This window comes from Campylobacter sp. W0014, assembly GCF_020135975.1.
GTDB lineage: Bacteria > Campylobacterota > Campylobacteria > Campylobacterales > Campylobacteraceae > Campylobacter_D.
Genome location: NZ_JACHTR010000010.1, coordinates 1 through 57,671, shown reverse-complemented (window position 1 = coordinate 57,671; position 57,671 = coordinate 1). Strand labels below are relative to the sequence as shown.

General features: G+C 29.6%; 61 protein-coding genes, 1 other RNA gene and 1 pseudogene (1 of these 63 running past the window's edge). 40 read left to right on the top strand and 23 right to left on the bottom strand.

What is annotated here, in order from left to right; genetic code table 11:
- The 3 genes in view from rnc to H2277_RS04850 are tightly spaced (each overlapping or abutting the next) and all read right to left on the bottom strand, a layout consistent with a single transcriptional unit that may run on beyond the window.
- A protein-coding gene (rnc, locus tag H2277_RS04860) for a ribonuclease III (RefSeq protein ID WP_337201228.1) crosses the window boundary here: on the bottom strand, positions 1 to 381 show its 5' portion. The gene continues 297 nt to the left of window position 1, outside the view; 381 of the gene's 678 nt are visible here — the first part of the coding sequence; it begins with the start codon at positions 379 to 381; its stop codon lies off the left edge, out of view.
- Positions 378 to 809: a ribonuclease HI gene (rnhA, locus tag H2277_RS04855; protein ID WP_337195558.1), complete on the bottom strand. Its 432-nt coding sequence runs from the start codon at positions 807 to 809 to the stop codon at positions 378 to 380. The genes rnc and rnhA overlap by 4 nt, the downstream gene beginning before the upstream one ends.
- Positions 796 to 1,782 carry a CDC27 family protein gene (locus tag H2277_RS04850; protein ID WP_337201227.1) on the bottom strand — a complete coding sequence of 329 codons (987 nt, stop codon included), beginning with the start codon at positions 1,780 to 1,782 and terminating at the stop codon, positions 796 to 798. Before H2277_RS04850 ends, rnhA begins: the two co-directional genes overlap by 14 nt.
- A gap of 69 nt (positions 1,783 to 1,851) precedes the next feature.
- Between H2277_RS04850 and dnaG the strand changes: the two genes are divergently transcribed.
- The 14 genes from dnaG to H2277_RS04780 all read left to right on the top strand — a co-directional run bounded on the left by dnaG (position 1,852) and on the right by H2277_RS04780 (position 14,949).
- Positions 1,852 to 3,666, top strand: coding sequence for a DNA primase (gene dnaG, locus H2277_RS04845; protein WP_337201226.1), 1,815 nt, complete (start codon positions 1,852 to 1,854; stop codon positions 3,664 to 3,666).
- Between the two features lie 83 nt (positions 3,667 to 3,749).
- Entirely contained in the window at positions 3,750 to 4,793 is a 1,044-nt protein-coding gene (locus tag H2277_RS04840; protein ID WP_337201225.1) for a type I restriction endonuclease, read from the top strand.
- A gap of 55 nt (positions 4,794 to 4,848) precedes the next feature.
- The gene (locus tag H2277_RS04835; protein WP_337201224.1) at positions 4,849 to 5,121 is read left to right on the top strand and encodes a NifU family protein; all 273 of its coding nucleotides are present in this window, start codon (positions 4,849 to 4,851) and stop codon (positions 5,119 to 5,121) included.
- Positions 5,108 to 5,662: a histidine kinase gene (locus H2277_RS04830; RefSeq protein WP_137623118.1), complete on the top strand. Its 555-nt coding sequence runs from the start codon at positions 5,108 to 5,110 to the stop codon at positions 5,660 to 5,662. Before H2277_RS04835 ends, H2277_RS04830 begins: the two co-directional genes overlap by 14 nt.
- On the top strand, positions 5,646 to 6,926 hold the full coding sequence (locus H2277_RS04825; RefSeq protein ID WP_337201223.1) for a UDP-N-acetylmuramoyl-L-alanyl-D-glutamate--2,6-diaminopimelate ligase: 1,281 nt from the start codon (positions 5,646 to 5,648) through the stop codon (positions 6,924 to 6,926). The genes H2277_RS04830 and H2277_RS04825 overlap by 17 nt, the downstream gene beginning before the upstream one ends.
- Positions 6,926 to 7,231, top strand: coding sequence for a YbaB/EbfC family nucleoid-associated protein (locus H2277_RS04820; RefSeq protein WP_337201222.1), 306 nt, complete (start codon positions 6,926 to 6,928; stop codon positions 7,229 to 7,231). Before H2277_RS04825 ends, H2277_RS04820 begins: the two co-directional genes overlap by 1 nt.
- A complete protein-coding gene (locus tag H2277_RS04815) occupies positions 7,228 to 8,322 on the top strand; it encodes a PDZ domain-containing protein (protein WP_337201221.1) in 1,095 nt (364 codons plus the stop codon). Before H2277_RS04820 ends, H2277_RS04815 begins: the two co-directional genes overlap by 4 nt.
- Complete coding sequence (locus H2277_RS04810; protein ID WP_337201220.1) at positions 8,319 to 9,158, top strand: polyprenyl synthetase family protein; 840 nt, start codon at positions 8,319 to 8,321, stop codon at positions 9,156 to 9,158. The genes H2277_RS04815 and H2277_RS04810 overlap by 4 nt, the downstream gene beginning before the upstream one ends.
- 9 nt (positions 9,159 to 9,167) lie before the next feature.
- Positions 9,168 to 11,066 (top strand): transketolase, encoded by a 1,899-nt coding sequence (gene tkt / locus H2277_RS04805; RefSeq protein ID WP_337201219.1) that lies wholly within the window; start codon positions 9,168 to 9,170, stop codon positions 11,064 to 11,066.
- Position 11,067: 1 nt separating this feature from the next.
- Positions 11,068 to 12,180: an ABC transporter permease gene (locus H2277_RS04800; protein ID WP_337201218.1), complete on the top strand. Its 1,113-nt coding sequence runs from the start codon at positions 11,068 to 11,070 to the stop codon at positions 12,178 to 12,180.
- Positions 12,180 to 12,902 carry an ATP-binding cassette domain-containing protein gene (locus tag H2277_RS04795; RefSeq protein ID WP_337201217.1) on the top strand — a complete coding sequence of 241 codons (723 nt, stop codon included), beginning with the start codon at positions 12,180 to 12,182 and terminating at the stop codon, positions 12,900 to 12,902. Before H2277_RS04800 ends, H2277_RS04795 begins: the two co-directional genes overlap by 1 nt.
- Positions 12,903 to 12,904: 2 nt before the next feature.
- Positions 12,905 to 13,798 carry an MlaD family protein gene (locus H2277_RS04790; protein ID WP_337201216.1) on the top strand — a complete coding sequence of 298 codons (894 nt, stop codon included), beginning with the start codon at positions 12,905 to 12,907 and terminating at the stop codon, positions 13,796 to 13,798.
- Positions 13,798 to 14,397 carry an ABC-type transport auxiliary lipoprotein family protein gene (locus H2277_RS04785; RefSeq protein ID WP_337201215.1) on the top strand — a complete coding sequence of 200 codons (600 nt, stop codon included), beginning with the start codon at positions 13,798 to 13,800 and terminating at the stop codon, positions 14,395 to 14,397. The genes H2277_RS04790 and H2277_RS04785 overlap by 1 nt, the downstream gene beginning before the upstream one ends.
- 51 nt (positions 14,398 to 14,448) lie before the next feature.
- Complete coding sequence (locus H2277_RS04780; RefSeq protein ID WP_337201214.1) at positions 14,449 to 14,949, top strand: flagellar FLiS export co-chaperone; 501 nt, start codon at positions 14,449 to 14,451, stop codon at positions 14,947 to 14,949.
- Between the two features lies 1 nt (position 14,950).
- On the opposite strand, the gene map is transcribed toward H2277_RS04780, so the two are convergent.
- From map to H2277_RS04750, 6 genes are all read right to left on the bottom strand, one after another.
- Complete coding sequence (gene map, locus H2277_RS04775; protein WP_337201213.1) at positions 14,951 to 15,709, bottom strand: type I methionyl aminopeptidase; 759 nt, start codon at positions 15,707 to 15,709, stop codon at positions 14,951 to 14,953.
- A gap of 3 nt (positions 15,710 to 15,712) precedes the next feature.
- Positions 15,713 to 16,462 carry a glutamate racemase gene (murI, locus tag H2277_RS04770; RefSeq protein WP_337201212.1) on the bottom strand — a complete coding sequence of 250 codons (750 nt, stop codon included), beginning with the start codon at positions 16,460 to 16,462 and terminating at the stop codon, positions 15,713 to 15,715.
- Positions 16,459 to 16,932 carry an NlpC/P60 family protein gene (locus H2277_RS04765; RefSeq protein WP_337201211.1) on the bottom strand — a complete coding sequence of 158 codons (474 nt, stop codon included), beginning with the start codon at positions 16,930 to 16,932 and terminating at the stop codon, positions 16,459 to 16,461. Before H2277_RS04765 ends, murI begins: the two co-directional genes overlap by 4 nt.
- A 14-nt stretch (positions 16,933 to 16,946) precedes the next feature.
- Positions 16,947 to 18,116 (bottom strand): Na+/H+ antiporter NhaA, encoded by a 1,170-nt coding sequence (gene nhaA, locus H2277_RS04760; protein WP_337201210.1) that lies wholly within the window; start codon positions 18,114 to 18,116, stop codon positions 16,947 to 16,949.
- Positions 18,113 to 19,261 carry a Na+/H+ antiporter NhaA gene (nhaA, locus tag H2277_RS04755; protein ID WP_337201209.1) on the bottom strand — a complete coding sequence of 383 codons (1,149 nt, stop codon included), beginning with the start codon at positions 19,259 to 19,261 and terminating at the stop codon, positions 18,113 to 18,115. Before nhaA (H2277_RS04755) ends, nhaA (H2277_RS04760) begins: the two co-directional genes overlap by 4 nt.
- Before the next feature lie 115 nt (positions 19,262 to 19,376).
- Positions 19,377 to 19,559: a YjfB family protein gene (locus tag H2277_RS04750; protein ID WP_137620297.1), complete on the bottom strand. Its 183-nt coding sequence runs from the start codon at positions 19,557 to 19,559 to the stop codon at positions 19,377 to 19,379.
- 229 nt (positions 19,560 to 19,788) lie between these two features.
- On the opposite strand from H2277_RS04750, the gene H2277_RS04745 reads away from it, so the two are divergent.
- From H2277_RS04745 to H2277_RS04710, 8 genes are all read left to right on the top strand, one after another.
- The gene (locus H2277_RS04745; RefSeq protein ID WP_337201208.1) at positions 19,789 to 21,846 is read left to right on the top strand and encodes an FTR1 family protein; all 2,058 of its coding nucleotides are present in this window, start codon (positions 19,789 to 19,791) and stop codon (positions 21,844 to 21,846) included.
- A gap of 1 nt (position 21,847) precedes the next feature.
- Positions 21,848 to 22,384 carry an iron transporter gene (locus tag H2277_RS04740; protein WP_337201207.1) on the top strand — a complete coding sequence of 179 codons (537 nt, stop codon included), beginning with the start codon at positions 21,848 to 21,850 and terminating at the stop codon, positions 22,382 to 22,384.
- 166 nt (positions 22,385 to 22,550) lie between these two features.
- Positions 22,551 to 23,954, top strand: coding sequence for a Fe-S-containing protein (locus H2277_RS04735; protein ID WP_337201206.1), 1,404 nt, complete (start codon positions 22,551 to 22,553; stop codon positions 23,952 to 23,954).
- On the top strand, positions 23,944 to 25,239 hold the full coding sequence (locus H2277_RS04730) for an ABC transporter permease (RefSeq protein ID WP_337201205.1): 1,296 nt from the start codon (positions 23,944 to 23,946) through the stop codon (positions 25,237 to 25,239). Before H2277_RS04735 ends, H2277_RS04730 begins: the two co-directional genes overlap by 11 nt.
- The gene (locus tag H2277_RS04725) at positions 25,229 to 26,350 is read left to right on the top strand and encodes an FtsX-like permease family protein (protein WP_337201204.1); all 1,122 of its coding nucleotides are present in this window, start codon (positions 25,229 to 25,231) and stop codon (positions 26,348 to 26,350) included. Before H2277_RS04730 ends, H2277_RS04725 begins: the two co-directional genes overlap by 11 nt.
- The gene (locus H2277_RS04720; RefSeq protein ID WP_337201236.1) at positions 26,346 to 26,999 is read left to right on the top strand and encodes an ABC transporter ATP-binding protein; all 654 of its coding nucleotides are present in this window, start codon (positions 26,346 to 26,348) and stop codon (positions 26,997 to 26,999) included. The genes H2277_RS04725 and H2277_RS04720 overlap by 5 nt, the downstream gene beginning before the upstream one ends.
- Positions 26,996 to 27,481: a redoxin domain-containing protein gene (locus H2277_RS04715; RefSeq protein ID WP_337201203.1), complete on the top strand. Its 486-nt coding sequence runs from the start codon at positions 26,996 to 26,998 to the stop codon at positions 27,479 to 27,481. Before H2277_RS04720 ends, H2277_RS04715 begins: the two co-directional genes overlap by 4 nt.
- A complete protein-coding gene (locus H2277_RS04710; RefSeq protein ID WP_337201202.1) occupies positions 27,442 to 27,942 on the top strand; it encodes a conjugal transfer protein TraF in 501 nt (166 codons plus the stop codon). Before H2277_RS04715 ends, H2277_RS04710 begins: the two co-directional genes overlap by 40 nt.
- A 22-nt stretch (positions 27,943 to 27,964) precedes the next feature.
- On the opposite strand, the gene H2277_RS04705 is transcribed toward H2277_RS04710, so the two are convergent.
- The 10 genes from H2277_RS04705 to H2277_RS04660 all read right to left on the bottom strand — a co-directional run bounded on the left by H2277_RS04705 (position 27,965) and on the right by H2277_RS04660 (position 36,756).
- Positions 27,965 to 28,408, bottom strand: coding sequence for a DUF411 domain-containing protein (locus tag H2277_RS04705; protein WP_337201201.1), 444 nt, complete (start codon positions 28,406 to 28,408; stop codon positions 27,965 to 27,967).
- Positions 28,405 to 28,725 (bottom strand): competence protein TfoX, encoded by a 321-nt coding sequence (locus H2277_RS04700; protein ID WP_337201200.1) that lies wholly within the window; start codon positions 28,723 to 28,725, stop codon positions 28,405 to 28,407. The genes H2277_RS04705 and H2277_RS04700 overlap by 4 nt, the downstream gene beginning before the upstream one ends.
- A 93-nt stretch (positions 28,726 to 28,818) precedes the next feature.
- Positions 28,819 to 29,880 carry a GTPase ObgE gene (obgE, locus tag H2277_RS04695; RefSeq protein ID WP_337201199.1) on the bottom strand — a complete coding sequence of 354 codons (1,062 nt, stop codon included), beginning with the start codon at positions 29,878 to 29,880 and terminating at the stop codon, positions 28,819 to 28,821.
- A 309-nt stretch (positions 29,881 to 30,189) separates the two neighbouring features.
- Complete coding sequence (gene rpmA, locus H2277_RS04690; protein WP_002800974.1) at positions 30,190 to 30,444, bottom strand: 50S ribosomal protein L27; 255 nt, start codon at positions 30,442 to 30,444, stop codon at positions 30,190 to 30,192.
- A 10-nt stretch (positions 30,445 to 30,454) separates the two neighbouring features.
- Complete coding sequence (gene rplU, locus H2277_RS04685) at positions 30,455 to 30,763, bottom strand: 50S ribosomal protein L21 (protein ID WP_137623143.1); 309 nt, start codon at positions 30,761 to 30,763, stop codon at positions 30,455 to 30,457.
- Between the two features lie 146 nt (positions 30,764 to 30,909).
- Positions 30,910 to 31,920 carry a hypothetical protein gene (locus H2277_RS04680; RefSeq protein ID WP_337201198.1) on the bottom strand — a complete coding sequence of 337 codons (1,011 nt, stop codon included), beginning with the start codon at positions 31,918 to 31,920 and terminating at the stop codon, positions 30,910 to 30,912.
- Between the two features lies 1 nt (position 31,921).
- Complete coding sequence (gene lpoB / locus H2277_RS04675; protein WP_337201197.1) at positions 31,922 to 32,545, bottom strand: penicillin-binding protein activator LpoB; 624 nt, start codon at positions 32,543 to 32,545, stop codon at positions 31,922 to 31,924.
- A 35-nt stretch (positions 32,546 to 32,580) separates the two neighbouring features.
- Positions 32,581 to 33,930 carry a hypothetical protein gene (locus H2277_RS04670; RefSeq protein ID WP_337201196.1) on the bottom strand — a complete coding sequence of 450 codons (1,350 nt, stop codon included), beginning with the start codon at positions 33,928 to 33,930 and terminating at the stop codon, positions 32,581 to 32,583.
- Positions 33,931 to 34,006: 76 nt separating this feature from the next.
- Positions 34,007 to 35,344 (bottom strand): anaerobic C4-dicarboxylate transporter, encoded by a 1,338-nt coding sequence (locus H2277_RS04665; RefSeq protein WP_337201195.1) that lies wholly within the window; start codon positions 35,342 to 35,344, stop codon positions 34,007 to 34,009.
- 11 nt (positions 35,345 to 35,355) lie between these two features.
- Positions 35,356 to 36,756: an aspartate ammonia-lyase gene (locus tag H2277_RS04660; RefSeq protein ID WP_337201194.1), complete on the bottom strand. Its 1,401-nt coding sequence runs from the start codon at positions 36,754 to 36,756 to the stop codon at positions 35,356 to 35,358.
- A gap of 205 nt (positions 36,757 to 36,961) precedes the next feature.
- Here H2277_RS04660 and ung point away from each other — a divergent pair, with 205 nt between their 5' ends.
- The 7 genes from ung to H2277_RS04625 all read left to right on the top strand — a co-directional run bounded on the left by ung (position 36,962) and on the right by H2277_RS04625 (position 44,991).
- Positions 36,962 to 37,657 carry a uracil-DNA glycosylase gene (gene ung / locus H2277_RS04655; RefSeq protein WP_337201193.1) on the top strand — a complete coding sequence of 232 codons (696 nt, stop codon included), beginning with the start codon at positions 36,962 to 36,964 and terminating at the stop codon, positions 37,655 to 37,657.
- Between the two features lie 378 nt (positions 37,658 to 38,035).
- The gene (locus H2277_RS04650) at positions 38,036 to 39,703 is read left to right on the top strand and encodes an L-lactate permease (RefSeq protein WP_337201192.1); all 1,668 of its coding nucleotides are present in this window, start codon (positions 38,036 to 38,038) and stop codon (positions 39,701 to 39,703) included.
- A gap of 22 nt (positions 39,704 to 39,725) precedes the next feature.
- Positions 39,726 to 40,463, top strand: a complete 738-nt coding sequence (locus H2277_RS04645) for a (Fe-S)-binding protein (protein ID WP_337201191.1) — start codon at positions 39,726 to 39,728, stop codon at positions 40,461 to 40,463.
- Entirely contained in the window at positions 40,460 to 41,896 is a 1,437-nt protein-coding gene (locus H2277_RS04640; RefSeq protein ID WP_337201190.1) for a LutB/LldF family L-lactate oxidation iron-sulfur protein, read from the top strand. The genes H2277_RS04645 and H2277_RS04640 overlap by 4 nt, the downstream gene beginning before the upstream one ends.
- Complete coding sequence (locus tag H2277_RS04635) at positions 41,889 to 42,545, top strand: lactate utilization protein C (RefSeq protein ID WP_337201189.1); 657 nt, start codon at positions 41,889 to 41,891, stop codon at positions 42,543 to 42,545. Before H2277_RS04640 ends, H2277_RS04635 begins: the two co-directional genes overlap by 8 nt.
- A 191-nt stretch (positions 42,546 to 42,736) precedes the next feature.
- Entirely contained in the window at positions 42,737 to 43,093 is a 357-nt protein-coding gene (locus H2277_RS04630; protein WP_337201188.1) for a hypothetical protein, read from the top strand.
- Between the two features lie 155 nt (positions 43,094 to 43,248).
- Complete coding sequence (locus H2277_RS04625) at positions 43,249 to 44,991, top strand: hypothetical protein (protein WP_337201187.1); 1,743 nt, start codon at positions 43,249 to 43,251, stop codon at positions 44,989 to 44,991.
- Positions 44,992 to 45,178: 187 nt separating this feature from the next.
- Here H2277_RS04625 and sppA read toward each other — a convergent pair whose 3' ends face one another.
- A complete protein-coding gene (sppA, locus tag H2277_RS04620; RefSeq protein WP_337201186.1) occupies positions 45,179 to 46,069 on the bottom strand; it encodes a signal peptide peptidase SppA in 891 nt (296 codons plus the stop codon).
- Positions 46,057 to 47,286, bottom strand: a complete 1,230-nt coding sequence (locus H2277_RS04615) for a metal-dependent hydrolase (protein WP_337201185.1) — start codon at positions 47,284 to 47,286, stop codon at positions 46,057 to 46,059. The genes sppA and H2277_RS04615 overlap by 13 nt, the downstream gene beginning before the upstream one ends.
- A gap of 94 nt (positions 47,287 to 47,380) precedes the next feature.
- Here H2277_RS04615 and aroQ point away from each other — a divergent pair, with 94 nt between their 5' ends.
- From aroQ to fliY, 8 genes are read left to right on the top strand one after another with little or no spacing between them, the layout of a single operon-like run.
- Positions 47,381 to 47,860, top strand: a complete 480-nt coding sequence (gene aroQ / locus H2277_RS04610; protein WP_137623158.1) for a type II 3-dehydroquinate dehydratase — start codon at positions 47,381 to 47,383, stop codon at positions 47,858 to 47,860.
- A 6-nt stretch (positions 47,861 to 47,866) separates the two neighbouring features.
- Complete coding sequence (gene folK, locus H2277_RS04605) at positions 47,867 to 48,340, top strand: 2-amino-4-hydroxy-6-hydroxymethyldihydropteridine diphosphokinase (RefSeq protein WP_337201184.1); 474 nt, start codon at positions 47,867 to 47,869, stop codon at positions 48,338 to 48,340.
- 11 nt (positions 48,341 to 48,351) lie between these two features.
- Complete coding sequence (gene flhF / locus H2277_RS04600; RefSeq protein WP_337201183.1) at positions 48,352 to 49,785, top strand: flagellar biosynthesis protein FlhF; 1,434 nt, start codon at positions 48,352 to 48,354, stop codon at positions 49,783 to 49,785.
- Positions 49,778 to 50,644: a flagella biosynthesis ATPase FlhG gene (gene flhG, locus H2277_RS04595; protein ID WP_337201182.1), complete on the top strand. Its 867-nt coding sequence runs from the start codon at positions 49,778 to 49,780 to the stop codon at positions 50,642 to 50,644. The genes flhF and flhG overlap by 8 nt, the downstream gene beginning before the upstream one ends.
- 13 nt (positions 50,645 to 50,657) lie before the next feature.
- Complete coding sequence (locus H2277_RS04590) at positions 50,658 to 51,014, top strand: hypothetical protein (protein ID WP_337201181.1); 357 nt, start codon at positions 50,658 to 50,660, stop codon at positions 51,012 to 51,014.
- On the top strand, positions 50,995 to 51,687 hold the full coding sequence (locus H2277_RS04585) for an RNA polymerase sigma factor FliA (RefSeq protein ID WP_337201180.1): 693 nt from the start codon (positions 50,995 to 50,997) through the stop codon (positions 51,685 to 51,687). Before H2277_RS04590 ends, H2277_RS04585 begins: the two co-directional genes overlap by 20 nt.
- Positions 51,687 to 52,766 (top strand): flagellar motor switch protein FliM, encoded by a 1,080-nt coding sequence (gene fliM / locus H2277_RS04580; RefSeq protein ID WP_337201178.1) that lies wholly within the window; start codon positions 51,687 to 51,689, stop codon positions 52,764 to 52,766. Before H2277_RS04585 ends, fliM begins: the two co-directional genes overlap by 1 nt.
- The gene (gene fliY, locus H2277_RS04575; RefSeq protein WP_337201177.1) at positions 52,763 to 53,599 is read left to right on the top strand and encodes a flagellar motor switch protein FliY; all 837 of its coding nucleotides are present in this window, start codon (positions 52,763 to 52,765) and stop codon (positions 53,597 to 53,599) included. Before fliM ends, fliY begins: the two co-directional genes overlap by 4 nt.
- A gap of 88 nt (positions 53,600 to 53,687) precedes the next feature.
- Here the strand turns inward: fliY and H2277_RS04570 are convergent, their stop codons facing one another.
- Positions 53,688 to 53,879 (bottom strand): hypothetical protein, encoded by a 192-nt coding sequence (locus H2277_RS04570; protein WP_337201176.1) that lies wholly within the window; start codon positions 53,877 to 53,879, stop codon positions 53,688 to 53,690.
- A gap of 543 nt (positions 53,880 to 54,422) precedes the next feature.
- Here H2277_RS04570 and H2277_RS04565 point away from each other — a divergent pair.
- Positions 54,423 to 55,022, top strand: a complete 600-nt coding sequence (locus H2277_RS04565) for a TIGR00730 family Rossman fold protein (RefSeq protein ID WP_337201175.1) — start codon at positions 54,423 to 54,425, stop codon at positions 55,020 to 55,022.
- Positions 55,022 to 56,038, top strand: coding sequence for a tRNA 2-thiouridine(34) synthase MnmA (mnmA, locus tag H2277_RS04560; RefSeq protein WP_337201174.1), 1,017 nt, complete (start codon positions 55,022 to 55,024; stop codon positions 56,036 to 56,038). Before H2277_RS04565 ends, mnmA begins: the two co-directional genes overlap by 1 nt.
- 9 nt (positions 56,039 to 56,047) lie before the next feature.
- Here the strand turns inward: mnmA and ffs are convergent.
- An RNA gene (gene ffs / locus H2277_RS04555) (signal recognition particle sRNA small type) lies at positions 56,048 to 56,145 on the bottom strand.
- Between the two features lie 413 nt (positions 56,146 to 56,558).
- On the opposite strand from ffs, the pseudogene H2277_RS04550 reads away from it, so the two are divergent.
- Positions 56,559 to 57,671: pseudogene (locus tag H2277_RS04550) on the top strand (hypothetical protein); the annotation flags it as partial.

Sequence of the window (57,671 nt, the reverse complement as noted above, 5' to 3'; positions counted from 1 at the left end):
GCCTGATTCTAAATGAATGGATCCTATGATTGCTTCTAGGGCATCAGAAAGAATGGAAGGCTTTTGTCTTCCTCCATTATTTTCTTCAGATACACTCATAAAAATAAAATCACCCAAATTTAAACTATCAGCGATTTTTGCAAAGGATTTTTCATTCACTAAAGCGGCTCTTAATTTTGACAAATCTCCTTCAGCGTCTTTTCCAAATTTATGAAATAAATACTCTCCTACGATCAAATCAAGCACCGCATCCCCTAAAAATTCCAAACGCTCATTATTATAAGATTTTTTACAACTTTTGTGAGTCAGTGCTTGTGTGAGAAGATTTTTATCTTTAAATTGATAACCTAAATTTTGTTCTAAAAGCTCAATATTTTTCATTGATTTTCCTTTTGCAATTTTAAAGCCGCCTCTCTTGCTAAAATATCACATCTTTCATTTTCCTCATGCCCGTTGTGCGCTTTGATCCAAAAAGCTTGAATTTGATGCGATTTTGATACTTTTAAATATTCTTTCCACAAATCTACATTTTTTTTACCTTTAAAATCCTTTTTAATCCAATCATCAAGCCATTCATTAATACTTTGAACCATCAAATTTGAATCAGTAAAAAGTTTGACTTCACAAGGCTCTTTTAAAATTTTTAAAGCTTCAATAATAGCCATTAATTCCATACGATTATTAGTAGTATTTTTTTCCGATCCAAAGCCTTCTTTTTGATGCCCTTTATAACGCACTATATACGCCCACCCTCCAAAACCTGGATTATTAAGACAAGAGCCATCGGTATAAATTTCAACACATTTCATCATTTTTCACTTCGCAAATAATCTTGCAAGTATTAAATTCATAACACATAGGACAATGATAAAAAAACAAAGGCATTATATTTTTGCATTCTGAACAACGATAAGAAAATTCAAGCCTTGCTTTAAAAGAATTTTCACGTAAAATTTTTAACATTTTTAAATTTGAATTTTTAAAAACAAAATGACTTGGAATTTGATCTTTGTTAATATAGCCTAAAGCATAAAAAAATTCCAAAAACTCTTGATTTTCCAAATTAAAAACTTGATCTTGCTTATAAAGTAAATCGCAAATATCGTTAAAATTTTGCCCCAAAAATAAAGAATATTTTTCAAAAATAAAACGCCCTAGCATAGGATTGTTTGATGTTTTTAATTCTAATAATTTTTGTTTTTTTTCTTCATTGTTTAAATTTGAAGCATATAAATTTAAAGCTTTTATAAATTCTTGTTCTTTCTCTACTTCTTCTCCAAGTTCAAATAAACACTCTAAAATTTCTAAATTTTCTTTATAAGCTTTTAATTTTAAATACACAATTTTAAGAAGTTTTAAAGCCTCTATATTTCTTGGACGAAGTTTTAAAGCTTGAAGCAAAACTTCTTTAGCGCGCTCTAAAAATCCTGCTTTAAAATAAATATTTGCCAAAGCGATAAAAATAAATTCTTGTTCATTTTTATCCTTGCTTTTTTCAAGTGCGATCAAATAAATTTGAGTGGCCTTTTCAAATTCCCCACTTTTTGTAAAAATATCCGCTAAAAAGCTTAAATTTCCAAAACTCAATCTTTCATTTCTTAATAAATCTTTGTGAATATTATCTATTTCAAATTTCTTAATGAATTTTTCAAGCTTTTGTTCTTTATCTTTATTTGCAAACAATTTCCAAGCATGATTAGCCACAGAAACCACAAAAATCAAAACAGTTAAAATAATAAGCCCCACCAGAGGATCTCTATATTCCACAAAGAAAAAATCCATAAACTCTCTTTAAAATTTTATGCCAAATTATAGCTAAATCTTTGTATAATTTTATTTAAGGTTTTTAAAATGATATCTAAAGAAAGTATAGAAAATTTATCCCAAAGACTTAATATTGTTGATATTATTGAAAATTACATTGAAGTAAAAAAACAAGGCTCTAGCTTTGTTTGCGTGTGTCCATTTCATGCAGATAAAAATCCTTCTATGCATATTAATGCTCAAAAAGGTTTTTATCATTGTTTTGCGTGTAAAGCAGGAGGAGATGCTTTTAAATTTGTAATGGACTATGAAAAATTAAATTTTTCTGATGCAGTAGAAAAAGTCGCCAGCCTTTGCAATTTTACTCTAAGTTATACTAAAGAAAAAAATGAAAGCAAGAAAGATCTAAAAAATATCTTACCTAAATTAAATGCTTATTTTAAAAATAATCTTTCTCATCATAAAGAAATTTTAGACTATCTTTACTCAAGAAAATTAGACGATAAAGACATTGCTAAATTTGAATTAGGTTTTGCAAAATCAAGCGAAGAAAGCGTGAGATTATTGCGAAATGAAAATATATCCATCGAGGATGCTTTAGCGGTTGGAGCCTTAAAGAAAGATGAAAAAGGTGAAATTTATGCGAGTTTTATATGGCGTATCACTTTTCCAATTTATGATCAAAAAAATACACTTGTAGGCTTTGGTGGAAGAACTATTAATCCAAACGTAATGGCCAAATATGTCAATTCTCCCCAAAATATGCTTTTTGATAAAAGTAGAATTTTTTACGCTTTTCATTTAGCTAAAGATGCCATCAATGCAAAAAAAGAGATGATCATCTGTGAAGGTTATATGGATGCGATTGCTTTTCATAAAGCAGGTTTTAACAATGCAGTAGCCGTTCTTGGCACCGCACTAACCGAACATCATTTACCTTTAATCCGTCGATATGAAGCTAAAGTGATACTTTGTTTTGATAACGATGAAGCAGGATTAAGAGCGGCCACTAGATCAGCTTTTTTACTTAGCACTCATAAAATCGATGGCAAAGTCGCTCTTTTAGAAGGCGGAAAAGATCCTGCGGAATTAGTCGCTAATAATCAAAATACAAAACTTTATGATATACTTGAAAAAGGTATGGAGCTTGGGGAATTTTATATCAGACGTATCATAGCAGATTTTACACTTGATTCAGCACTTGATAAACAAAAAGCTTTAGAGAGCGTGCAAAAATACACTTTCGCTCTTGAGCCTTTGATTGCTAATTCTTATACGCAACTCGTTTCTAAACTTTTAGGTGTGGAGGAAAAACTAATCGTTTTAACCAAAAATTTCAGATCTTATAAAAATTTAAATTCCGCTCCTTTAGAAATTCCAAACACAAAAACACACATTACAGAACTTGAAATTCTCAACTTTTTAAAAAATAATTCCAATATACACGAACTTTTTAAACAAATTAGCGATAGTGTTTGTTTTAAACATAAAATTTTATTAGAAAAAATTCTAGAAAAAAAAGGCTATGAAGATAGCGATATAAGAGAATTTGAACAAAAAAATATCCTTAAAAATTTAAATCAAAATGAATTTTTATTTGGCATTTGCAAAATCAATTTAGCTTTTTTAAATCACATCGATACAATCAATTCTGTTTTAGCTTTAAAAAAACAACTTTTTGCCTTAATCGATAAAAATTCTCAAATTTTAAACAAAAATTTAACACAAGAAGAGTGTTTATGTTTTTTAAAAGAATATTTATTGCTTTTAAAAAATGAAAAAGATGAAATAAAGCTAGAGCAATTATTTAAAAGCTTAAATAAAATTTTTTCTCTTAAAAAATTTGATGCAAAAGAATTAAATATCAATTCCACGCAAGAATACAATGAAGAACCTTTTTAATAAAGGGAAAAATTAATAAAAATATAAAAAAAATTTTATATAATTTTAATAATTGACTATAAATTTAATTTGAAAGGAAAAAAATGGATTTTGAAAATCAAATTAACTCTATTATTGAAACCATTGGAGAAAGAAAAGCTCTTGTAAATACAGAAGAAGCGACAAAAATGACTTTTATAATGCCATTTCTTAAAGCATTAGGATATGACGTATTTAATCCGAGTATTGTTGTACCAGAATATACTGCAGATATAGGTATAAAAAAAGGAGAGAAAGTCGATTATGCCATTTTTAAAGATGGAAAGCCTTTCATTTTAATAGAAGCAAAAAATCATACAGAAAATTTAGACAATCATAATAATCAACTCGTTCGTTACTTTAATACTAATCCAAACATCAAATTTGCAATTCTTACCAATGGTATTGAATATAGATTTTTTACAGATATTGAGCAACAAAATTTAATGGATAAAACACCCTTTTTGGTTATCAACCTTGAAAAATTTAAGCCTAGGGATATTAAAGATTTAAAACGCTTTATTTGTACTGATTTAAATTTAGATGAAATTTTAAATATAGCTATGGAAAAAAAATATTATAGAAATATACAAGATATTTTTAAAAATGAAATTGAAAATCCTAGTGATGAATTTACAAGCTTTTTTGCCAAGCAAATCACAGAAAAAAGAATGACAAATGCTGTATTAGAAGAATTTAGAAACTATATTAAAAAATCTTTTAAAGAAATTATCAATGATTTAGCTTACGATAAAATTACAAATATAAAAAATAATCTCCAAGCTGTAAATGATGACGAAGATGAAGAAGAAATTGATAGCACTAAAGAAATTGTCACCACGGAAGAAGAATTGCAAAGTTTTTACATAGTTAAATCAATTCTTGCAGAGACAGATATTAATCTCGATGATATAACTTATAAAGATACTTTGAGCTACTTTAGTATTTTATATCAAAATAAAGTTACAAAGTGGATTTGTAGATTATATTTTAATAATTCTAAAAAATTTGTTACTTTCCCAGATGGAACAAGTCAAAATATAGAAAAACTTGAAGATATATATAAGCTTAAGGAAAATATTTTAAATTCCCTAAATTCTAGAAAATAATTTTTTTTAGATATAATCACGCTAAAGTATAGAAATTTTTTTAAGGATTGATTTAATGATGCCTTTTAGTGATGAAGAACTTATAAATCCTGTAAAATCAAGCTTAGAAAAAAGCATTCCTATGTTAGAACGCGATGGAGGTGGGCTTGAATTTTTAGGGATTAAAAATGGAGTGGTTTATGTACATTTAATCGGTGCTTGCAAAGGTTGTGCATCAAGTGGAACAACCCTAAAATATGGACTTGAAAGACAACTTAAAATCGATATTCATCCAGAAATTACCATCATAAATTTAAATGGCGGAGCAGAAGAATTTGCAAAACTATAAAAAACTCGGTATTGAACATTTTCTAAAAAAAGATTTTAAAACCGCAAAAATATATTTTTCTCTAGCCTATGAAAAACGTAAAAATAAGCGTTTGTTTAATTTTATTTTGCTTTGTGATTTAGCTTTAAAATTTCCAAAAGAGTCAATTTTGCTTTTTGAATTTTATTTAGAACACTACACCATAGAAAAAATTGATAAAGATTTTGAAGAAATTTTAAAAACAATAGAAACTCAACACGAAGAAAGATCTCAAAATAAAGACGAATTAGAAGATGGCTATGCTCTAAATTATCAAGATTTTTTAAAAAGTGAAGAACAAATTGGCTTTGAAAAAAGTTTTGAAAATATTATACAGAGTGCAAAATTAGTGATTGATAATCGTGATGATTTTTTAGATTTTTTAGAAAAACTTCTTGAACACGGCTATAAAGATATGACTTTAAATTACATCGAAAGCGTTATATCTCATTTTTGGGCCAATGAAAGATTTATAAAAATCCAAGAAAAACTTATAGGATTTAAAAGTGAAAATAAAGCTTGAAAATACATTTATTACAGATAATACCTTAGAGTGTGAAAGAGGTTGTTTTTTTCTAAAAACTGAGCAAAACAAACAATTTGAAAACGAAGCTTTAAAAAAAGAATGCAAGATTATTGATGTTAAAGAATGCAAAAAAATACTCAATATCGATGAAAATATTAAAATTATCGGCATCACAGGAACAAATGGAAAAACAACCACTGCAGCGGCAATTTATTCTATATTGCTTGATTTAGGATATAAATGCGGTCTTTGTGGAACCCGAGGTGCTTTCATAAATGATGAACAAATCGATGAAAAATCCCTTACAACATCAGCGATTTTAAAAACATTAGAGTATCTAAAAATCGCTACGCAAAAAGGATGTGAATTTTTCGTTATGGAAGTAAGCTCGCACGCTTTAGTGCAAAAGAGAATCGAGGGTTTAAAATTTGCAGCAAAAATTTTTACCAATATCACTCAAGATCATTTAGATTTTCACCAAAATTTTGAAAATTATAAACAAGCCAAAGAACTTTTTTTTACCGATGAAAGCTTGAAATTTATCAACAAGGACGCCTTAGCAATTAAATTTAATGTAAAAAATGCTTTTACTTACAGCATAGAAAATCCTTCTTTGTATCAAATTAAAGCCTATTCTTTAGAAAATGGCATCAATGCGGTTGCTATGATTAAAAATACAACCTTTCATATAGAATCCCCTATGTTAGGACTTTTTAATCTTTACAATCTTCTTGCTGCAAGTGCTTGTGTGAATGAACTTGTTAAGCCAAATTTGGATGACTTAGAAAAAGCGATCAATCACTTTGGAGGGGTTTGTGGACGAGTGGAACAAGTTGCTGATGGAGTTATCGTTGATTTTGCTCATACGCCTGATGGCATAGAAAAAGTTCTTGATGCTCTTAAAAATAAAAAATTAATTGTAGTTTTTGGCGCAGGAGGCAATAGAGATCACACCAAGAGACCTTTAATGGGTAAAGTTGTAGAACATTTTGCAAAAACTGCTATCATTACAAGCGATAATCCACGCAATGAGGATCCAAAAACTATAATCGAAGAAATCGCAAGCGGTTTTAAAGAACCAAAAAAAGCTTTGATGATTGAAAATAGAAAAGAAGCCATAAAAAAAGCTTTGGAACTTAAAGAAAAAGATGATTTAGTAGTGATCTTAGGAAAAGGGGATGAAGAAACTCAAGAAATTAAAGGGGTAAAATATCCTTTTAGCGATAAATTGGTTGTAAATGAAATTTTAAGGATAAATTGATGTTTGATAATATAGACTTTTCTAAAATGGGCGAACTTTTAAATCAGGTTCAAGAAAAAGCAAAAAACATAGAATTAGAACTTGCTAGTAAAGAATTTAGCGCAAAAAGCGGAGCAGGACTTGTCAAAGTCAGTGCAAATGGTAAAGGTGAAATTATCGATGTAAGTATTGATGATTCTTTACTTGAAGATAAAGAATCGATGCAAATTTTGTTAATATCTGCTATCAATGATGTTTTAGCTATGGTAGCACAAAATCGCAACAGCATGAGTAGTGATATTTTAGGAGGCTTTGGAAGATTATGAGATTTTTATTTTGTATAATTGCATTTTTAGTAATTGGGCAAGCTATAGAACGCCCTACTTTTGAAGATTTTGCCGCAGGTTATGAAAGAAATAAGGCAAGTATGTTTAATTACGAAGGAATGCCTGCTTTTGCTTTGAGTGAAAATTTACTTGCTGTTTTAAAACAACCTAATGCAAAATTAAATAAATACGTAAAATACGATCCTTTTTTAAATCTTTATCTCGTAAGAACAGATTTTTCACTCATTCCAACTCCTATGGGAGATGAAGAAAAATTAACTCGTAATGACTGGGTTGGAATTTGGGATCGGGATAAACCTTATATAGGCCATATTAAATACTTAGCTCAAGATATCAATGAAAGAGATCAACTTGATTTTAACACAAAAATTGGACTTTTAGGAACTCCATGTTGTGAAATGCTTGGCATTGCGCTAAATAATGGTGCTTTTATAGGCAATAGATATTTAAAACACTTTATGAAATACAATGATGTTTATTGGGGTGATATTGGGGTTGATTTTGTAGAGCGAGAAAACAAAATTTATGTTAATAAAGTGCGCAAAAATGGTCAATTTTTGATCAACGATGAAGTCATTAGTGTCGATGGTGAGCCTGTGAAAGATTTAAGAAAATTAAACGAAAAAATTCTGTTTGCCGATCCTAGTAGCACTCTTTATTTTCAAGTTTTAAGAGACAATGTTGATTTAAATATTTCAACTCAAGTTTTTGCTAAAGATATTAGCAAATTTAATCTTCCAAATGCTAAACCAAAACCAAAAACAACCAATTTTAGAAGTAATTTGGGCTTAAGTGTTAATGCATCCTTAATCGTGACAAAAGTTGATCCAAAATCTAAGGCTGATTTAGCTGGATTTATGGTGGGTGATAAAATTTTACGCGTTAATAATATCATCTTAAAAGATTTTAAAAATTTACAAACTATACTTGCTAATGGAAATGATTTTAGTATCTTAATTCAAAGAAAAAGCTCTAAATTGCCTTTACATAATTTTGATGATGGTTTAATCGGAAATATCAATGCAGGTGGAGATGGAAATTTTCAATTTTTTATTAGGCTTAAAAAGTGAAAGAACTTTTTATCAAGCATTTAAATGAAAAATTGCCTTATATAAAAAGCTTTCATCCTTTTTTCAATGAAGCTTTACAAGCAATGTTAAAAGCTGGTGGAAAGCACTTTCGCGCACAATTGCTCTTAGGTATTGTTGAGTGTAAAGCATCTCAACTCATTTCAAACGCTTTAGATGCAGCTTTGGCTTTAGAATTTATCCATACTTATTCTCTCATTCATGATGATTTACCTGCTATGGATAATGCTGATTTTAGACGAGGTACACCTACTCTGCATAAAAGCTATGACGAAACCACGGCTATTTTAGTTGGAGATGCTTTAAATACCGAAGCTTTTTTATTGTTAAGTAATTTAAATTTAAAAGAAAAGATCAAAATCAATTTAATCCGCACTTTAGCCTATAATGCGGGTATTAATGGAATGATTATAGGTCAGGCGATTGATTGTTATTTTGAAGATAAAAAACTCAATTTAGATGAACTCAAATTCTTACATATTCATAAAACCGCAAAACTCATAGCTGCATCTTTAAAAATGGGTTGTGAAATTTGCGAATTAGACGAAAAAGAAAGTGAAAAAATTTATGACATTGGTTTAAAATTAGGTTTAATCTTTCAAATCAATGATGACATTATCGATACAACCATGAGTGAAGAACAAAGTGGAAAACCTGCTAATCACGATACGCATAAAAATTCTTTTGTGAATTTATTAGGACTTCAAGAAGCCATAAATTGCAAAAATGATTTGATACAAAATTGCAAAAATGATTTGATTAATTTAGATAAAAAAATATCAAAAATGATCGAAAATCTTATGATACAATATTTATAAAGGCTAAAAATGGATACAAAATTTTTAAAAATTCAAGCAGATACTTTAAGATTTTTAAGCGCGGATATGATCCAAAAGGCAAATTCTGGTCACCCAGGCGCACCTTTAGGTTTAGCTGATATTTTAACTGTTTTAAGCTATCATTTAAAACATAATCCTAAAAATCCAAACTGGCTAAACCGCGACAGATTAGTTTTTTCGGGTGGTCACGCAAGTGCTTTAATCTATAGTTTTTTACATTTAAGCGGCTATGATTTAAGTTTAGATGATTTAAAAAATTTTAGACAACTTCATTCTAAAACCCCTGGCCATCCAGAGATCACAACAGCAGGTATTGAAATCGCAACAGGTCCTTTAGGACAAGGTGTAGCTAATGCTGTTGGATTTGCTATGGCTGCTAAAAAAGCTCAAAAAATGCTTGGAGAAGATCTAATCGATCATAAAATCTATTGTCTTTGTGGCGATGGAGACTTGCAAGAAGGAATTTCTTATGAAGCTTGTTCTTTAGCAGGACTTCATAAACTTGATAATTTAATACTTATTTATGATAGCAATAATATCTCTATAGAAGGAGATGTAAGTCTTGCATTTAATGAAGATGTTGCTTTGCGTTTTAAATCTCAAGGTTTTGAAGTTCAAGATATCGATGGACACAATTTTGAAGAAATTAACAAAGCTTTAGAAAAAGCAAAAAATTCTAAGCAACCAAGCCTTATTATCGCAAGAACAACCATTGCTAAAGGTGCTGGAAAACTTGAAGGAAGCCATAAAAGCCATGGTGCTCCTTTGGGCGAGGATATCATTAAGGAAGCTAAAGAAAAAATAGGTTTTGATAAAAATTTAACCTTTCAAATTCCATTAGAAGCAAAAATTCGTTTTGAAAGTGCCATAGAACTTGGAGACTTAGAAGAAGCAAAATGGAAAGAAAAACTTAAAAATTCCAACAAACAAGAACTTTTAGAAAAACTTTTAAAGCCTGATTTTAGCAATATACAATATCCTGATTTTAAAGGTAAAGATCTTGCTACAAGAGATAGCAATGGAGAAATTTTAAATATTTTAGCTAAAAATTTAGAAGGCTTTTTAGGTGGAAGTGCGGATTTGGGTCCTTCAAATAAAACAGAACTTCATGAAATGGGAGATTTTGTAGAAGGAAAAAATATACATTTTGGCATAAGAGAACACGCAATGGCGGCCATAAATAACGGCTTTGCCAGATATGGTTTATTTTTACCTTTTTCAGCAACCTTTTTCATTTTTAGCGAATATTTAAAACCGGCTGCTAGAATTGCTGCTTTGATGAAAATAAAGCACTTTTTTATTTTCACTCACGATAGTATCGGAGTTGGAGAAGATGGCCCTACTCATCAACCTATTGAACAATTAAGCACTTTTAGGGCTATGCCTGATTGCTTAACTTTTAGACCTGCGGATGGGGTTGAAAATGTCAAAGCTTGGAAAATAGCTTTAAACAAACAAATGCCAAGTGCTTTTGTACTTTCACGCCAAAAACTTAAAGCTCTAAGTGAACCTGTTTTTGGAGATGTTGAAAATGGAGCTTATTTGCTTAAGGAAAATGAAAATCCTAAATTCACTTTACTCTCTAGCGGTAGTGAAGTTTCGCTTTGCTTAGATGTTGCTAATGAACTTGCGAAACAAAACATTACTTGTAACGTTGCTTCAATGCCTTGTTTTGAACTCTTTAATCAGCAAGAAAATGACTATAAAAAAAGAATTTTACAAGGTGAAGTTATAGGGGTTGAAGCAGCAAGTTCTCATGAACTTTATAAATTTTGTCACAGAGTTTATGGAATAGAAAGTTTTGGAGAAAGTGGAAAAGATAAAGATGTATTTGAGCATTTTGGCTTTAGCGTTTCTAAACTTTTAAATTTTATTCTTGATAAATAAAATGACTGCAAATTTCAAATTTCAAAAAGACAAAGTATTGATTTTTGGAATTTGGAATAAAACAAGCATTGCAAGATTAAAAACTCACGATTTTTTATCTCAAATTTCAATTACACAGTGTATTTTTGACTTTAGCAATTTAGAAGAAATTGATATGGCTGGAGTAAGATTTTTTCTTGCTTTAGAATTTGATCTTAAAAAAAATAATATTTCTATGTTAAAACAGGGGTTAAATTCTCGTTTTGAAAAATTATTTGAACTTTGCGAAAAAAATTATCAAAGAATAGAAAGCGATATTAAACAAAACTCATTTGATTTTAAAAAAATATTTATATCCTTAGGGATGCTTAGCGTTAATTTTCTTATCATTTTAAAAGATTTTATCCATTTTATAGGTGCTTTTTTTATCTCCCTTGTATCGTCTTTTAAAAATCCTAAAAATTTCCGCTTTGTATCTTTTTTATATCATATAGAAAACTCAGCATTTAATGCCTTGCCTATTGTTATTTTAACTGCAATGCTAATTGGAATTGTTCTTGCTTATCAAGCGGCTTATCAATTAGCACAATTTGGGGCTAATATTTTTATTGTTGATTTAATAGGAATTTCAGCCACTAGAGAACTTGCTCCTTTAATCACAGCTATTATAATAGCCGGAAGAAGTGCGAGTTCTTATACTGCTCAAATTGGAGTGATGAAAATAACAGATGAAATCGCTGCAATGAATACAATGGGCTTTAGATCTTTTGATTTTATCATTATTCCTCGCGTTATGGCCTTGATCATTTCTATGCCCTTAATAGTCGCTCTAAGCGATGCTATAAGTATTTTAGGTGGAATGTTAGTAGCAAAAATAAACCTTGATATTTCTTTTTCAGAATTTATAAGACGTTTTAAAGAAGCAGTGGAATTAAAGCATATCATCATAGGTCTTGCAAAAGCTCCAATGTTTGGTTTTTTAATTGGTGCGATTGCTTGTTTTAATGGCTTTAAGGTAAAAAATACCACACAAAGCATAGGAATTTATACCACAAAAAGTGTTGTGAGTACTATTTTTTGGGTGATAGCATTTGATGCTTTATTTTCGATTATTTTAACTATGGCTGGAATTTAATGGTTATTAAAGCAAGCAATATCACGACCAAATTTGATCAAAAAATAATCCACAATAAAATAAATTTTGAAGTTAAAGAAAATGAAATTTTTGGCATTTTAGGTGGAAGCGGGAGTGGCAAATCCGTTTTACTTAAACAAATGTTGCTTTTAGAACACTTTGATGAAGGAGAGTATGAAATTTTAGGCTTTAAGCTTAAAAATATCAGTGAAAAAAATGCTTTAAATTTACAAAAACAATGGGGAGTGGTTTTTCAATTTGCCGCACTTTTTAGTTTTTTAAATGTTTATGAAAATATAGCTATTCCTTTAAAAGAATACACTCAATTGGATGAAAATTCTATCAAAGAATTAGTTCTTATGAAACTTAAAATGGTTGGATTAAATGAAAGTGTTTTAAAGCAGTTTCCAAGCCAACTAAGCGGAGGAATGCAAAAAAGAGTAGCCATTGCAAGAGCTTTAGCCTTAGATAGCAAATTGCTTTTTCTTGATGAGCCTACTTCGGGCTTAGATCCACATAGCAGCCGAGAATTTGACGAGCTTGTTTTAGAATTACAACAAATTTTTAATCTTAGCATTGTGTTAGTAACCCATGATAAAGACAGTATGAAAACCTTGCTTGATCGTTTTATCATTTTAGAAAACACTCAAGTGGGTTTTTATGGGACTTATGAAGATCTTAAAATACAAAATGAAAAACTTTTTAAAAAATTTATGGAGTAAAAGTGGAAAATAGAGTCAATTATTTTTTTGTAGGAATTTTTATATTTGGATTGTTTTTTGCTAGTTTAGCATTTATACTTTGGCTTGGCGGATACTCCAAAAAAGAAAGTTTTAAATATTATGAAATTTATACTCAAGAATCCGTAGCAGGACTTGGTATCAAGGCGCCTGTGAGACTTTTAGGGGTAGAGGTAGGAAGTGTAGAAAAAATCAGCATAGAAGAAAGAGATAATTTAGGCGTTAAAATTCTAATTAAAGTAAAGAAAAATACTCCTATAAAACAAGATACATATGCAACCTTACAACTCCAAGGGATTACAGGGCTTAAATTTATACAACTTCAAGGAGGAAGTAAAGAAAGTCCAGAGCTTACTAGTGACCATAAAAATAAACCTCCGATTATTCAATTTAAAGAAAGCTTTTTGGCCACTATAGATAAACAAAGTGAGCACATTTTTTCTTTAGTTAAAACAGCGGATGACAAGACTAAAGAGCTTTTAAGTGAGAAAAATTTAAAAAATTTAGAACTTATTTTAAATAATTTAGCCCAAATAAGCTCTCATTTAAATGAAAATTCACAAAAAATGAGTCAAAATATCACAAATTCGAGTTTTAAGCTAGGGCGAATGGCAGATAATATAAGTCTTGCTGCTAAAAATTTTAATGAAATTTTAAAAAGTGTCAAAGAAGGAGTAATTGCTTTAAATTCCTTCGCCAAAAAAGCCGATTCAAAAATAGATTCTTATGATGATTTAAAGCAAAATATTGAACAAAATTTAGAACTTTTAAACAAAGTATTATTAGAAAGTGATCTTTTGATAAAAAATTTACAAAGAAGCCCTTCTGATATTTTATTTAAACAAGAAAAACCTCAACTAGGACCTGGAGAAAGATAATGAAAAAATATTTATACATATTTATTTTAACTTTTATTTTTTATGGATGCTCTATAAATAATCAAGTTGATAAAACTCAAATGTTTATTTTAAAAAACGATGAAATTTCCTCTAATATCTCTTTAAAAAAAACAACTAAGATTTTAAAAATCAAAAGTGCCACTTTGCCTTTATATCTTAATTCAAAATCAATCATTTACACACAAAACAATATAAGCAATACCTATGCTTATCATTTTTGGGCGGATTTACCTAGTAATTTTTATCGATCTTTTCTTTTATCAAAATTAGAAAAAACTAAAATATTTAAAGCTGTTATTTCCTCGAAAAGCTTGTTAAATGCTGATTATATTCTTGAAAGTAGAATTGATTCTTTTGAACAAATTATCAACTCAAAGCAAAATTATACACAAATTGCTGTAAGTGTTAATCTTATCGATGTTAAAGAAAATAAAATTATTGCTCATCAATTTTTTAATCATAGAGAAAATATCAGGCAAAATAATATTCCAAACATTTATCAATCTTTTGAAAAAAATTTAAATTCTTTAACCACAGATATTATTCTATGGATTAATTCTAATATTGATCAAAAGTAGGAACACTTTTTGCTTTTAAAAATTTAGCGATATTTTTTTGAAAGGCAAAAGATGAAAAATGAATTAGATATACTAAAAAAACATTTAGGGGAAGTTGAGGCTGTAGGAGAATTTAAAGCAAATCAAATTTGTTCACAAATAAACGATGCAAATGATTTTATTGGCGCTTTGCAAGTATTAGAACTTACCCTTAAAAAAATTGAACAAAGTATCACTCAAAGACTTGATGATCAAATCGATGATTTACAAAAACGCACTTTAGATGCAACCACTTCACAACTTATCCAAAATTGTTCTTTCATGGGAACTGCACTTTTTGGAAATATTTTTAATGTATATGTTGGCAAAAAGCTTTTTGAATTTGAAATTTCAAATCCTCTTTTAATCTTAGAAAAAGCTGGATATGAAGGTGTTTTAGCTTATATTCAAGATAAAAGAGATGAAATAAAAAATATTTTAGCCGATCTTGCTAATGCAATCATCATGGGTCAAAGCATAGATAACGCTGGAATGTATGACTCAAGCATGGATTTTAAAAATCTTTTTAGATAATTTATAAAGCAGAAAGAATATCTGCTCTCCCATTAACAATTGCAATGCAATGCTCATAATGGGCAGTGTTTAACTCATCAGCACTGCCCGCATCCCATTTTCCATTAAAATGCTTTGGAGTTCCATCTTTTTGACATATCATAGGCTCTATACAAAAAACCATTCCATTTTTTATCTTAGGCCCGCTTTTGGCATTAGCTCCTTTTTCTAAATAATTTAAAATTTCAGGCTCTCCGTGAGGTTTACGACCTATTCCATGTCCGCAATATCCACGCAATGGAACAAAACCTCTTGAAGCAATAAATTCACCCAATGCAGCCGAAAGTTCCTTAAAACGCATTCCATCTTTAATAATATCAATTGCATAATACAAAGCATCTTTAGCACAAGCGATCAAAGCTTCATCCTTGGAAGAAATTTTACCAATAGCAATCGTCCTAGCAGCATCGCCATAATACCCATCAAGCATTGTGCCGACATCGATGCCCAAAATATCACCTTCTTTGAGAATTTTACCATCAGGAATTCCATGGATACAAACTTGATTTAAAGAAGTGCAAATTGCACCTGGAAAGCCATAAAGTCCTTTAAAAGAAGGTTTAGCACCTAAGCTTAATATATACTCTTCCGCCATTTGATCAATTTGTTTTAAACTCATTCCAATTTTTATTTCTTTTTCTAGAAAATCCAAAGTTTTTGCGACGATTTGATTTGCATTTCTAAGTTTTTCTATTTCGGCTGGTTTTTTTAATTCTATCATGATTTATCCTTGTAAATTTAACCAAATTTTAGCAGTATTTTTTAAAGATTGCACATCACTTGAAGCATAAAAATGCAGAAGTGCTTTATCTTTTTTATAAATTAATTTTTCTTTTTCTTTCAAAAAATCAACTATAGCATCGCCTGAATGGATTAATTTTGTATTTTGACCAAAATAATCACTCAAAGATTTCATTAAAAAAGGAAAATGGGTACAAGCTAAAATTAAAGCGTCTGGAGTTTGAAATTTTTCAAAATAATATTTCATAGCACTTTGTAGAAATTCCCCCTCAAAAATACCCTCTTCAACCATAGGGACAAAAAGCCCAGTTGCTAAGGCTTTTATTTGAGTAAAACCTTGTTCACTTAAACGTTTTTGATATTCTTGTGATTGAATAGTTGCCTTTGTAGCGATCACTAAAATTTTTTCATCTTTACATTTTAATGCTTTTTTTGTAGCCTCCACTCCAGCGTCTATTACTCCATATATTGGAATATTAGCATTTTGTCTCAATATATCTAAAGCATAAGCACTTGCAGTATTGCAAGCAATAATAAGCATATCAATTTGAAATTTTTTAAAAAAATCTAAAGCTTCAAGGCAAAATTTAATAATCGTATCTTTATCTTTTACGCCATAAGGAACTCTTGCAGTATCTCCATAATAAATTATTTCATCAAAAAAATTCGCTTCATAAAGAGACTTTAAAACACTAAGTCCTCCTATACCGCTATCAAAAACTCCAATTTTCATTTTATATATCTTCTAGCACCTATATAACGTGATTTCCAATAAGAATTACTCAAACTAGCTTCTCTAGCTCCGCCTCTAGAAGAAAGGTGGATAAAATTACCTTTGCTTGTATAAATTCCTACGTGCATACCATTTGGTCCTCTACCTGTTCTAAAAAACACTAAATCTCCAGCTTTTAAGCGAGACTTAGAAACCCTTATACCTGAATTTAATTGAGTGACAGTTGTTCTTGGAATTTTTGCATTAAATTCCAATAAAGCTTTTTGCGTAAATGCTGAACAATCAGCACCTCTTTTAGTATTACCTCCTAAAACATAAGGAGTTTTCCTCCATTCATAAGCAATGGATTTTAATTTGGACTCTACATTAGAATAGTGATGATTTGGTTTTCCCATAAAAGCAAAATTAGGATAAAAACTACAACCTGTAATAAAAAATAAAGCTAAAAAAATAAAAAAAAGTTGTCTCATTTATTTCTCCTTTTTTAAGCGCGATTTGCAAAAAATCTAAGATAAATAAAACCCCAAATTCCAGAACAAAATGAAGCAATCAAAATAGCAAGATTATCTGCATAATGAAATATATCGCTTACCTCATAAGCCAAACCATCAATAAACAAACTCATGGTAAAGCCAATACCTGTTAAAATACAAACTCCATAAAGTTGTTTTAAATTTGATCCTTGAGGCAAATGAGCTAATTTAAATTTTATAGCAAAATAAGAAAAGACAAAAACCCCTAATTGCTTTCCTATAAAAAGTCCAAAAAATATTCCTATACTCACCCCAGAAAACATAGCTTTTAAATCTATATTTGATAAATTTACCCCAGCGTTTGCGAAAGCAAATAAAGGCAAAATAACAAAGGTGAGCCAAAATTTTAAACTCTCATAAATATCTTCTAAAAAAGGTTTACCTTCTTTAGTAGACATAGGAATAAAAAAAGCTGTGATAATCCCTGCTAAAGTAGCATGTACTCCGCTTTTTAAAACACTGATCCAAAGAATTAACGAACAAATAAAATAAAAAGATTTGCGCGTAATATTAAAAATATTAAGCATAAACATTATAAAAATAACAATTGCAGCAATGATAAAAGCAAAAATAGAAAGTTTGGTAGTATAAAAAATTGCGATAATTAAAATAGCTCCCACATCATCAAAAATTGCCAAAGAAAGTAAAAAAAATTTCAAACTTGATGGAATATACTTTCCGCACATCATCAATATAGCCAAAGCAAAAGCTGTATCTGTAGCTGTTGGGATAGCCCAACCTTTAAGGGTATACATATCTCCTAAATTAACCAAAGTGAAAAATAAAGCAGGGATTAATATACCCCCTAAAGCTGCTATAAAAGGCAATACTATATTTTTAGGATTTTTAAAATCCCCATGTAAAAATTCTTTTTTAAGCTCAAGACCTATTGCAAAGAAAAAAATCGAAATAAGTCCATCATTAACCCAAAGTAAAAAAGGCTTATTAAGCTCAAATTCACCAACGCTAAATCCTACTTTTAAATTAAGAAGACTACGATAATGCTCACTAAAAAATCCATTTTGAATCAATAAAGCAAGTAAAGTAGAAATAATAAGCAAAATTCCACCAAAAACTTCGCTTGAAATAAGAGTTTTTAATTTTTGAAATACACCATTCATTTGATTATCTTAAGATATATAAAGCCGATTAAAGCACTGATGAAACTCGCTAATAGAATAGCTAATTTATCTGCATGTTCAAAAATATCACTATTTTTATAAGCCAAACCATCGATAAACAAACTCATGGTAAAGCCGATACCTGTTAAAATACAAACTCCATAAAATTTAGAATATTTTATATTTTCAGGAAGTTTTGCAAGTTTTAATTTAATAGCAAGATAGCAAAAAGAAAAAACTCCTAATTGTTTTCCTAAAAATAAACCTAACATAATCCCAAGACTTACAGGTGAAAATAAAATACTTATATCCATATCTTTAATATCAACCCCTGCGTTTGCGAAAGCAAATAAAGGTAAAATAAAATAAATCACCCAAGGATTTAAATCCTTTAAAACTTTATGCAAATAAGGTTTTTTATCGGGTGTATCTAAAGGTATAAATAAAGCTATAATCACTCCTGCTAAAGTAGCATGTACTCCGCTTTTAAGCATTGCTACCCATAAAATCACTCCAATTAAAACGTATAAAGACAGATGGATAAAATGAAAGTAATTTAACATAAATAAAACTAAAATACATAAAAAACAAATCACAATAGCTAAAAATGAAAGCTGATCAGTATAAAATAATGCAATAATAATAATCGCACCTAAATCATCAAAAATCGCCAAAGAAAGTAAAAATAATTTTAAACTCGTTGGAATTTTATTTCCTAAAAGCATTAAAATTCCCACTGCAAACGCTATATCCGTGGCTGTTGGGATAGCCCAACCTTGCATAGCAAAATCATGAGAATGATTGATTAAAGTAAAAATCAAAGCGGGAAAAACCATACCTCCTAAAGCTCCAAATAAAGGTAAAGAAACTGATTTTATATTTTTAAGTTGTCCGCGTAAAATTTCATATTTTAACTCAAGGCCGATACAAAGAAAAAATATAGCGATCAATCCATCATTGATCCAAAGTTCTAAAGGTTTTGCGATTTTAAAATTCTCAAAACCTATTGTTAAATTTGCATGAAATATGTCCGTATAATAAAATCCAAAAGAAGAATTTTTAAACAATAGAGCTAAAAGAGTGAAAAATATAAGTAAAATTCCAGGAAAAGTTTCACTTAAAATTATTTTTTTAATCGCGCGCATTTATAACCAAACCAATAAATTTATTTTCGTGATTATAACTAAAAAATACTAAAGAAACAATTATTTGCGAATAATTTATTAGGATACAAACTTTTGCATCCTAAATTGTCAGATATTAAGCATAAATATCTAAACCACTAGAGCTAGAAGCTTGTGGAGCGGAGGCTTCAGAGACATTCTCCATACCTTCAATAAGCTTACTCATTAATGTTTCATTTGTATCCATAGATTTCTTTAATACTGAGGTATTAACTGCTGTTAATAAGTTTGCATTACTCATGGTTGCATCTGAAATCATAACATCCTCCTTGTTTTGATGTAGTCTTATAAAAGACATTTAAATAATATCGGAAATATTTTTGAAAAATTAATATCTAATTTTTTGAATATTTTAAAATTTGCAATAAAATATTTATTTAAATTATTTTTTAGTCTTATTTAAGATTATTGGTAATATACTATATTATTTTTTATTGATAATAAATATTATTTTTATAAAAATATAATTTTATTTGGAGTAAACCACAATGAAAATTTTTAAAATAATACTTTTTTATTTTTTATTTTTTTCCACAACGACTGTTTTTGCTAAAGTTGATGATTATATAGCTGAAAAAAATATTATTAAAAATACTCTTGAACAAAGTTTAGATTTATATAAAAAAGGCGATAATGAGCAAGCAAAAAAACTAAGCGAAGATGCTTATTTTCAACATTTTGAAAATATGGAAGGTCCTATAGGTAGAAATATAGGTCGGAAAGCTATCACTATGGAACGCAAATTCATCAATTTACGTCGTATGTATAAGGAAAAAGCCCCTTTAGATCAAATCAACGCACTCATTGAAAGTCTTTATTATGACTTAGATGAAGTGGCTCCAATTTTACAAAATGGATATAGGTTAAAAGCAGAGGCTAGTCAAACTAATTACGATAAAGCAGCGGCTGAAAAATCAAGTTTAAAGGCCAATGCTAAAAGAGAAGCTGAAGCTGAAACTTTAATCGCACAAATTACAGGTGTTAAGCCCAACTCAAACAATAATTCCAATATGCAAAATAATTTATCAAGCTTAAAAACCAATGATATCAATTCTGATCTTCAAGCAGCAGCCTCTATGGACGCAAGATTGCAATTTATTCTTGATAATATTTCGACTAAATTTACCCTTGCTGCAAATGCTTTTAAAAATGGAAATTATGATGAGAGTAAAAATTTATTAAACGATGCCTTATTTAATGATTATCGTAATACAAAAGTTGAAATTCTAATCAATAAATTTACCAAGGCCGGAAATGATCAAAAATTCCAACAAGCTCTAAGAACCTTAATACGTGAAATTCATGATAAAAAACTTGATGAAAAAAAATTAAGAGATGGTTTAGATAATATAGAACAACAGCTTTTTGATACATTTTTACAAATTCCAAATTCAGAACTTTCAAAATTAAAACTAAAAGGTTTCAATGATAAAAATCAAGGAAAAGATTACGCTAAAGTCGGAGATGATATCAAACTTGCCTTAAATGAAATTTTAAATAATTATGATGGTTTTAATATTTCAGCTATCAATGATTTGCAAAATACCTATTTAGATATTTTTGAAGCCAGTGGAATGGAAAATAAAATAGGTGCCGTTGATAGCAATTTGAAATTAAAAATTGAAAGTTTATTTTCTCAAAGCGTTGCATTAATCAAAAATAGCGCCGATAAAAAAGAGCTTAAAGCTACTTTTGATGAATTAGAAAATTTCATCCAACAAGGTATAGATAAAATTCAAGATTCTACGCCTTATTCTCTTTTTATATGGGCTTTAGGAATTATTATACGCGAAGGATTGGAAGCTTTAATTATCGTTGTTGCTATCGTATCTTATCTTGTTCAAAGTGGCAATAAAAATCGCCTCAATATAGCCTATAGCGCACTTTTTACCGGAATCATACTCAGCTTTATTACAGCTTTTGCTGTCTCTTGGCTTTTTAAAGAAAATGCGGGGCAAAGTAGAGAACTTATAGAAGGCATTACGATGCTTATAGCGGTTCTTTTATTATTTTATGTTGGATTTTGGCTACTTTCAAATGCACAAAATAAAAAATGGGCTAGTTTTATCAAACAAGGTGCAATTGATGCTATTTCAAACAATAGCGCAAAAACGCTTTGGATCACTGTTTTTTTAGCTGTTTATAGAGAAGGTGCTGAAACGGTTCTATTTTATCAAGCTTTACTTTTTGATGCAAAAACCAGCACGGATTTAACTGCTATATTTGGAGGACTTGGACTTGGAATTTTAATTTTAATTGTTTTATATTTCCTTTTAAAAGCAGGAGCTATTCGTATCCCTGTTAAGCAATTTTTTTATATCACCTCTTATATAATCTTTTATATGGTATTTGTTTTTACAGGCAAGGGTATAGCAGAACTTATAGAAGGAAAAATCATCCTTCCTAGTTTAGTTCCTATGAATTTTGAACCAATACTATGGCTTGGAATTTATCCTTACTATGAAACTTTAATTCCACAATTTATAGTCTTAATTTTATTGATTATTGGTATTTTAATCACAAAACAAATTTCAAAAAAGGAGTAAAATGAAAAAAATTTTATCAAGTATTACTATAGCAGCGATTGCAAGTATCAATCTTTTTGCAGGTGAAGTGCCAATTGGCGATCCAAAAGAATTAAACGGGATGGAAATAGCAGCTGTTTATCTTCAACCAATCGAAATGGAACCAAGAGGAATTGATCTTGCGGCTTCATTAGCAGATATTCACTTAGAAGCGGATATTCATGCGATTAAAAATAATCCTAATGGCTTTCCTGAAGGATTTTGGATGCCTTATCTAACCATAGCTTATGAACTTAAAAATACGGATACTGGAGCCATTAAACGTGGAACTTTAATGCCTATGGTTGCAGATGATGGTCCTCATTATGGTGCCAATATCGCTATGGAAAAAGACAAAAAAGGTGGTTTTGGAGTGGGTAATTATGAACTCACTTTTTATATTTCAAATCCTGAAAAACAAGGATTTGGACGCCACGTTGATGAAGAAACGGGTGTAGGTAAATGGTTTGAACCTTTTAAGGTTGATTATAAATTTAAATACACTGGCACACCTAAATAATTTATAAAAATTTTTAGAAATTCTATATCAAGAATTTCTAAAAACAATTTTTAGCTTATTTTGATATCTTAGATAAAATCTTTTTATAAAATTAATTTATTTTTTACACTTGTTAAAGTTTTTTATGTAATAATAACTCTTATCAATATAAAAAAGTGAAAAATTTATGAGTATATATTTCGTCAATTTTATTTCAAATATTTTACCTTTAAGTATTTTAGTAGCTTTTATAAATCCTGATAAAAAATACATTATAAAAAGCTTTATAGCGGTTTTTTTGGGATTTTTATTTGGCTATTTTGCGTTTTTCATATCCGCACAGTTTTTAAAAACTGATAATTTGATATTTAATTTCAATTTTATTTTTATAGCTTCTTTACTCATAAGTTTTCTATTTTATTTTTGGGAAAAAATTAAAATTTTAAACCTAACATTATCGGCTATTTTAAGTTTTTGCATAGCTTTAAATTATTATTACATCAATCAAGATTTGCCTATATTTAGCAATTCTTTATTGGATAGTCAAACAATTACATCTTTAGGTTTTATATTTTTAGCTTTCATTATTTGTGTTTTAATCTTTTTCTTTTTAAAATGGCAAAAAATAATCAATAAAAAAGCAAGTTTTATTGTCTTTTGTATTGTTATCTTTGTAGAAATGGATCGTGCTTTAGCTAATATTTTACTCACTTTGATGAGAAATTCTATCATCGATACTGAAACTTTTTTGGTTAGTTTTGTTGGAAAAAGCAATTATTTTGGTACTTTTAAAATTTATCTTTATATTATTTTAATCTTTATTCTTGCTTTTTTAAGTTTAAAAATTCGCCAAAACAATATCAATAAATGTGCAATTTTAGATATTAAGTATCGCAAAGATAAGGCAAAAAATCATCTAATCAATTCTTATTTTTCAAGCGTTTTTATAAGCTGTATAGTTAGTTTTTGTATCGTTTTGTATTTTTTCATGATTAGTTCTAAACCTTTGGTTATAGATGAACCTAAAGAAATTTTACCTAACGCTGAGGGCAAATTTATCTTTGATGTAGCTCTTTTAAGGGATAATAAACTCCATAGATTTGCCTATATAACAGCTGAAGGTAAGGTTGTAAGATTTTTTCTAATTAATAAAAGAGAAGATAGGGATTCTCCTGTTGCTGTTTTTGATGCTTGTATGATTTGTGGGGATATGGGTTATATTAAAAAAGATGGAGAATTAATCTGTATTTCTTGTAATGTCCGTATTTTTTTACCAAGCGTAGGTAAATCAGGCGGTTGTAATCCTATTCCTTTAAAATATACTTATGATGGTAAAAATATTATTATTGATGTAAAAGATGTCATTGCCGGATCTAATTATTTTAATCAAATCAAAGAAATTCAAGTTAGTGATCCTGTTTCAAAAGATAAGCTAATTAACATAAAAGCACCTTTTTCTTATAGCTATAAAGGAATTACTTATTATTTTATCAATGAAAAAAACTATGAAGAATTTAAAAAAGATCCTTTAAAATTTATTCAGGATACAGAAGCTAAATTTTTAATCCAAAGGAAAAGCGATGTTAGCTAAAATAATCCTTAGTTCTATTTTTAAAAACAAAATTCAAAAATTTCTAGCCTTTCTTACCTGTTTTTTAGCCACTCTTTTGCTTTGTATTATGCTAAATATTACTTTAAGTATAGGCAATGAAGTCACAGAACAACTAAAAAGTTATGGATCAAATATACTGGTTTTGCCTAAAGGCTCTAACTTAAACATTGAAATAGGCAATGAAATTTATGAACCCTTAAAAAACAAAAACTATCTTGAAGAAAAAAATTTATATATGATTAAAGATATTTATTGGCGAAATAACATCACTGCTCTAGCCCCATTTTTAGATGGCAAAATCAATATTCAAAATGATGATAAGACTATAAAAACTTTATTATATGGAACTTATTTTAGTAAAGCGATTAAAATAAAAGATGATGATGATTTTGTAACAGGAATTCAAACCCTTTATCCTTATCTTAAAGTAGAAGGAAAATGGGCAAAAGATGATAGCAATGAAATTATGCTTGGTGAAGATTTGGCTAAAAATTCCAAACTAAAAATAGGACAAAATATAACACTCTTTGGAGAAAATAATATTTCAAAAGAAGTTAAAATCGTAGGAATTTTATTACATACAAATCCTAAAATGTCAAATAAAATCATCGCTCCCTTACATCTTGCTCAAGAACTACTCAACAAACAAGGGCTTTATTCAAGTGCTGAAGTTAGAGCTTTTACTATACCAGAATCCACACTTTCTGAAAAAGTACGCCGCTTAGGAGAAGAAAAACTCGATCAAGTTGAATACGATAAATGGTATTGTTCTGCTTATGTAGGTTCTATTGCTAGTCAAATCAAAGATGGACTGCCAGGATCTGATGTAAAAGTGCTAAATGCTATAAGCGATGCACAAAATTTAATCGTTAAAAAAATTCAATCTCTAATGTCAATCACCTGCATTATTTGTATTATCATTTCAAGCATAGCTATTTCAAGCCTTATAAATTCAGAAATTCATCGCAGAAAAAAAGAAATAGGCCTTTTAAAAGTCCTTGGAGCTAATACTTTTCAAATTTATTTGATCTTTTCAAGCGAAAATTTAATTGTAGCCTTTACCGCTGCAATTTTTGGATTTGTATTTGGCATAGGAGTTTCAGAAATCATCAGTCTTAATATTTTTGGTTATTTTATCGATATTGCTTTTATCGCTTTACCTTTAAGTCTTATTTTTGCTGGCTTAATAGCTATAATTGGCTGCTTGATTCCTATAAGAAATATTTCTAATCTTTCTCCAGTAGAGGTGCTTTATGGAAAATAGATTTTTTCTAAATGAAATTTTTAAAAGTCTTAGTTTTTCTTATCAAAGACTTTTTATCATCATTTTATCCATTTTTATAGGTGCCTTGACTTGTTCAGCATTTTTGAATATCTATTTTGACATAGATACAAAACTCTCTAAAGAACTCAAAGCTTACGGGGCAAATGTCATTATAAGCTCTAAAAATATTGATGAAAATTTTATCTCTAACACTAAATATGAGGAAATCAAACAGAAATTAAAAGCTAGGGCTTTAACTCCATTTTTATACGAATTTTTAAATTTAGGCAGCACAAGTGCGGTTGTTTTGGGGACAGATTTTAAAGCCTTAAGACTGACTAAACCTTTTTTAGAGATAAAAGACGGGAGCTTTTCTTTAAGAGATTTTAGTGATAATTCTGTTTTTTTAGGTATTAATCTAGCCAAACAATTAGATCTTAAAGTAGGAAATGAACTGCAAATTTATAATCCAAACAATGGAAAAAGTGTTAAGTTAATCATAAAGGCTATATTTTCAAGCAATGATGAATTTGATAGCATAGCCTTAGCGTCTTTAAATGTGATTCAAAATTTAAGCGATACTCAAGGCATTAATTATGCTAATGCTATAGTCGATGGTGATTTTCAAAGCGTTTGGAATAAAACTCAAGCCATTAGCGATCACACCATCAACGCTAAACCCATATCATCAGTATCTTTAAGTGAAAATTTAGTTCTTAAAAAAATAAAAACCTTAATGTTTTTAATCGTCATTATTGTTTTAATCATCGTCACAACCAGTGTTAATACCACGCTAAGCTCTATTATATTTTCTAGAAAAAAAGAAATTGCTTTGCGCTTAGCCTTAGGGGCTAAAAAGAGCGAAATTTTTAAACTTTTTGCAAGTGAGTGTTTTATTGTAAGCTTAGTAGCAAGTATCATAGGGGCATTTTGTGGAATATTTTTAGCTAATATTTTTGGTTATTTAATTTTTAATTCCAGTATTGACTTTAGATTTAAAGCAGTATTAATATCCATCATTATTTCTTTGGCTTTCGCTTTTTTTGCTGCTTTTTTACCTATAAAAAAGGCTTTAAAAATTAATATTTGTGATAATTTGAAAGGTGATTAAAATGAAAGAATTAATAAAAATAACAAATCTTAGTAAAAATTTTGGCAAAGTTAAGGCTTTAAATAATATTAATTTAAATGTTTATCAAGGAGAATGGCTTGCCATTATGGGACCATCAGGAAGTGGCAAATCCACACTTTTAAATATTTTATCCTTAATGGACGCCCCAAGCAGTGGTCAATATATCTTAGATGGGCAAAATTTAGAACAAATTCAAGAAGAGCAAAAAATACAATTACGCAGAGAGAAAATAGGACTTATATTTCAGCAATTTCACCTTATCCCTTATCTAAATGCTTTAGAAAATGTGATGCTTTCTCAATATTATCACTCTTGCATTGATGAAGAAGATGCAAAAATGATGCTTGAAAAAGTCGGTCTTTCACATCGTTTAAATCACCTTCCTAATCAACTAAGCGGAGGAGAGCAACAAAGAGTTTGTATTGCAAGATCTTTGATTAATAATCCTGAAATTTTACTTGCGGACGAACCCACAGGAAATTTAGATGAAGCCAATGAAGAAATCGTTCTTCAAACCCTAAAAAAACTCAAAAATGAAGGGAAAACCATTGTCTTAATCACCCATAATCCAGATTTAGCTAAATTTGCTGATAGAACTATACGCTTACATCATGGGGCTTTAAAATGAAATTTTTATATATTTTTATAGCTCTATTTTTACTCAATGCGTGTTCTTTTGAAAATCATAAAAAAAGCACGAAAATAGGAGAAATGGCTGCAGAAATTTCAGCTAAAAATCTTTTAGGAAATGAGATTAAATTAAACAATGATAAAAATCCTTTAAAAGTATTAGTTTTTTTTCAAAATGGTTGCTCTTCCTGCTTAAAGGAACTGCCTTATTTGGATGAATTTGCACAAAATTATCCAGATAAAATTAGCATTTATGCAATCAATTCAGCCAATGATATACAAACTATACAATCTTTAGCAAAAAAAATTGATTTTAAAAAGGTTAAAATTTTAAAAGATGATCTTAAAATAACGCAAGATAGATATGCCATATTTGCAACGCCAACAACTATAATCATTAAAGATGGGATTATAAAAGATAGAATTTTAGGAGAAACACCTTGGAAAAATTTAAAGTCCAAGCTTATTTCATTGCTTTAATCGCAGTTTTATTTTTTATAGCTTGCAGTGATGGAGAAAATTTTAAAAGCTTGGATCATAAAAATTATAATTTTTCCTACAATGGTTTTGAGAAAACATTAAAACTTAATCAAAAAGATGAAAATTTTGCCTTGGTATTTTTTACCAAAGATTGTGGAGTATGTAAAGAACAAATCAAAATTTTACAACAATTAATCCAAAATTATAATTTTAATGTTTTTGTGATTTTAGGAGATGCAAAGAATTTAGATGATGCAAAAAATTGGGCAAAAGAAAAAGGCTTAACTCAATTAACTTTATTTTATGAAAAAAATGCAGCCAAATATCTTTCAGATTCCATAGGTGGTATTTATGGAGTTCCTGTAATTAGTTTTTTTGAGTCAGGAAAAATGAATAAAAAATTTATAGGATTAACACCTTATCATATACTTGAAAATGAAGTTAAAAGGATAAAAAACTAATCTTATCCTTTTTTTTAAATAATTAAAGTTTTTGATCTCCTAAAAAATAGCCATAAATTTCATAACTTCCATCTTTTTTCATTAAAATGACGGGATATTTTTCATTGTAGCCTTGTTCCATTCCAGGGCTTCCTTGTGGCATTCCAGGGGTTGAAATTCCTATAACGTCTTTTGGTTTATTTTCAAGGAGCCAAGCTACAGCGCTTTCAGGAACATGCCCTTCAACAACATAACCTTCAATAATTCCTGTATGGCAGCTTTGATATTCATTTTTGATACCATATTGATCTTTAATTTTTAGAAAATCATCTGTTTTATGCACATTTACACTATAGCCTTTTTTCTTCATATAAGCCGTCCAATAATCACAACACATGCAAGTAGGACTTTCATAAATTTCTAAATTTTTAGCTTGTAAAATAGAAGTACTTGCGACTACAACAAAAGCTGAAATTATTTTTTTCATTTTTCATCCTTTAAAGTTAAATCACTGCTTAAAAAGAGTTCTACAACCCATTTTAAAATTTCTATATTCTCAACGTCGATAATATACCATAATTTTGCTTTAGGAAAGGGGAAATCTTTTTCATTATTTTTTAAAATTCTTTTCAAAAAATAAAATTGCTTAATATATAATACGTCATTGCAAATTAAAAATATAGGTTTATTATCTACATAAATACAATATTCTCCAAACATTTTTCTAGCATGAAAAGCGTATTCATTTCCACAAAGTTTAAGTTGATCTAAAACAAAATCTTTAAAATTTTCACTGCTAGGCACATAAATCCTTACTATAAAATCAATTTTTTGACCTAAGTGTTATAAAAAATATCCAATAAAATTTATTAAAGCTACAACTAAAAAATATGCCTCTCAAAAGTTGCTTTTTTCAGTTTTTCCATGTTTTTCTCTTAACTTTTTAATCTCTTCTAAAAGCATAAATTTAAGCTCCTTAAGCCCTGTTTTTTCAAGACTTGAAACCTCTATTAAAAAACTTTGCGGATCTTTTATACTTTTTAAATAATCTTTTAAATTTGCTATATTCTCTGTGATCTGTTTTGCAAAATCAACACCTAAATTCACGCTATCGCTTTTTGAAATCATGATACCAAATTCGCGTCCAAAAAGCTCTTTAGAAAATTTTTCAAGCTCATTTCTTAGCACTATAAATTGCTCTTTTAAAGACATTTCTCTTAAAGGATCTAATACAAAAAGTAAAAAAGATGTTCTTTCTATATGCTTTAAAAAAGCAAGTCCTAAACCTTTACCTCCACTTGCACCCTCGATAATACCAGGAATATCTGCCATCACAAAAGAATTATACTCATCTACATCAACAAGACCAAGTTTTGGCGTCAATGTGGTAAATTCATAATTCGCAATTTCAGGTTTTGCGTTTGAAACCACACTAATAAGAGTCGATTTTCCCACGTTTGGAAAGCCCACAAGCCCCACATCAGCGATCAATTTAAGTTCAAGTCTTACTAAACGACTCTCTCCTTTTATACCAGGTTGTGCATAATCAGGACGTTGATTGGTTGCGTGTTTAAAATGAGTATTTCCAAGTCCTCCTCTGCCGCCTTTTAAAAATACTTCTCTTTGCCCTTCTTTGGTTAAATCGAGTAAAATTTCATTGCTTTGTGCATCAATAACTTGAGTGCCCTCTGGAACAATGAGTTCTAAATTTTCACCTTTTTTTCCATTTTTATTACGCCCCATACCCGCTGCACCATTTTGCGCACGAAGTTCCTTTTTTCCTTTAAAATTAACAAGGGTATGAGTATTGTTATCGCATATAAAAATAATATCTCCACCATTTCCGCCATCGCCACCATCAGGACCACCCAATGGAACGTGCTTTTCACGACGAAAACTTACAGCACCTTTGCCTCCATCGCCTGAAGCTAAAGTAATCTTAACACTATCTATAAACATAAAAAACCTTAAAAAATTTAAAAAGAAGTATATCAAAAGAAAATAAAATTCAAAATAATTTTTACAATAGCTCAAAACTCTCATTAGCTTATTTTATATAAAAACTACTATAATTAAAAAATTTTAACATCGTCAAAAATTAATATTTTAGATTAAAATCTTGATATTATAAGCTAAAAATATTATAGTAAAATTTGATTTTAAGTACTTTTTGAAATTTATAATCTTTAAAAATTAATTTGTTTAAAAAATATCTAATTTTAAATTTTGGATAAAAATTTAAGATTTTTCTAGGCAAAAGCCTAGAAATTAAGCAGGATAAACAGAAACTTTTTTTCTATCTTTATCTTTTCTTTCAAATTTAACAAAACCATCAATTAAAGCAAAGATAGTATGATCTTTTCCCATACCTACATTGTTACCTGCATGTGTTGCAGTTCCTCTTTGGCGAATGATAATATTTCCAGCTCTAACAAATTCGCCACCAAATTTTTTAACACCTAAACGACGACCAATAGAATCGCGATTATTTTGAGTTGAACCTTGACCTTTCTTGTGTGCCATTCTTTACTCCTTAAGCTTTAATATCTTTAACTATAACGCGAGTAAATTGTCTTCTAAAACCTCGTTTAAGTTTAGAATCTTTTCTGCGTCTTTTTTTATAAATTACAACTTTCCTATCTTTTCCGTGATTGATCACTTCTAAAACAACTTTTGCACCTGCTACGAAAGGCGCACCTACCTTAATATCTTTATCGCAAATTGCAAGTACTTCATTCACTTCGATAATAGCTTTGCTTTCAGCCTCAAAGTGATCTAGCTTTAACTCATCATTAACGCTAACTTTATACTGCTTTCCGCTGTGTTTCATAATAGCATACATTGCTTTTCCTTATAATTTGGTAAGTACCATAAAGCACCGATTAGGATTTAAAAGCTTTAATGGTTTAGAAAAACTTTAATTTTATAAAATTTTTCTTTAATATTTAATGAATTTAAAAGTTTGCAAATTAAAAAATCAAAACAACACTAAAATCCAAGATCAACCCCGCCACCTTCATGAAGCTTATAGGTAGAATCTTTGCCTTTGTCTTGCTTATTTTCCTCTGATGTGTTGGCGTTAAAAAGAGAATTTTGTATATATTTTTGCATCATTAAAGCGATATTTTCCCAATACTTTTGCTCTTTTTGAACATCATGAGTAAGCATAAAATTCGCACTTAAAGTTTTTGACAATACCAACTCTCTTGTAGGATAAAATATAAGTTTAAAAGAGATATTGATCTGTAATTTTTTATCATTTTGATAAGTAATATAGCTATTTTGTTTAGATGTATCTAAAATTTTATACTCTAAAATATAATCCGTGCCTAAAACATTCCCTAACTTAGAGCTTTCATCGCTAAAACCTTGAGCACTTTCGATAAGTTTATCTTCGCTTTTAAAATCATTTTTTCTTTCTAAAAGAGTAAAATAAGCATCATTAGAAAAAATATCATTTAAAGCTTGAGTTAAATTTTCTCCCGATTTTCCATAATTTTCATCAAAAAGTATTAATTTTGGTTTTTGATCATTTTGATAAAGATATTTATAAGCTAAGATTTTAACCTCCCAACTTGTGCCATTATTTTCAGCAGAAGTGATCTCATAACTATCAATACGCCCATTACTTACATTTTGAAGCGTATCTTTTGAATTTTGAACAATTTGCCCTAAGGCTGAAAATTTAATGTCAATACTTTTAATTTCTTGTCTTAAATTAAACTTTGAAATACCTTTAAGTTTAGATAAGGCATCGATTAAGGCGTTATTTAAAGCATCTTCTCTTGTTTGACCTGTCCCAACACCTTGCATAATCTTTTGAAATTTAGATCTTTGATGCGGAAGTGTTTTTAGGCTTTGAATATTGCTAAAATTAACATCTTCAGCAGGAGAATAATCATAAATAATCACATTTTTTTCATTTTGAGCTTTTATAATATTTTGATTTTCAGCCCAAAGCAAAGACAAAAAAGCTATTAAAATAAAAAAATTTTTCATTTTACCAAGTCACTGATTTACTTGTTCCTGTTTTATCGATTGTTTTTTCATCTTCCCAATAAGCAAGTCCTGAATTTAAATCTGTAAGTGTTAAATGAAAAAAATATTCCGCTTGTATATCGCCATTTCTAAGCTTAACAGTATCTTGACGAATTTTTCCGCTTAATGAAAAATCAGGGGCCACTAAAGTTCCTTTTTTAGAAATAGTATTTTGGTTAAATTCTTCATTATCCCGTAGTTCTCTTACGGCTTCACTCATCTCATCTCTAGCACCCCCTGCTGCAACGGCTGTAGTAAGGACAAATTTGCCTGATTTTCTAAGCGCTATAGTTATTTTGCTTATAAGTTTATCTGTATCGATTCTTTGAGGGGTATCATTAATGATTTTTCCGATAGTTATCACTTTTCTTTGACCTTGCGAAATATTAGCAAAAGCAGGATCTTTCAACATGCTTTCAATCATTTCTTGTGCCGTTTTTTCAAAATCTTCTCTATCAAGCCCTAAAGTTAAAGCATCTCCTTGTTTTTTTTGACTCGCATAACCATCAGTATAAACAGGCGCCCCACAAGCTGCGAGAAAAAAAGCTAAAAAAGCATGACAAGCCACTAAAAATAAATTTCTCATCTTAATTTCCTTTTTTTTAATCTATTATACTTTGTTTAATTTTCAATTTTGTAAATTTCACTTGGGATTATTGGATTAAAAGATCTAACTAAAATCAATATATCTTTATTTTGATTCAAAGAATTAGAATATATTGCATTATTATTTTCATCTTGAATTTTAACAAAGCCATTATTATCGATCATTAAAATTTGAATATTTTTAGGTAAAAAATTCCAAATTCTCAAATCACTTCTCGTTGTCGCCGCAGTAAAAATATCCGTCGCAAAAGTCAAAATTCCACTTTGATCATTTTTTGCTACAGCCATGTTTAAACCTGTTTTAAAAAGGCTTGACATTAAAGATTTCATAATTTTAGCATTCAATTCTTCTTTAAATTCGCTAGCAACCACCTCATCAAAATCGAAAATTCTCACAGTTTGGTTTAAATTTTTACCATCAAAAACATTTAAATAAGCAAAGGATTCTTCTCTCTTTTTTAAAGTAGGCAAAGCCACACTTGCTGTTACGATATGCTGATCAAAAATAAAAGGCAAAGTAAGTGAAAATTCATCCAATGCAGGGCTTAAACCATTTTCATAAATGATGAAAATATGTTTTTTTAATTTTTGCGGATTTAAAGCCTTGGAGTATTGATCAAAAAGCTCAAATTCTCTTTGTATTTCTTTATCATTATTGTATGCTGCATAAACCTCTTTAAGCAAATCAGAAGCTTTTTGATAATCATGAGCCATGAAAAAAAATACTGAAGAAATATAAGTTACATAAGCATTTGTATAGTTTTTTTGCGCATGAAATTCTTTAAAAAGATTATTGTATTGATTTGCAATGATTTTGAGATTTTGATCTATATTTTGTTTGAAATTCTCTTCTTCTTCCGCTTTTTTTCGCATCTGCTGAATTTGAATAGCAAAATATTCTTTAGCCATATCTTGCCTTGCTAAAGCGCGATTAAATTCCACTCTAGCATTTGAAAAATCTTTCAAACTCATGAAATTTAAACCCTTATAAACATTAACCATGGTTCGTTCATACCAAGCACCTTGATAATCATTAACACCATCGTTTATCAATGTAGAACTAATAAAATTTACACTCTTGTGAGCAATATTTTGTAAATCAACATCATATTTATAAGAATTTTCTACTTGATCAAAAATAGCATTGCTTAAATTAAAATCCTTACAATCTCTAGCAATATACGCTGTATTTAAGCCTTTAAAAATAGTGTCATCATCTTGATTGATCGCTTGTAGTTGTTTTTCAAAAAAATCCTGATCGCATTTTTTAGAAAATAATTCTTTTTGATAAAATAAATTTTGATCTTGATAAGTTGAGCAAGCACTCAAAATAAATATAATAAAAAATAATATTATTCGATACATTTAAAATAATCCAAAAAATAAAAATTATTCTAAACTATATCAAAAAATCAATAATAGCCTCTAAGGCTATTATTGATTACTTTAAAAAGCCAGCCGCAACAAAGCCTAAAGCTACCGAAATAGCAATAGCTAACACACCTGGTATAAAGAAAGAGTGATTAAAGATAAATTTACCTATTCTCGTTGTTCCTGTATCATCCATTTGCACAGCACCCAATAAAGTAGGATAAGTTGGCAAAACAAAAAGTGCAGAAACTGCAGCAAAACAAGCCACTAACATATAAGAATCATTCGGATTTGCAGCAGTGATACCCAAAGAAGTAATTACCACTGGAACAATAGCTTTAGCTGTAGCTGCTTGAGAATATAAAAGCATACTAGCAAAGAAAAATGCCACTGCAAGTGTTGCTGGAATTTGTTTTACCCAATTACTTGCTAAATCTGTGATTTCTTGTGTATGACCCGAAACAAAAGTATTTCCAAGCCAAGCAACACCAAAAACACAAACACAAGCTGTCATACCACTTTTAAAAACACTTGTATTCAAAATTTTTGCTGGATCTACTTTACAAAACCAAGTGATCAAAGTCGCTGCTGTTAATAAAAAGCTCATAATAGCTGAATCTCTTGGAATAACAACAGGATCTATCCATCTAATATTACTAGAAATTGCTGTTGCGTATAAAACCACGCATAAGACTGTGATTAGAAAAATTCCAACTGAAAGTTTAGCACCTGGTTTATCTTGTGCTTGTAAAACCTCATTAGCATCTTTAACAAGTCCTACTTTTAAACGCTCTTGGTAAATTTTACTTTTATTAAGATCTAAAGGAGTAATGATACTAACTATAAACGCTGTTAAAATACAAGCGATAAAGGTTGTACTGATCCAAATTCCCAATAGTGTTGGATAATTCCATCCAAATTGTTCTAAAACTCCACTCATATAAACAACAGCAGCACTAACAGGAGATGCGGTAATACCTATTTGAGAAGCAACCACCATTAAAGAAAGCGGGACTGAAGGTTTGATATTTTGAGATTTTGCAACATCAACAACTACAGGCATTAAAGAAAACACAGCATTACCTGTTCCTGCTAAAAGAGTTAAGAGCCATCCGCAAATTGGAGCTAAATAATTGATGAATTTTGGATGCTTTCTTAAAAATCTCTCGGTTAATCTTACCATATAATCAAGACCACCAGCTTGTTGCATCGCAGAAATTGCTGCAATAGCTGCAGCAATAATTAAAATAACATCCCAAGGAATACTACCTGGCTTCATGCCTAAAGCAAGTCCTAAAATAACAACCCCTATGCCTCCTGCATAGCCTATAGCTATACCTCCTAGACGAATTCCTATAAAAATAGAACCCAAAAAGACAACTATTTGTAAAATCAACTCCACACTCATAATAAAACCTTTTATTTTTCAATACGCGGATTTAGCATATTTTCAGGAGTTAAATATTCATCTAGTTTTTCTTTGGTTAACAAGCCTCTTTCTAAAACTATATCAGCAACGTTTTTTCCAGTTTGCAAAGCTTCTTTTGCAACTGATGCTGAATTTTCATATCCTATATAAGGATTTAAAGCAGTGACTAAACAAACAGAATTTAACATAGTTTCTTTACATTTTTCTGGATTAGCTGTTAAATGCTTGATTGCTTTGTTAGCTAAAGTTAGCATTGCATTTTCTAAAAGAACTAAAGAATTAAATAAAGCATAAGCAATTCCTGGCTCAAACGCATTAAGTTCAAATTCTCCTCTTTCTGAGCAAAGCATTATGGTTACATCATTGCCTATAACTTCATAACAAGCTTCTCCAACTACTTCAGGAATTACAGGATTTACCTTACCTGGCATGATAGAACTACCTGGTTGCATTTGAGGTAAATTAACTTCACCCAAACCACATCTTGGGCCTGAATTCATTAATCTTATATCATTAGCAATTTTAGAAAGTCTAACCGCAGCAGTTTTTAAAGCTCCGCTTACATGGACAAAATCAGCTGTATCTTGAGTCGCCGCTATAAAATCCTCTGCCGGTCTAAAAGTAGAACCTGTTATATCACTTAAATATTTTTCAACCAAATCTTTATAATCAGGATGACAGCAAATTCCTGTGCCGATCGCTGTTGCTCCTAAATTTAAATAAGTCATTGATTCTCTTGCTTTGGTAATTTTTTCTATATCGCTTTTTAAATAGCTTGCAAAAGCATTAAAAGTATTTCCTAAAGTTGTTGGAACAGCATCTTCAAGCTCTGTTCTACCAATTTTTAAGATATCTTTCCATTCTTTTGCTTTAATTTCTAATTCATTTTTTAATACTTCCATAGCCTTAAGCAAATCGCCCATTTTAGCATGAACTGCAACTTTTATAGAGCTTGGATAAGCATCGTTGGTTGATTGGCCAAAATTTGTATTGTCATTTGGATGAAGATATTGATATTCACCTTTTTTATGTCCCATCATTTCAAGAGCAACATTAGTAATCACTTCATTAGCATTCATATTTGTACTTGTTCCAGCACCACCTTGAACCATATCCACTACAAATTGATCTAAAAACTCACCATTTATAATTCTATCACAAGCTTTAACTATATAATCAGCCCTATCAGCTGGAACCATTCCCAAATCTTTATTAGCTAAAGCTGCTGCTTTTTTAACTTGTGCAAAAGCTTTTACAAAAAACGGATATTCTTTTAGAGCCCTGCCACTCATTTTAAAATTTTCTAAAGCCCTACAAGTTTGTACTCCGTAATATACATCATCAGGAATTTCTAATTCTCCTATAAAATCGTGTTCTTTTCTTGTTCCCATTATAGACCTTTCATAAATAATTTGTATTTTTAATGCAAACACTAAAAATCTTCGTAGATAAGTATATTCCTATTTTAGTTAATATTTAGTTAATATTATTAATATTTATTCAAGTAAAACTAAATAAAAAGATTAAAATATATCTATAGAAAATAAATTTTTGTTATAATTTCACTATAAATATAAAACTTTGGATTATTATAGTATGGAAGAAATAATTATTGATTTAAACAATATTAAAATAAATGAAGATTGGAAAAATTTTTTAAAGGAAGAATTTTTAAAACCTTATTTTTTAGAAATTAAAAAAAAATATATTCATACCTTAGAAAATAAAAAAACAATTTATCCACCAGCAAATTTAACTTTTAATGCCTTTAATCTTACCCCTTTAAAGGATTTAAAAGTAATCATTTTAGGGCAAGATCCTTACCATCAAGAAGGTCAAGCAATGGGACTTAGTTTTTCAGTTCCCAAAGGAATTAGAATTCCACCAAGCCTAGCTAATATTTATAAAGAGCTTTATAATGATTTAAAAATTCAACCTGCAAAAGATGGAGATTTGAGTTTTTGGGCAAAACAAGGGGTTTTGCTTTTAAATTCTATTCTTAGTGTTGAAGCTGGAAAACCTGCAAGCCATAGTACTTGGGGTTGGCAAGAATTTAGCGATGCTATTATATCTAAACTTAGCAAAGAAAAAACGGGACTTATTTTTATACTTTGGGGGAATTTTGCAAAGTCTAAAAAAAATCTTATTGATATAAAAAAACATTTTATATTAGAAGCGGCTCATCCTAGTCCATTAGCTAGAACAGGCTTTTTAGGTTGCAAACATTTTTCAAAAGTTAATGAAATTTTAAAAAGTTTAGGAAAAGATATTATAAACTGGGATTTAAAATAATTTTTCTAAAAAGCTGACTTTAATCAGCTTTTTAGATTGCAATATTTTTAAAAGATTTATTAACTATATCGGTTTATTTTTAAATTAATTTAGTTTTTGATAAAAAATAAAAAATTAATTTAAATTATTTAATAAAAAGCAATACTGATAAATACGATAAAATATACAAAGATTAAAAAAAATATTTTTAAATATAAAAAATCATTTTATTATGTTTATATTTTATTAAAAGTAAAAAAATCTATATGTTACAAAAATACACAAAATTTTTAATAACTCATAAACTTTAACCCCTATTTAATTTCTTGCAAATCTATTTTTAAAAAATTTGATACAATGGATACAGTGCATATAAAAAATTTAAGGAGAAAATATTAAATGTGGCAACAAATTTATGACCCGATGAATAATATTTGGCTAAGTGCTTTAATAGCATTTTTACCAATTCTTTGTTTTTTAGTTTGTCTGGTTTTTTTCAAACTTAAAGGTTTTCAAGCTGGATTTTTAACCGTTATTGCAGCATCTTTGGTGGCTTTATTTGCATATAAAATGCCTTGGAATTTGGTTGGAGCAAGTTTTATTCAAGGCTTTATTAATGGTATGTGGCCTATCGCTTGGATTATCATTGCAGCGATTTTTCTTTACAAACTTTCGATTAAATCAGGTTCTTTTGAAGTTATCAAAAAAAGCGTTATGAGTATCACTCCAGATCACAGAATGCAAGTGATTTTGATCGGTTTTTGTTTTGGATCATTTTTAGAAGGTGCAATAGGATTTGGTGGACCAATTGCTATTACTGCAGCTCTTTTGGTTGGACTTGGTTTTAAACCATTGCAAGCAGCTGGACTTTGTCTTATAGCCAATACTGCACCTGTAGCATTTGGGGCTGTTGGAATTCCCGTTATTGCAATGTGCGATTTGGTTAAAATTGAAAGTCAATCTGTTTCAGCTATGATAGGTAGAATGCTCATACCTCTTAGTTTTATTGTGCCTTTTTTTGTTGTATTTTTAATGAATGGTTTCAAAGGCGTTAAAGAAACTTTTCCTGCAGTTTTTGTCGCAGCAGCAAGCTTTACCCTTACTCAATATCTTAGTTCCAACTATTTAGGTGCAGAACTTCCAAGCATTATTTCCGCTGTTGCTTCTTTAGCTATTACAACTTTATTTTTAAAATTTTGGAAAATAAAAAATATTTACCGCGTTGATGGAGAAACTAATTTTCAAACCAATGATAATCTTAACCTTTCTTCGGTATTGAAAGCTTGGGCTCCATTTATCTTACTTATAGTTTGTATAATTTTTTGGACTCAACCTTGGTTTAAAAATCTTTTTGGAAAAGATGGAATTTTTGCCTTTACTAGCATCACTATTGCATTTAACAATATCACTCAAGGAATACTTAGTCCTTCTATCGTTGATGCAAGCGTTCTTAAGCCAGTTAGTTTAAATTTGGGCATAGATTTTATCAATGGAAAAACCGTAGCTCAGGCAGGAACTGCTATTTTGTTTGCAGCATTTTTAACTATTTTTATTTTAAAAATCAAAGCAAGTGATGCTGCTGAATGTTTTGGGGCAACTTTAAAAGAAATGGCTATTCCTTGCCTTACTATAGGTCTTGTAGTGGCTTTTGCTTTTATTTCTAAAAATAGCGGTATGAGTGCGACCTTGGGTCTTGCATTTGCACACACAGGCGATATATTCTCCTTCTTCTCACCTGCTATAGGCTGGATAGGAGTATTCTTAACAGGATCTGATACAAGTGCTAATTTACTTTTTGGGACTTTACAGCAAGCAACCGCTCAAAAACTTGGAGTTAATGAAGTTTTATTTTTAGCAGCAAACTCTGTAGGTGGAGTTGTTGGAAAAATGATAAGCCCTCAAAGTATAGCCGTAGCTTGTGCAGCCGTTGGATTAGTAGGAAGAGAATCTGAACTTTTCAAATTTACTCTTAAATATTCTATAGCTTTTATTATTTTAGTGGGAATTTGGACTTGTTTTATCGCTTTCTTCTTGCAAGGTATCATTCCTAGTGTTGTTTTAAAATAGTAATTATTGAAAGGTAAATTTAATGAAAAAAGTATATTTTTATGCAACTTGCTTAGGTACAGCAGCTATGCAAGATACAATTTTAAATGCTTTAAAACTTTTACGTTTAGAAGGAGTTGAGGTTATATTCAAAAAGAAACAAACTTGTTGCTCTCAACCTTCTTTTAATTCGGGTTATTTTAAAGAGAGTAAAGAGATTGCAATGTATAATGTAAATCTCTTTGATGAACCTTATCCTATAGTTGTACCAAGTGGATCTTGTGCTGGTATGATGGCTCATGATTATCTAGAACTATTTAAAAATGATCCCCAATTTGAAAAAGTAAAAAATTTCAGCGAAAGGGTGATAGAACTTTCTCAATATCTTGATAAAGTTCTAAATGTAAATTATGAAGACAAGGGTGAGCCTGTAAAAATAACTTGGCATTCAAATTGTCATGCTTTAAGAGTTCAAAAAAGTATAGATGCAAATAAAAACTTAATCAAAAGACTTAAAAATGTTGAGCTTGTGCCTTTAACTTATGAAGAAGAATGCTGTGGATTTGGTGGGACTTTTTGCATAAAAGAACCTGAAATTTCAAACGCTATGGCACAAAGCAAAATTAAAGATATCCAAAATACAGGAGTAAAATATTTAGTCAGTGCTGATGGAGGCTGTTTGCTTAATTTAGGAGGCACCATAAAAAAAATGGGGCTTGATATCAAACCTATCCATTTGTATGACTTTTTAATCAAACGCTTACAAGGAGAAAGACTATGAATGCTAAAATGCCTCATGAGCAAATCGTTCATATAAAGCTAAACGATAAACAAATGCAAGAAAACCTTGTTAATGCTATGCATACTTTGCAAACCAATCGTTTTAAAGTGATTGATGCTAAATTTAATAATTGGCAAGGCTTAAGATCTAAAGCCAAACAAGCTAAAAATAATGCTTTAATGAGTTTAAAAGATCGTTTATTAGAATTTGAAAAAAACGCCACAGCTAATGGAATGATCGTGCATTGGGCAGATACAAAAGAGGATGCTTGTGAGATTATTTATCAACTCATGATAGAAAAAAATATCTCTAAAGTTCTAAAAGGTAAATCAATGGCCAGTGAAGAGATAGGCTTAAATCACTATTTAGAAAGCAAAGGAATGAAAGCCATTGAAACCGATTTGGGTGAACTTATTTTGCAATTAAACGATGAAGTGCCTGTCCATATCGTAGTTCCAGCCATCCATAGAAATCGTTATGAAATAGGAAAAATCTTTAAAGAAAAATTAAACTCTGAATTAGAAAGTGAACCAGAAAAACTTAATGCTATAGCAAGAAAACATTTAAGGGATGAATTTGAAGGTTTAAAATTGGGTTTAAGTGGAGTTAATTTTGCCATGTCTAAAGAAGGAGCTTTTTGGCTTATAGAAAATGAAGGTAATGGCAGGATGTGTACCACAGCTCCTGATATCCATATAGCACTTTGTGGTATAGAAAAAGTTATGGAAACTTTTGAAGATGCGGCCACAATGGTATCCTTGCTTACTCCTTCTGCTACAGGACAATTTATACCAACTTACAATAATATCATTACAGGGCCAAGAAAAAATGGAGAATTAGACGGTCCTAAAGAAGTGCATGTGGTATTATTTAACAACAACCGCACTAATATGCTTGCCAATGAAGACTATTATGAAGCTTTAAGATGTATAAGATGTGGCGCTTGTATGAATTTTTGTCCTGTTTATGACCAAATAGGCGGACACACTTATCAAACAACCTATCCAGGACCTATAGGAGAAGTTATCAGTCCAAATATTTTTGGTATAGATCATACAGGGGATATTTTAACTTTTTGCTCACTTTGCGGACGTTGTTCAGAGGTATGTCCTGTTAAAATTCCTTTAGCTGATCTTATTAGAAAATTAAGACGTGATAAAGTAGGACAAGGAGATAATCCACCTATAGGAGCAAATTTGGTTCATCACAATGCCGCAGAAGCCTTTGCTTTTGCAAAATTTAAAAGCTTGGCTACTAGTGGAAATTTGTGGAGATTTTCTTTCTCAAAGGCTCATTATTTTAATTCTTTATTGCATAAATTTAAAGATTCTTTGCCAGTAATTAAAAATTGGAGTACTTTTAAAGAATTACCAGAAATTAAAAAAGATTTATACAAAGAAGTAGAAAAACTTCAAGGAGTTATTTATGAATAAAATTGCAGAAATTTCCTCAAAAAGCAAAGCAAATATTTTAAAAAAGCTAGAAAATTACTATCATGAAACAGAATTTTCTCGCACTCCAAGCATTGATCCTGTAGAGCATATTCGCACCACAGATGATATGCTTAGCGAATTAAAGCAAAAAATGAGTGATAATAGATATATCGTTGAAGAAAGCACTCAGGATAAACTTGAAGAAAAAATCAATGAAATTGTCTCGAATTATGGCTATACAAAACTGATCTATCCGCAAAATTTAAATTTAAATTTGGAAAAGATTAATGCTGAAGAAAAAGTTTGCTTTGATAAAAATATAGAAGATTTAAGATCTGAAGTTTTTCATAGTGATTTTTCTATTATCCATGCAAGAGTTGGAGTTAGCTCTCATGGTGTTGCTTTAGTACTTTCATCAAAAGAACAGCCTAGAATGCTTTCTTTGGCTCCAAAACTTTGTATTGTTTTGCTTAAAAAAGAAAATATAGTTAAAAGTCTTAGTGAGGCTTTGAATTTAACCAAAAAAGAGCATGAGAATTTACCAAGTAATATTTTGTTTATTGCTGGACCTTCAAGAACTGCTGATATAGAATTAATAACTGTTTTTGGTGTTCATGGACCACAACAAGCACACATTATTTTATACTGAGTTTTATTCTAGATAATTTTTATCTAGAATAAAAATTAAACTACAAAATTAAAAATTTATTCCTATTTTTATAAATTTCACATATTCTGCTAATTAATAGTATTTTAATCCTAAATTAAATAATTTTTTGATAAATTACTAAAAATAATTAAGATTATATTTATAAATTAATGTTTTAAGGAAAACTATTAATGTTAATTTACATAAATAAATACGATAAATTAATTTATCATCAAGATACAAATGATGAAAATTGCTTCATTGTTTCTATAAAAAATATAAATAATTTTTTTTACTCAAGACTTGTTTATACAGATTTTAAATTTTTCATTGATAGCCATTTGACTTTAAATCAATTCATTGAAAATAGTTCAGATGATCGCGGTATATACTTTAAATACTTTTTTTCAGATCTCTTTCATTTTAATACAAAACAAAATCAATTTAACTCAGATATCATTCATATCATGAAAGAAATTTTTAAACTCATTGCAAGCGAAGAAAATAAAACGATGCAAAATATTAAAATATTTTTAAAAAAAATGTAAAACCTTTTAGTCTTTTCAAGCGATAGATAAGTTTATTTATCTATTGTTTTTATTTATTAAAATCATATAAAAATTTAATTTAATCATATCAATTATTTTTTATTATAATATCAATTATTTTTAATAGAAAATATATAAATTTAAAAGGTGAACTTATGCTTAATCAAATTTATTATTATTATTTTAACTCTAATTATGAAAAATGTTTAAAAATAAGTGAAAAATATCTTGATAATATTGATGCTTTAACATATGCTACGCTATGTTCTTTTAAGCTATCCATAAATGATAAAGCTTTGTATTATGCCAAACAACTTTTTTTAAAAAATGCAACCAGTTTCAACGGTCTTTTTCTTGCAAAGGCTTATATATTAAATTCCAAATTTCAAGAAGCGCTTGATCTGTTTAAAAAGCTTTTGGAAAAAAATGATGCTTTACACGATGAAATCAATTTAGAATTAGCTTTGCTCTTTCAAATGATAGGCAAATTAGAAGAAACAGAAAAAATCTTTCAAAATTTACTCAAAAAAGATCTTTATAATTTAAATTTATGGAAAAGTTATGCTGAAATCTACTTTAAAAAAGATTTCAATAAAGCCCTTAAAGCTCATGAAGAGCTCTGTGCTTTTTGCATACAAACTAACGAAAAAATCAAACAAGGATTGTTAGTAGAAAAAACACATTTTAATACATCAAATTTTCAAGATCGTTTGCAAAATAAAACAAAAGAAAATATAACAATCGCAAAAATTGAAGAATTTTTAAATACCCAAATTTTACCCCAAAAAGCATATTTACTTTTTAAACTTTTTAAAATAGAACAATCTTTAGCTTTATTTCAATCCTTACAAGAATTTAACCAACATAGCGCTCAATTTTGGCAAAACTATGCCAAGGTTTTAGAATTTAGCTCCAACTATCAAAATGCTTATCATGCATATCAAAAAGCTTTAAGCTTGCACTCACATGCAACTTATAAATTTGATTTAGCCTATCTTTTAATGCGTATGGGCGTAGAAGATAATTTTGAAGAAGGAAAAAAATTTTATGAAAGCCGACTTTTTTATGCTCATAATGAAACTTTTTCAGCCTACCACTACAATAAAACAATGCAAGCTTTCAATAAAGATGGCATAGAGGCATTTAAAAATAAAGAAATTCTTGTGTTCTGTGAGCAAGGATATGGGGATACCATCATGTATTCTAGATGTTTAGAAAAAATTTGCCAAATCGCTTCTAATGTACTTTTTGCACCTCAAAGTGCTATGTATGAAATGTTTAAAAGTCAAATCAAAATTTTAAATCAATCCGAAAAGAGCTTTAAAAATTTAAAAGTATTAAAAAGTTTGCCTAAAAATTTTGATTATGCTATGCCAATTTGTTCTTTACCTTTTTTTATGGATATCAAATTAACAGAACTTTCCCAACTAAAAACCCCGATAAAAGCGTATCATAGAACACAAGATAAAATCAAAAAAATAGGAATTTTTTGGTTTACTCCAAATGCTATAGATTCTGAAACGACAAGGAATTTTGAATTAGAATTTTTACTTGATAGTTTAAAAGATACACCATATGAGCTTATTTCTTTCCAAATGCAAGGTGATTATAAATTGCCAGATAAAATAGAAAATAGAGCCACAAAAATAAAAAATTGGAATGATACTTTAAATAATTTAAGCGATATTGATTGCATGATCACTATAGATAGTGCTATAGCACACCTTAGTTTAGCCCTTGAAATTCCAACAATAGTCCTTTTAAAACCGAGATTTGATTGGCGTTGGGGAAAATTTGAACAACCAAAAAGCTTTTTTTGGTCAAAAGCAAAAATTTTAGTCGTTAAAGATGAGAAAAATGCCAAAGCAGAACTTAACAAACTCATAAAAACCATTTAAGAAGTATATCATCGAAAAAGTTAAATATTTTATTTTAGATAAAGAGTATTGCTCTTATCCTATATTAAGTTAAGAAGTTATTTGTCCTTATTGCAATCCGTAGAATACGCTTCAAATTTAGAGCAAATGCAAAAAAGAATGTCCTTTTTGCAAAAATAAAATGAAAATTCATTTAAATAAAAAATAATTATCTTGCGCTAAAAAAACTGCTTTTATAGATCAGTTGAGTAAAACTTTGACTTATCAAACTTGAAGTTTTATTCTCTAAACGATTAAATAATTTATCGATTTTATCTTCTTCTTTCCAAATAGGCGTTTGAACCTTGCTAAGTTTTTCAAGCTCTTTTTTAGCATTTTCATAGTTGCTAACATCATCAATTAAACCTAATTCCTTAGCTTTTTGCGCTAAAAATACTCTTGCATTAGCCCAAGTATCTTTTTGAGCTTTGTCTAAATTTCTTTCCTTGGAAACAAAATTAACAAATAAATCATAACTTTGATTGATTAAATCTTGCAAATATTGCTTTTCTTTGCCACTCCAAGCCCTTGTAAAAGTTCCTGCACTTTTAAATTCTCCCGCTTGTATGGTTTGCTCTTTAATGCCTAATTTATTAGCCAACTCACTAATATCAGCCCCCTGCATAATCACCCCAATCGATCCAATAAAACTTGCAGGATTGGCCAAAATTTTATTAGCTCCTACCCCTGCTAAATAACTCCCGCTCGCCATAGTACCACTTGCATACACCACCACAGGTTTTTTAGCTCTTAAATCTTTTATAGCTAAAGCAAGTTCCATACTTGGAGCAAAAGCACCTCCTGGAGAATCGATCGCAAAAAGAACCCCTTTAATTTGATCATCATTTTTAGCGTTGATGATTTTTTCTAATACAGAAGAACTATCAAAAATTTCACCCTTTAAATCAATACGTTCTAAATTAGCAAAATGCGAATTTGAACCTTGGCTTGAAGCAAAAATCCAAATCACAATCAACAATAAAACAAAAGTTTTAAAATAAGTATTGATAAATTTAATACCATTTCCTAGAATTTTAAAAAACGATTTTATAAATTGCATTCTTTTCCTTTTATAAAAAATTTTTCCACTTCTTTAGCATTTAAAATAAATTGCAAAGGCGCTTGTTTTTTTTCACATTCTCCAAGATTAAAAACGCTAAAATCCGCATTTTTTCCGACTTTCAATTCTCCTGCATTTAAATTTAAAGCTTTTGCAGGATATAAAGTTGCCATTTGCAAAAGCTTAGAAGCTAAATTCAGTAAATCTTCCCCTTGATGAATTAATAAATTCGCACGCATTTCATCAAGCAAGGATAAAGAAATATTAGAACTAAGTCCATCTGTTCCAAGATGGACATTTAAACCACTCTTTAAAGCTTTTTTCAAATCAAATCTTTTTTGGCTTAACAGACGATTTGAGAAAGCGCAATGAGTTATAGAATGATAAGTTTTATCTAGCCATTCATATTCTTTTAAATACACACAATGCGTAAAAAGAGTTTTTACATTTTCAAAAAGCTTTACATAATCTTTTGGCGCATAAAATGGCTTAGGATTAGCTATAAAATTTTCCAACCATTTTTTAAATCCACCTTGTGCTTTTCTTAGCCAATTATTTTCAGCCCTACTTTCTAAAAAATGAGTGCTTACTAACAAATCATATTTTCTTGCCAAATTAAGCGCAAAATGAGCAAGTTTTGGATGAGTAGAGTAAGCAGAATGTACAGAAATTGCAGGGATAAAAAATTCACTTTTATGCTTTAAAGAATTTTCAAATCTTTGTAAAAATTCAACTTTTTTTTCTTCAATTTGATCTTCATTTGTACCTAAAATTTCATTAAAATAAACAACGCGTATACCCTTTTTGCTCGCTTTTAAACAGGCATTAAAATCGCTCCCAAAGCTTGAAATTTCACCTATAGTTCCCACTCCGCTTCTTTGTATTTTTCTTATATTTTCAAAAATCAATTCTTCTTTAGCTTTAGCGCTTAAAAAGGAGCGTGATTTAATCACACTTTTAAGCCAAGTCAAAAACTCTCCAAAATGTAAAGTTGTAGAATTAGCGCTAAATTCTAAGTGCGTATGAGGATTAATAAAAGCAGGAAGAATAATGGAATTTTGATCCGTTTTTATCCATTGGGCCTTAGGATATTTTTTTAACAAATACTCAAGTTCTCCAAATTCTAAGATTTTATCCTCAAAAACAAAAGCTTGATTTTCTAAAATAGTAAAATTTTCATCACATAAAAAAAGATACTTTGCGCCGATAATATACACGAATTTTTCCTTAAAAATAAAATCATGATTGTAGCAAAAATTTATTTTAAAATGTTATAATAGAAAGTTAAAAATAATTTTTAAGGTGAATTTTATGAAAATAATGGTCATTCAAGGTCCAAATATCAACATGTTAGGAATACGAGAGATCAATATCTACGGCGCAATGAAAATGGATGATATCCACGAACAAATGAAAATTGCAGCATCTCAAAATAATGTTGAACTTGACTTTTTTCAAAGTAATTTTGAAGGAGAAATTGTAGATAAAATTCAAGAGTGTTTGGGCACCAAAGATGGGATTATTATCAATGCTGGAGCTTACACTCATACTTCTGTAGCGATTCGTGATGCAATAGCAGCAGTAGCTTTGCCAACTGTAGAAGTTCATATTTCTAACACTTATCGCAGAGAAGAATTTCGTCAAAAAAGTTTAATCGCTCCAGTTTGCTCTGGATCGATTATAGGTTTTGGTCCTTTTGGATATCATTTAGCCCTTATGGGTGTGATCCAAATTTGCGATCAAATTAACAATTTGCGCAGTATGCAAGCACAAGCACAGGTTCAAAATTAAACCGTAATGCTAAAAATAAAAGGGGCAAGACGACTAGAAAAAAGTCGTTTTTTTCCTTATTTTAGCCGAGATAAAAAGGAGTTTAAATACTTTGCTGTTTTGGGTCTAGGAAGTAACATAGAGCCTGAAAAAAAACGTTTTGATGCTTTATTTAGAAAATTCATGGATGATAAAAGAATAAAAGTTTTAGAAACCTCACCTTATCTCATCAATGAAGCTTTTGGATTTAAAGCGCAAAAAGATTTTACTAATGCTGTTATGCTAGTACAAACAAATTTACACGCAAGAGCTTTTTTGAAAGTTTTACTTTTTTATGAGTTGAAATTCAAACGCAAAAGAACTTTCAAAAACGCTCCTAGAACGCTTGATTTAGATCTTTTATATTTTTCAAGAAAAGTCAAGCGGGATGCGTGGTGTGAGGTGCCCCATCCAGGGGTTAAAGAAAGAATAAGCGTAATTTTACCTTTGGGCTTGATATAAAAGGATTATAAATGGGACAACTTATCCATACCTTTACCGTTGAAGATACAGATCAAATCATACCTAAAGTCAAAGAAGACTATGGCGATAAAGCGCTCATCATCACCAATAAACAAATTCGCCCAAAAACCCTTAATCGTGGTGCGCTTTATGAAGTGATGGTTGCCATTGAAGAAGCTGATTATCACGAACATCTTAAAAAAATGGGAAAAAGCCTACCGCCTAAAAAACCTATTCAAAAAAATATCTCAAATCCTGATATCTTAGAAAAACCAAAAGTCAAAACTACAAACGTAAGCGAAGATGAAGATGTTATTCTTGATTTTTCAAACGCAAAAGCCAGTTTAAATTTAGGCGCTTCTAGAGTTGAAAATAAAAACTATCAAGACTTTCCACCTAGTAAAATAAATCCCAATTCTTCGATGGGTTTTAGTGATTTTAAAGAGCGCTTGAGTGAGGTTAGCAGTGAAATTTCTAAAGTAACTAATACGCCTTTGGAAGATTATACACCTCAACCAAATTATAATAAAAAAATAGAACATGTTGAAAAACAAATCAATAAACTCAATGACAAAATTGATCTTTTAGCCGATATGATGTGGGATGAAAAAGCCGAAGCCCGTAACAATCTCATCATTCCTCCAGAATTTGCAACCATTTATAAACAAGCCAAAGAAAGTGGGATGCTTGAAAAACACTTAGAAGCTATCATGAAAGCAACAATTGAAAATATGCCAGCTTCCATGAAAACTAATAAAGAAGCGGTGCAAAGATATTTTTACTCTCTTTTGAGAAATATTTTACCTTGTCGCATTGAAAGCGATATCAAAAAGCAAAAAATTATGATGTTAGTTGGCCCAACAGGCGTAGGAAAAACTACTACTTTAGCAAAATTAGCTTTTAGATATGCTTATGGTGATAAACGTTATAAAACGGGTATTATCACGCTTGATACTTATAGAATTGGTGCGGTAGAGCAGCTTTTTCAATATGCTAAAATGATGAAACTTCCTATCATTGATAGCATAGAGCCAAAGGATCTTGATGAAGCGATTAAAAGCTTAAATAATTGTGAAATTATCTTAGTTGATACTATAGGAAATTCACAATACGATCAAACCAAACTAGCCAAAACAAAAGAATTTTTAATGCATTCTAATGCTGAAATTGATGTTAATTTAGTGATTTCGGCAAATACAAAACATGAAGATTTAATGGAAATTTATAAAAACTTCTCGTTTTTAAATATTGACACTCTTATTATCACCAAATTCGATGAAACTAAAGTGTTTGGAAATATATTTTCTCTTATTTATGAAACAAATATACCTCTTAGCTTTTTTTCAACTGGACAAGAAGTTCCAGATGATATAGAAGTGGCAAACAGTGACTTTTTAGTTCGTTGCATCCTAGAAGGTTTTAATAAAGGAAAAAATAATGGATAATCAAGCCAATAAACTTCGCACTTTAATGAATCAAAATGGCAGTAAAAAATCACAAAATACTCATTTTATCGCCATTACAAGTGGTAAAGGTGGTGTAGGTAAAAGCACCATCAGTGCAAATTTAGCTAATGTTTTAGCAAAGAATGGCTACAAGGTAGGATTATTTGATGCTGATATTGGCTTAGCGAATTTAGATGTGATTTTAAATGTTCGTATTCATAAAAATCTTTTACATGTTTTACGCGGAGAATGCTCTTTAGAAGATATACTCATCGAAGTAAAACCTAATTTATGGCTTATACCAGGCGAAAGCGGAGATGAAATTTTAAAATACAATGACAAAAATATTTATGAAAGATTTTTAAATCAAGCAAGTATTTTAGATGAACTTGATTTCCTCATTATAGATACAGGAGCAGGGATTGGAGGCAACACCTTGAATTTTTTAGAAATGGCTGATGAAGTTGTTGTCGTTACTGTTCCTGATCCTGCTGCAATTACAGATGCTTATGCCACTATTAAAACTACTTCAAAAACTAAAGAAAATTTACTCATGCTATTTAATGTGGTAAAAAATGAAAAAGAAGCTTTAAAGGTTTTTGAAAATATTAAAAAAGTTGCAGATGCTAATATTAAAAATCCTCTTAATTTAGAATTTTTAGGACATTTAAGTTCCTCAAAAGATGTTAGTTTAAGCATAAAAAAACGCACCCTATTTACAGATGAAAATACCAATGTGAGCGATGAGTTAAAATCCATAGCTTCCAAGCTTTTATATAGGTTGGAACGGAAAATGCTTGATAATGTTTCAAGTCGAAGTTTTTCAAATTTCTTTAGAAAAATTATCGAAAGATTTTAATAAAGAAGAGATAATGAGACCAGAAAATTATGTAGCATTTTTTACAGTTTGTGGATTTTTTATAGGGCTATCTTTTAGCATTGCTAGCATTGATAATCCTTTTGATGTTTTAGTTTTTACTTGCTTGATTACTTTTATGTTTTATGTTTGCATCCATATTGCCATCATTTGCTTTATTGATATTAAAAAAATTAGTGGAAGAATTTTTAATAAAAATGAATATGAAAGAACAAGCAATAATATTATCAATGATCTTGTAATTCGCGAAAAGAAAATGGATACAATTTTAGAAAAACTTAACAAAGAAAGAGAAGAACTTAAGAAAAACGAATCAAAAGAAAGACGTAAGCATGCAAAAAAAGCCGCCTAAAGCTTATATTCAAACGATAAAAAATGAACAGGATCAATTAGTTTTATCCTATATGCCAGCACTTCGTGCTATGGCTTTTCGTTTGAAAGAACGCTTACCTTCTAGCATTGATGTTAATGATCTTATTAGCGTCGGAGTAGAAGAAATGATCAAACTCTCTCGTCGCTACGATAAAGAGCAAAATGACAGTTTTTGGGGTTTTGCTAGAAAAAGGGTTAATGGCTCTATGCTTGATTTTTTACGCTCTTTGGATGTTATGAGTCGTAACAACCGAAAAATTATCAAAGATATTGATAATTTAATTGATGAATACTTCAGAGAAAATGAAGAAGAACCCGATGACGAATATTTGGCAAAAAAACTTGATTTGGATATAGAAAAAATTAAAGAAGTTCGCACAGCACATGCGATCAGTTATACTTTACCCATAGATGAACAAATGGAACTTTATAATGAAGATGATACTTTAGAAAAACTAGAAAAAGAAGAATTTTTAGAAAAAATTCATGAAATCTTAGAAGATTTAAAAGAGCGCGATCAACTTATCATTCAACTTTATTATTATGAAGAATTAAGTCTTAAAGAAATCAGTCAAATTTTAGATATTAGTGAAAGTCGAATTTCTCAAATTCATAAAAAACTTCTTAAAAAACTTAGAGAAAGGCTCATTTAATGGCAGAAATACTCTCTCAAGAAGAAATTGATGCTTTACTTGAAGTTGTTGATGATACAGAAGCGCCCACAACTTCAAATTCTAAAGAAGATAAAGAAGAAAGAAATATCATTGTATATGATTTTAAGCGTCCTAATAGGGTTTCAAAAGAACAGCTAAGAACAATAAAAAGTATACATGATAAACTTGCAAGAAATTTAGCCTCTCAAATTTCATCCATGATGAGAAGCATTGTTGAAACAAAACTTCACTCTGTAGATCAGATGACTTATGGGGAATTTTTAATGTCTCTGCCAAGCCCTACAAGCTTTAACGTATTTTCCATTAAGCCTTTAGATGGAAACTGTGTATTAGAAATCAATCCAAGTATTGCTTTTCCAATGATTGATAGGCTTTTAGGGGGTCAAGGTGAAAGCTATGAAGCTTCACGGGAGCTTACAGATATAGAGCTTAATTTGCTTGATTCTATTTTGCGTATTATCATGCAAAGACTTAAAGAAAGCTGGGCAGGTGTTACTGAAATTTATCCAAGCGTTGAAGCAAAAGAATCAAGCCCAAATGTTGTCCAAATCGTATCACAAAATGAAATTGTAATCATGGTTGTTATGGAAATTATCATAGGTAATTCAAGCGGAATGGTTAATATTTGCTATCCCGTTGTGCATTTAGAAAGTATTTTAAGCCGTTTAGCAAATCGTGATATCATGATGGGTGAAACTTCAGCGAAAAAATCAAGAAATAAAGAGCTTAAAACCCTCATTGGACGTGCCGAAGTTGTTTATGAAGCTATTTTAGGCAAAACTTTAATCAGCGTTAATGAATTTTTAGAATTAAAACAAGGAGATATTTTAAAACTCGATAGAGAAGCTGATGACAAAGCTATAGTTAGCATCGATAAAAAAGATGTGTTTTTAGCACAAATTGGTTTGCATCGCTTTAGAAAGTCGATTAAAATCGTTGAACTTGTTCGCACTGATAAAGATGAAATTAAAGAAATTTTGGAAAAATACGAAGAAGAGCGTAAAGCAAAAGCTAATGCTTACGATGAGTCTGAAAATATGGAGGATGAAGAAATATGATCAATGATTTTTTGAAATTATTTACAAATGAATGTGTTAGCACTATAGAAGGATTAACAGGAAAAAATGCAGAATTTAGCGAATATAAAGAATTTGATGTTTCATCTCAAGATACACTCAAACCCCCTTTAGTTTTTGCTATTTTTAAAGTAAATGATAATGCAAAAATAGGAATTTTAGCTAGCTCTGTTCTTATGAGTGCCATCGGAGAATGGATGATGGGTGAAGAAGAAATTTCAAAAAATGATCAATTAGGTCCTGACGAAATGGATGCTGCTAAAGAAGCTATACAAAATATCATCTCAGCTTTTTCAACCACCTTAGGTGCTCAAAAAGAAATTCCAAATATGGAATTTAGCATTTCTTCTTGTGACTTTATATCCGATAGTGTTGATTTTAAAGACTTTGTGAAACTTTATTTTTTCGATGTAAAAATAGAAAGTCTAGAAGAACAAATTTCTTTAGTTATGGATCAAAATTTACACAACGTTTTAAGCGGAAAAACCGAAGAGGCAAATTCTCAAAATACCACTCAAACTGGCGATGAAAAGCACTTTAATATTAGTGAAGAGCTTAAAAATATTAACCTTATTATGGACGTTCGTTTACCAGTTCGCGTTCGTATAGGCAATAAAAAAATGCTTTTAAAAGATGTTTTAACTATGGATATTGGTTCTGTTGTAGAGCTTAATCAACTCGCTAATGATCCGCTTGAAATTTTAATTGGAGAAAAAAGAGTCGCCTATGGAGAAGTGGTGATAGTAGATGGAAATTTTGGAGTGCAAATTACAGAAATAGGCTCTAAAAAAGAAAGATTAGAGCAATTAAGATAAATTTTATAATTTATCTTAATTTTATAATTTCAAATGCTCCAATAAATTTCTTAAAGCATCTAAGAATAATTTATTTCGGTTAGTATTCTCAATATTTAACTTTTTCATTACTTTTTACAAATTTGTCATCGATAAAATAGTAAATAAATATATCATCTTTTGAGCCTTTATAAAGGAAATTCATCTTTATCAAAGAAAATCCAGCGCCTTCATCACCACTTAGACTATAAATATCTAAATAAATATACGTTTTATCGCAGGGATGGATTCTAAAAGCCAATGGGATTCTTTCTTTTCCGCATAATAACTTCTTACACTAAAAGAACTCCATAAAATTTCGAAATCTTCATCACTGGCGCCCAAAAATCGACCAAATTTTTTGTCTCATTAAAAATGACGTCAAATTTTGTTAAAATATTTACAACCATTGGAGAGTATTGTAGGATATTTTTCATCAATTAAACAAGGATGTATTTTATCATATTTCCTAGAAAATTCTTCCATTTCGGAGGTTGCTATAAAATTCTTTTATATCTTTTTCAGTATAAATTGTTCTTAATTTTTTTCTTCATCATTTTTTTGCTTGAAATAATTTTTAAGATACTCTTTTCTTTCTTTTTTCCTTTTTAACATCTCATCTAAAAGTTATTTGTTAAAAATGTATTTCTCCCCAGTTTAAATCTTTGATCTTTCTTAGTCCAATCTATCTTAGAAACAACAGCACAAGCATTCATAAAAATTAATATTTTTTTCTTTTAATATAAATAAAGAACTTATTATCAATTTTTAGCTAGAATGAATTTTATTTTCAAAGGTTATCAAAATGGATAAAAAAATAAGCCAAGATTTAGAAAAATTTGCTAATATACCAGACTTTAAAAAAACCATAACTTTTTTTGGATCTGCAAGATTAGAGAAAGATGATTTTTACTGCCAACAAGCAAAAATTCTTGCAAAAAAATGTGTTGAGAATGATTTTTGCGTAATCAGTGGCGGTGGCGGTGGCATTATGCAAGCAGCCAATGAAGGTGCTTTTAGTGCCAATGCAAATTCTATAAAATCTGTAGGTTTTAACATACTTTTGCCTCATGAGCAAAAATTAAATGATTTTATAGAATACGGTATTACTTTTGAGAGCTTAGCCATACGCAAAATGGCTCTTATTGAAAAGAGTCTTGCTTTTGTGATTTTCCCGGGCGGCTTTGGAACACTTGATGAACTTTGCGAAGTTCTTACACTTAAACAACTTGAATTTAAGAAAAATGTTCCTATTTTTTTGTTTGGGAGTGAATTTTGGCAAGGCTTTGATGAGTTTGTCAGAAATTCTTTACTCAAACAAGGAGTGATTTCACGAGGAGATGAGTTAAAGTATAAAATTACTGACGACTTAGATTTTATAATTAACACTTTAAAGGAACTTTAATGAAAATTCTAGTCGCAATGAGCGGGGGAGTTGATAGTACAGTCACGGCTTACAAATTAAAAAATGCAGGACATGAAGTCATAGGTTGCTATATGAAACTTCATGGCAAACCTAATTACCACGAAGAAAATATCAAAAAAGTAGAAAAAGTAGCCAATTTTTTACAAATTCCTTATCATATTTTAGATTTACAAGAGGATTTTAAAGATAAGGTTTATATGCCTTTTGTCAATACTTACAAAGAGGGCAAAACTCCAAATCCTTGCGCTTTATGCAATCGTTTTATTAAACTTGGAAAACTTCTTGAATTTGCAAAAAGTTTAGGTTGTGAAAAATTAGCCACAGGGCATTATGCAAGACTTGAAAATGGTCTCATCCGCACAGCAGCTGATGAAAGTAAAGATCAGAGTTATTTTTTAGCAAGTGCTGACAAAGAAGCTTTAAAATATCTTATCTTTCCTCTAGGAGAAATGAAAAAAGAAGATGTTAAAGCTTTTGCCTCTTCGATTGAAGTTTTAAAATCTTTTGCTACACAAAAAGAAAGTTCTGAAATTTGCTTTGTGGAAAATACCTATGTCCAAGTTTTAGATCAATTTATGGATACAAAAATTCCAGGAGAAGTACTGGATAGTAGTGGAAAAGTTGTGGGAAAACATGAAGGTTATATGCACTACACCATAGGAAAAAGACGAGGTTTTGAAGTCAAAGGAGCACATGAACCTCATTTTGTTTTAAAAATCAATCCTCAAAAAAATCAAATTGTCGTGGGCAAAAAAGAAGAATTAAAAATCGATGAATTTGAACTAAAAAATATCAATTTATTTATAGAAGCAAAAAATCTAAACTGTGAAGTTAAAATTCGCTATAGATCCAAATCCACGCCTTGCGAAGTTAAAATTTTTGAAGACAATAGCGCAAAAATCACACTCAAAGAAAGCGTTTATGGCATAGCAAGCGGACAAATGGCTGTATTTTACGATGGGGATAAAGTTATCGCTAGTGGTTTCATAGAATAGCTTTAAAACCCTTTCTCAGATGGCTGCGGCACACACTATGATCAAGTGCTCTGCTGTGTTCCCACCCTGAAGCGGTGCTTAAAAATAGCATTGCACAGGTCTAAGAAAAGGCGGATGTTATTTTAGCATAATACCCTTAAAAAGCCTTGATATTTTTAAAAATCTATAATATTTTTGAAAAATAATATCTTTTTAATTTTAATTAAAATTTTTTATTTGAATGATAAAAAAATTTAATTTGATAATTTTAGTTATATTTTATTATAATTACAATTATTTTTAATTATAATTTTAATTATTTTTAAAAATAAGTCCTTTTTATAAAATAATTTGAAGCTAAACTAGACTCCTTTTTAGAATCGATCTTTCACTCTTTTAGCTACTGATTATTTTAATTTCCAATTCAATTTTAATTTACGATATTGCCTTTTATGGCAATATCGCTTTTTATATAAAATAATATAAATTATTTCTTAAATATAGAAATTTAGAAATGATTTTTAACCTAAGAAAGGATTTTATGAAAAATAAAAATTTATCGAGAAAAACAAGAGATTTAAACAATCACTCTCTTTCTAAAAAATTCTTATTTTCTTTAGCAGCAGTTTCTGTTTTAAGCACCTATGCTGATGCTGAAATTAGTGGTGCTGGATGTAGTGGTAACTGTGGAACAGTTAGTGAAGAAAAAACAGATAAAATTACCGTAAGTGGAGCAAATAATACAACTTTAACCATTACAAGTAGTGGTTCTGTTAAACCTAGTAATGGTTTTGCTATAGAATTTCAAAATGGCTCATCGCTTCAAAATTTTAACAATCAAGGAACTATAAAAAATGGTGGCACTCAAGAAGCTATAAAATTTTATGGAGCTACTATAGATAATTTTAAAAATAGTGGTCTTATTTCTGGTAATTGGTCTGGTCTTGAAATAAATGGTGGAGAAATTAGTAACAATCAAAATGATTATATAAAAACCTTTGAAAATAGCGGAACTATACAAAGTACAGGCGGAAACGGTATATATCTTAATAAAGGGACTATAGATACTTTTACTAATAAAAGCAATGGATTAATAAACGGTATTAATAAAGGTATCAATCTTCAAAGTTCAACTATAAACAGTTTTAATAACGATGGAATTATAAACTCTAAAGAAAAAGGGGTATATCTTGGTCACTCAACCATAAACAGTTTTAAAAATAATGGAACTATAGTAGCAAGTGGAAATGAAGTTATTTTTGATCCGAATTCCGGTTTAGAATTAAGTAACTCTCGTATAGAAACTTTTGAAAATACTGGAACAATTTCTGGTCCAGTAGGTGTTTATGTCGGAAGTTCAAATATTGATAAATTTATCAACAAAGGAGTTATCGAGGGAACTTTAAACGATCCTAATTCAACTGGCATTTTACTTGATGTTTATGACGGTGAAAATTCTTCAACAATTAAAAATTTTAGCAATGAAGGAACTATTAAAGGAGCTGCACAAGGTATTATTATATCAAATAAAAATAAAATAGAAACTTTAATTAATAAAGGGACTATAGAAGTTTCTAGCAATGGTATAATGTTTTACAATTATACAAATAGCGTAAATGGTATAACAGAACTCGGTCAAATCAATCTAGAAGAA

What these genes read in the sequence shown, in the direction of transcription:
- H2277_RS04785 (WP_337201215.1), top strand. Translation starts at nt 13,798, where the DNA reads ATGAAAAAATATTTATACATATTTATTTTAACTTTTATTTTTTATGGA.
- H2277_RS04725 (WP_337201204.1), top strand. Translation starts at nt 25,229, where the DNA reads ATGGAAAATAGATTTTTTCTAAATGAAATTTTTAAAAGTCTTAGTTTT.
- obgE (WP_337201199.1), bottom strand. Translation starts at nt 29,880, where the DNA reads ATGTTTATAGATAGTGTTAAGATTACTTTAGCTTCAGGCGATGGAGGC.
- H2277_RS04835 (WP_337201224.1), top strand. Translation starts at nt 4,849, where the DNA reads ATGATGCCTTTTAGTGATGAAGAACTTATAAATCCTGTAAAATCAAGC.
- H2277_RS04625 (WP_337201187.1), top strand. Translation starts at nt 43,249, where the DNA reads ATGCTTAATCAAATTTATTATTATTATTTTAACTCTAATTATGAAAAA.
- rpmA (WP_002800974.1), bottom strand. Translation starts at nt 30,444, where the DNA reads ATGGCACACAAGAAAGGTCAAGGTTCAACTCAAAATAATCGCGATTCT.
- H2277_RS04730 (WP_337201205.1), top strand. Translation starts at nt 23,944, where the DNA reads ATGTTAGCTAAAATAATCCTTAGTTCTATTTTTAAAAACAAAATTCAA.
- flhG (WP_337201182.1), top strand. Translation starts at nt 49,778, where the DNA reads ATGGATAATCAAGCCAATAAACTTCGCACTTTAATGAATCAAAATGGC.
- nhaA (WP_337201209.1), bottom strand. Translation starts at nt 19,261, where the DNA reads ATGCGCGCGATTAAAAAAATAATTTTAAGTGAAACTTTTCCTGGAATT.
- H2277_RS04780 (WP_337201214.1), top strand. Translation starts at nt 14,449, where the DNA reads ATGAAAAATGAATTAGATATACTAAAAAAACATTTAGGGGAAGTTGAG.
- H2277_RS04765 (WP_337201211.1), bottom strand. Translation starts at nt 16,932, where the DNA reads ATGAGACAACTTTTTTTTATTTTTTTAGCTTTATTTTTTATTACAGGT.
- tkt (WP_337201219.1), top strand. Translation starts at nt 9,168, where the DNA reads ATGGATACAAAATTTTTAAAAATTCAAGCAGATACTTTAAGATTTTTA.
- mnmA (WP_337201174.1), top strand. Translation starts at nt 55,022, where the DNA reads ATGAAAATTCTAGTCGCAATGAGCGGGGGAGTTGATAGTACAGTCACG.
- H2277_RS04635 (WP_337201189.1), top strand. Translation starts at nt 41,889, where the DNA reads ATGAATAAAATTGCAGAAATTTCCTCAAAAAGCAAAGCAAATATTTTA.
- H2277_RS04585 (WP_337201180.1), top strand. Translation starts at nt 50,995, where the DNA reads ATGCAAAAAAAGCCGCCTAAAGCTTATATTCAAACGATAAAAAATGAA.
- H2277_RS04590 (WP_337201181.1), top strand. Translation starts at nt 50,658, where the DNA reads ATGAGACCAGAAAATTATGTAGCATTTTTTACAGTTTGTGGATTTTTT.
- H2277_RS04670 (WP_337201196.1), bottom strand. Translation starts at nt 33,930, where the DNA reads ATGTATCGAATAATATTATTTTTTATTATATTTATTTTGAGTGCTTGC.
- H2277_RS04705 (WP_337201201.1), bottom strand. Translation starts at nt 28,408, where the DNA reads ATGAAAAAAATAATTTCAGCTTTTGTTGTAGTCGCAAGTACTTCTATT.
- fliY (WP_337201177.1), top strand. Translation starts at nt 52,763, where the DNA reads ATGATCAATGATTTTTTGAAATTATTTACAAATGAATGTGTTAGCACT.
- H2277_RS04740 (WP_337201207.1), top strand. Translation starts at nt 21,848, where the DNA reads ATGAAAAAAATTTTATCAAGTATTACTATAGCAGCGATTGCAAGTATC.
- H2277_RS04715 (WP_337201203.1), top strand. Translation starts at nt 26,996, where the DNA reads ATGAAATTTTTATATATTTTTATAGCTCTATTTTTACTCAATGCGTGT.
- H2277_RS04650 (WP_337201192.1), top strand. Translation starts at nt 38,036, where the DNA reads ATGTGGCAACAAATTTATGACCCGATGAATAATATTTGGCTAAGTGCT.
- fliM (WP_337201178.1), top strand. Translation starts at nt 51,687, where the DNA reads ATGGCAGAAATACTCTCTCAAGAAGAAATTGATGCTTTACTTGAAGTT.
- dnaG (WP_337201226.1), top strand. Translation starts at nt 1,852, where the DNA reads ATGATATCTAAAGAAAGTATAGAAAATTTATCCCAAAGACTTAATATT.
- flhF (WP_337201183.1), top strand. Translation starts at nt 48,352, where the DNA reads ATGGGACAACTTATCCATACCTTTACCGTTGAAGATACAGATCAAATC.
- H2277_RS04645 (WP_337201191.1), top strand. Translation starts at nt 39,726, where the DNA reads ATGAAAAAAGTATATTTTTATGCAACTTGCTTAGGTACAGCAGCTATG.
- H2277_RS04565 (WP_337201175.1), top strand. Translation starts at nt 54,423, where the DNA reads ATGGATAAAAAAATAAGCCAAGATTTAGAAAAATTTGCTAATATACCA.
- H2277_RS04750 (WP_137620297.1), bottom strand. Translation starts at nt 19,559, where the DNA reads ATGATTTCAGATGCAACCATGAGTAATGCAAACTTATTAACAGCAGTT.
- H2277_RS04630 (WP_337201188.1), top strand. Translation starts at nt 42,737, where the DNA reads ATGTTAATTTACATAAATAAATACGATAAATTAATTTATCATCAAGAT.
- H2277_RS04660 (WP_337201194.1), bottom strand. Translation starts at nt 36,756, where the DNA reads ATGGGAACAAGAAAAGAACACGATTTTATAGGAGAATTAGAAATTCCT.
- map (WP_337201213.1), bottom strand. Translation starts at nt 15,709, where the DNA reads ATGATAGAATTAAAAAAACCAGCCGAAATAGAAAAACTTAGAAATGCA.
- H2277_RS04665 (WP_337201195.1), bottom strand. Translation starts at nt 35,344, where the DNA reads ATGAGTGTGGAGTTGATTTTACAAATAGTTGTCTTTTTGGGTTCTATT.
- aroQ (WP_137623158.1), top strand. Translation starts at nt 47,381, where the DNA reads ATGAAAATAATGGTCATTCAAGGTCCAAATATCAACATGTTAGGAATA.
- sppA (WP_337201186.1), bottom strand. Translation starts at nt 46,069, where the DNA reads ATGCAATTTATAAAATCGTTTTTTAAAATTCTAGGAAATGGTATTAAA.
- nhaA (WP_337201210.1), bottom strand. Translation starts at nt 18,116, where the DNA reads ATGAATGGTGTATTTCAAAAATTAAAAACTCTTATTTCAAGCGAAGTT.
- H2277_RS04795 (WP_337201217.1), top strand. Translation starts at nt 12,180, where the DNA reads ATGGTTATTAAAGCAAGCAATATCACGACCAAATTTGATCAAAAAATA.
- H2277_RS04815 (WP_337201221.1), top strand. Translation starts at nt 7,228, where the DNA reads ATGAGATTTTTATTTTGTATAATTGCATTTTTAGTAATTGGGCAAGCT.
- folK (WP_337201184.1), top strand. Translation starts at nt 47,867, where the DNA reads ATGCTAAAAATAAAAGGGGCAAGACGACTAGAAAAAAGTCGTTTTTTT.
- ung (WP_337201193.1), top strand. Translation starts at nt 36,962, where the DNA reads ATGGAAGAAATAATTATTGATTTAAACAATATTAAAATAAATGAAGAT.
- H2277_RS04850 (WP_337201227.1), bottom strand. Translation starts at nt 1,782, where the DNA reads ATGGATTTTTTCTTTGTGGAATATAGAGATCCTCTGGTGGGGCTTATT.
- lpoB (WP_337201197.1), bottom strand. Translation starts at nt 32,545, where the DNA reads ATGAGAAATTTATTTTTAGTGGCTTGTCATGCTTTTTTAGCTTTTTTT.
- H2277_RS04745 (WP_337201208.1), top strand. Translation starts at nt 19,789, where the DNA reads ATGAAAATTTTTAAAATAATACTTTTTTATTTTTTATTTTTTTCCACA.
- H2277_RS04840 (WP_337201225.1), top strand. Translation starts at nt 3,750, where the DNA reads ATGGATTTTGAAAATCAAATTAACTCTATTATTGAAACCATTGGAGAA.
- H2277_RS04800 (WP_337201218.1), top strand. Translation starts at nt 11,068, where the DNA reads ATGACTGCAAATTTCAAATTTCAAAAAGACAAAGTATTGATTTTTGGA.
- H2277_RS04640 (WP_337201190.1), top strand. Translation starts at nt 40,460, where the DNA reads ATGAATGCTAAAATGCCTCATGAGCAAATCGTTCATATAAAGCTAAAC.
- murI (WP_337201212.1), bottom strand. Translation starts at nt 16,462, where the DNA reads ATGAAAATTGGAGTTTTTGATAGCGGTATAGGAGGACTTAGTGTTTTA.
- rnhA (WP_337195558.1), bottom strand. Translation starts at nt 809, where the DNA reads ATGAAATGTGTTGAAATTTATACCGATGGCTCTTGTCTTAATAATCCA.
- H2277_RS04680 (WP_337201198.1), bottom strand. Translation starts at nt 31,920, where the DNA reads ATGAAAAATTTTTTTATTTTAATAGCTTTTTTGTCTTTGCTTTGGGCT.
- rplU (WP_137623143.1), bottom strand. Translation starts at nt 30,763, where the DNA reads ATGTATGCTATTATGAAACACAGCGGAAAGCAGTATAAAGTTAGCGTT.
- H2277_RS04735 (WP_337201206.1), top strand. Translation starts at nt 22,551, where the DNA reads ATGAGTATATATTTCGTCAATTTTATTTCAAATATTTTACCTTTAAGT.
- H2277_RS04820 (WP_337201222.1), top strand. Translation starts at nt 6,926, where the DNA reads ATGTTTGATAATATAGACTTTTCTAAAATGGGCGAACTTTTAAATCAG.